Source organism: Kibdelosporangium persicum (assembly GCF_013280595.1).
GTDB lineage: Bacteria > Actinomycetota > Actinomycetes > Mycobacteriales > Pseudonocardiaceae > Kibdelosporangium > Kibdelosporangium persicum.
The window spans coordinates 57,672-114,268 of sequence record NZ_JAAATY010000029.1 but is presented as its reverse complement, the minus strand read 5'-3'; the positions used below and the strand labels follow the sequence as shown (position 1 = coordinate 114,268).

General features: G+C 68.9%; 52 protein-coding genes (1 of these 52 only partly in view). 16 read left to right on the top strand and 36 right to left on the bottom strand.

Annotated features, from left to right (window positions below):
- A protein-coding gene (locus GC106_RS36555; RefSeq protein ID WP_246367607.1) for a glycoside hydrolase family 76 protein crosses the window boundary here: on the bottom strand, nt 1–815 show its 5' portion. Its footprint begins 763 nt before the window's first position; the window shows 815 of its 1,578 coding nt (coding positions 1–815); the start codon lies at nt 813–815; its stop codon lies beyond the left edge, outside the window.
- A gap of 190 nt (nt 816–1,005) precedes the next feature.
- Here GC106_RS36555 and GC106_RS36550 point away from each other — a divergent pair, with 190 nt between their 5' ends.
- Nucleotides 1,006–1,347: a helix-turn-helix domain-containing protein gene (locus GC106_RS36550; protein WP_173140058.1), complete on the top strand. Its 342-nt coding sequence runs from the start codon at nt 1,006–1,008 to the stop codon at nt 1,345–1,347.
- Between the two features lie 9 nt (nt 1,348–1,356).
- On the opposite strand, the gene GC106_RS36545 is transcribed toward GC106_RS36550, so the two are convergent.
- The 4 genes from GC106_RS36545 to GC106_RS36530 form a co-directional block, all read right to left on the bottom strand.
- Entirely contained in the window at nt 1,357–1,947 is a 591-nt protein-coding gene (locus GC106_RS36545; protein ID WP_173140056.1) for a ClpP family protease, read from the bottom strand.
- Entirely contained in the window at nt 1,944–2,552 is a 609-nt protein-coding gene (locus GC106_RS36540) for a ClpP family protease (RefSeq protein WP_173140054.1), read from the bottom strand. The genes GC106_RS36545 and GC106_RS36540 overlap by 4 nt, the downstream gene beginning before the upstream one ends.
- 105 nt (nt 2,553–2,657) lie before the next feature.
- On the bottom strand, nt 2,658–3,869 hold the full coding sequence (locus GC106_RS36535; protein ID WP_173140052.1) for an acetyl-CoA C-acetyltransferase: 1,212 nt from the start codon (nt 3,867–3,869) through the stop codon (nt 2,658–2,660).
- 34 nt (nt 3,870–3,903) lie between these two features.
- A complete protein-coding gene (locus tag GC106_RS36530; protein WP_173140050.1) occupies nt 3,904–5,073 on the bottom strand; it encodes an acyl-CoA dehydrogenase family protein in 1,170 nt (389 codons plus the stop codon).
- 73 nt (nt 5,074–5,146) lie between these two features.
- On the opposite strand from GC106_RS36530, the gene GC106_RS36525 reads away from it, so the two are divergent.
- Both GC106_RS36525 and GC106_RS36520 read left to right on the top strand, forming a co-directional pair.
- Nucleotides 5,147–6,052, top strand: a complete 906-nt coding sequence (locus GC106_RS36525; protein ID WP_173140048.1) for a LysR family transcriptional regulator — start codon at nt 5,147–5,149, stop codon at nt 6,050–6,052.
- Nucleotides 6,053–6,256: 204 nt separating this feature from the next.
- On the top strand, nt 6,257–6,439 hold the full coding sequence (locus GC106_RS36520) for a hypothetical protein (protein ID WP_173140046.1): 183 nt from the start codon (nt 6,257–6,259) through the stop codon (nt 6,437–6,439).
- Nucleotides 6,440–6,709: 270 nt separating this feature from the next.
- On the opposite strand, the gene GC106_RS36515 is transcribed toward GC106_RS36520, so the two are convergent.
- The 3 genes from GC106_RS36515 to GC106_RS36505 form a co-directional block, all read right to left on the bottom strand.
- Entirely contained in the window at nt 6,710–7,501 is a 792-nt protein-coding gene (locus tag GC106_RS36515) for a DUF8017 domain-containing protein (protein WP_173140044.1), read from the bottom strand.
- Nucleotides 7,502–7,532: 31 nt separating this feature from the next.
- Entirely contained in the window at nt 7,533–8,591 is a 1,059-nt protein-coding gene (locus GC106_RS36510; RefSeq protein WP_173140042.1) for a right-handed parallel beta-helix repeat-containing protein, read from the bottom strand.
- Nucleotides 8,592–8,703: 112 nt separating this feature from the next.
- Nucleotides 8,704–9,543: a helix-turn-helix domain-containing protein gene (locus GC106_RS36505; protein ID WP_173140040.1), complete on the bottom strand. Its 840-nt coding sequence runs from the start codon at nt 9,541–9,543 to the stop codon at nt 8,704–8,706.
- A 110-nt stretch (nt 9,544–9,653) separates the two neighbouring features.
- Between GC106_RS36505 and GC106_RS36500 the strand changes: the two genes are divergently transcribed.
- The gene (locus GC106_RS36500) at nt 9,654–10,661 is read left to right on the top strand and encodes an aldo/keto reductase (protein WP_173140038.1); all 1,008 of its coding nucleotides are present in this window, start codon (nt 9,654–9,656) and stop codon (nt 10,659–10,661) included.
- Nucleotides 10,662–10,762: 101 nt separating this feature from the next.
- Nucleotides 10,763–12,049: a M14 family zinc carboxypeptidase gene (locus GC106_RS36495; RefSeq protein ID WP_312873175.1), complete on the top strand. Its 1,287-nt coding sequence runs from the start codon at nt 10,763–10,765 to the stop codon at nt 12,047–12,049.
- Nucleotides 12,050–12,076: 27 nt separating this feature from the next.
- Here the strand turns inward: GC106_RS36495 and GC106_RS36490 are convergent, their stop codons facing one another.
- The 14 genes from GC106_RS36490 to GC106_RS36425 form a co-directional block, all read right to left on the bottom strand.
- Nucleotides 12,077–12,850, bottom strand: a complete 774-nt coding sequence (locus GC106_RS36490; RefSeq protein ID WP_173140036.1) for a DUF5995 family protein — start codon at nt 12,848–12,850, stop codon at nt 12,077–12,079.
- Between the two features lie 79 nt (nt 12,851–12,929).
- The gene (locus GC106_RS36485; protein ID WP_173140034.1) at nt 12,930–15,113 is read right to left on the bottom strand and encodes an Rv1355c family protein; all 2,184 of its coding nucleotides are present in this window, start codon (nt 15,111–15,113) and stop codon (nt 12,930–12,932) included.
- Nucleotides 15,110–15,787: a GNAT family N-acetyltransferase gene (locus tag GC106_RS36480; protein WP_173140032.1), complete on the bottom strand. Its 678-nt coding sequence runs from the start codon at nt 15,785–15,787 to the stop codon at nt 15,110–15,112. Before GC106_RS36480 ends, GC106_RS36485 begins: the two co-directional genes overlap by 4 nt.
- Nucleotides 15,788–15,960: 173 nt before the next feature.
- Nucleotides 15,961–16,656, bottom strand: a complete 696-nt coding sequence (locus GC106_RS36475; protein WP_173140030.1) for a putative glycoside hydrolase — start codon at nt 16,654–16,656, stop codon at nt 15,961–15,963.
- Nucleotides 16,653–17,603 (bottom strand): NAD-dependent epimerase/dehydratase family protein, encoded by a 951-nt coding sequence (locus GC106_RS36470; protein ID WP_173140028.1) that lies wholly within the window; start codon nt 17,601–17,603, stop codon nt 16,653–16,655. The genes GC106_RS36475 and GC106_RS36470 overlap by 4 nt, the downstream gene beginning before the upstream one ends.
- Nucleotides 17,600–18,886, bottom strand: a complete 1,287-nt coding sequence (locus GC106_RS36465; protein ID WP_173140026.1) for a nucleotide sugar dehydrogenase — start codon at nt 18,884–18,886, stop codon at nt 17,600–17,602. Before GC106_RS36465 ends, GC106_RS36470 begins: the two co-directional genes overlap by 4 nt.
- 14 nt (nt 18,887–18,900) lie before the next feature.
- On the bottom strand, nt 18,901–19,812 hold the full coding sequence (locus GC106_RS36460) for a glycoside hydrolase family 191 protein (RefSeq protein WP_246367602.1): 912 nt from the start codon (nt 19,810–19,812) through the stop codon (nt 18,901–18,903).
- 3 nt (nt 19,813–19,815) lie between these two features.
- Nucleotides 19,816–20,682 (bottom strand): NAD-dependent epimerase/dehydratase family protein, encoded by an 867-nt coding sequence (locus GC106_RS36455; protein ID WP_312873174.1) that lies wholly within the window; start codon nt 20,680–20,682, stop codon nt 19,816–19,818.
- The gene (locus GC106_RS36450) at nt 20,679–21,419 is read right to left on the bottom strand and encodes a nucleotidyltransferase family protein (RefSeq protein WP_173140024.1); all 741 of its coding nucleotides are present in this window, start codon (nt 21,417–21,419) and stop codon (nt 20,679–20,681) included. The genes GC106_RS36455 and GC106_RS36450 overlap by 4 nt, the downstream gene beginning before the upstream one ends.
- 23 nt (nt 21,420–21,442) lie before the next feature.
- Nucleotides 21,443–22,819 (bottom strand): hypothetical protein, encoded by a 1,377-nt coding sequence (locus GC106_RS36445; protein WP_173140023.1) that lies wholly within the window; start codon nt 22,817–22,819, stop codon nt 21,443–21,445.
- Nucleotides 22,816–24,396 carry a GT4 family glycosyltransferase PelF gene (pelF, locus tag GC106_RS36440; protein ID WP_217281410.1) on the bottom strand — a complete coding sequence of 527 codons (1,581 nt, stop codon included), beginning with the start codon at nt 24,394–24,396 and terminating at the stop codon, nt 22,816–22,818. Before pelF ends, GC106_RS36445 begins: the two co-directional genes overlap by 4 nt.
- Nucleotides 24,393–26,504, bottom strand: coding sequence for an Agd3-related carbohydrate-binding protein (locus GC106_RS36435; protein WP_173140021.1), 2,112 nt, complete (start codon nt 26,502–26,504; stop codon nt 24,393–24,395). The genes pelF and GC106_RS36435 overlap by 4 nt, the downstream gene beginning before the upstream one ends.
- Before the next feature lie 186 nt (nt 26,505–26,690).
- On the bottom strand, nt 26,691–27,083 hold the full coding sequence (locus GC106_RS36430; RefSeq protein WP_173140019.1) for a hypothetical protein: 393 nt from the start codon (nt 27,081–27,083) through the stop codon (nt 26,691–26,693).
- 41 nt (nt 27,084–27,124) lie between these two features.
- Nucleotides 27,125–27,862, bottom strand: a complete 738-nt coding sequence (locus GC106_RS36425) for a DUF6882 domain-containing protein (RefSeq protein ID WP_173140017.1) — start codon at nt 27,860–27,862, stop codon at nt 27,125–27,127.
- 89 nt (nt 27,863–27,951) lie between these two features.
- Between GC106_RS36425 and GC106_RS36420 the strand changes: the two genes are divergently transcribed.
- The gene (locus GC106_RS36420) at nt 27,952–28,377 is read left to right on the top strand and encodes a RidA family protein (RefSeq protein ID WP_173140015.1); all 426 of its coding nucleotides are present in this window, start codon (nt 27,952–27,954) and stop codon (nt 28,375–28,377) included.
- On the opposite strand, the gene GC106_RS36415 is transcribed toward GC106_RS36420, so the two are convergent.
- Complete coding sequence (locus GC106_RS36415) at nt 28,355–28,669, bottom strand: DUF3817 domain-containing protein (RefSeq protein ID WP_173140013.1); 315 nt, start codon at nt 28,667–28,669, stop codon at nt 28,355–28,357. The genes GC106_RS36420 and GC106_RS36415 overlap by 23 nt on opposite strands.
- Before the next feature lie 266 nt (nt 28,670–28,935).
- On the opposite strand from GC106_RS36415, the gene xynC reads away from it, so the two are divergent.
- A complete protein-coding gene (gene xynC, locus GC106_RS36410; RefSeq protein WP_173140011.1) occupies nt 28,936–30,204 on the top strand; it encodes a glucuronoarabinoxylan endo-1,4-beta-xylanase XynC in 1,269 nt (422 codons plus the stop codon).
- 5 nt (nt 30,205–30,209) lie between these two features.
- Here the strand turns inward: xynC and GC106_RS36405 are convergent, their stop codons facing one another.
- On the bottom strand, nt 30,210–31,070 hold the full coding sequence (locus GC106_RS36405) for a hypothetical protein (RefSeq protein ID WP_173140009.1): 861 nt from the start codon (nt 31,068–31,070) through the stop codon (nt 30,210–30,212).
- A gap of 160 nt (nt 31,071–31,230) precedes the next feature.
- Between GC106_RS36405 and GC106_RS36400 the strand changes: the two genes are divergently transcribed.
- The 3 genes from GC106_RS36400 to GC106_RS36390 all read left to right on the top strand — a co-directional run bounded on the left by GC106_RS36400 (nt 31,231) and on the right by GC106_RS36390 (nt 34,269).
- Complete coding sequence (locus tag GC106_RS36400) at nt 31,231–31,818, top strand: TIGR03086 family metal-binding protein (protein WP_173140007.1); 588 nt, start codon at nt 31,231–31,233, stop codon at nt 31,816–31,818.
- A 206-nt stretch (nt 31,819–32,024) separates the two neighbouring features.
- Nucleotides 32,025–32,381, top strand: coding sequence for an ArsR/SmtB family transcription factor (locus GC106_RS36395; RefSeq protein ID WP_173140104.1), 357 nt, complete (start codon nt 32,025–32,027; stop codon nt 32,379–32,381).
- Nucleotides 32,374–34,269, top strand: a complete 1,896-nt coding sequence (locus GC106_RS36390; protein WP_173140005.1) for a heavy metal translocating P-type ATPase — start codon at nt 32,374–32,376, stop codon at nt 34,267–34,269. Before GC106_RS36395 ends, GC106_RS36390 begins: the two co-directional genes overlap by 8 nt.
- On the opposite strand, the gene GC106_RS36385 is transcribed toward GC106_RS36390, so the two are convergent.
- The 6 genes from GC106_RS36385 to GC106_RS36360 form a co-directional block, all read right to left on the bottom strand.
- Nucleotides 34,217–34,906: an ankyrin repeat domain-containing protein gene (locus tag GC106_RS36385; protein ID WP_173140003.1), complete on the bottom strand. Its 690-nt coding sequence runs from the start codon at nt 34,904–34,906 to the stop codon at nt 34,217–34,219. The genes GC106_RS36390 and GC106_RS36385 overlap by 53 nt on opposite strands.
- Nucleotides 34,907–35,020: 114 nt before the next feature.
- Nucleotides 35,021–35,887 (bottom strand): alpha/beta fold hydrolase, encoded by an 867-nt coding sequence (locus tag GC106_RS36380; RefSeq protein ID WP_173140001.1) that lies wholly within the window; start codon nt 35,885–35,887, stop codon nt 35,021–35,023.
- A 77-nt stretch (nt 35,888–35,964) separates the two neighbouring features.
- Nucleotides 35,965–36,684, bottom strand: coding sequence for a DUF899 domain-containing protein (locus GC106_RS36375; protein WP_173139999.1), 720 nt, complete (start codon nt 36,682–36,684; stop codon nt 35,965–35,967).
- Nucleotides 36,681–37,025: an ArsR/SmtB family transcription factor gene (locus GC106_RS36370; protein WP_173139997.1), complete on the bottom strand. Its 345-nt coding sequence runs from the start codon at nt 37,023–37,025 to the stop codon at nt 36,681–36,683. Before GC106_RS36370 ends, GC106_RS36375 begins: the two co-directional genes overlap by 4 nt.
- On the bottom strand, nt 37,015–37,446 hold the full coding sequence (locus tag GC106_RS36365) for an SRPBCC domain-containing protein (protein WP_173139995.1): 432 nt from the start codon (nt 37,444–37,446) through the stop codon (nt 37,015–37,017). Before GC106_RS36365 ends, GC106_RS36370 begins: the two co-directional genes overlap by 11 nt.
- Before the next feature lie 67 nt (nt 37,447–37,513).
- A complete protein-coding gene (locus tag GC106_RS36360) occupies nt 37,514–39,331 on the bottom strand; it encodes a cellulase family glycosylhydrolase (RefSeq protein WP_173139992.1) in 1,818 nt (605 codons plus the stop codon).
- A gap of 327 nt (nt 39,332–39,658) precedes the next feature.
- On the opposite strand from GC106_RS36360, the gene GC106_RS36355 reads away from it, so the two are divergent.
- From GC106_RS36355 to GC106_RS36340, 4 genes are all read left to right on the top strand, one after another.
- Nucleotides 39,659–42,085, top strand: coding sequence for a cellulose binding domain-containing protein (locus tag GC106_RS36355; RefSeq protein ID WP_246367600.1), 2,427 nt, complete (start codon nt 39,659–39,661; stop codon nt 42,083–42,085).
- A 10-nt stretch (nt 42,086–42,095) separates the two neighbouring features.
- Nucleotides 42,096–43,502: a glycoside hydrolase family 30 protein gene (locus GC106_RS36350; RefSeq protein WP_173139988.1), complete on the top strand. Its 1,407-nt coding sequence runs from the start codon at nt 42,096–42,098 to the stop codon at nt 43,500–43,502.
- 77 nt (nt 43,503–43,579) lie between these two features.
- On the top strand, nt 43,580–44,509 hold the full coding sequence (locus GC106_RS36345) for an ATP-binding cassette domain-containing protein (protein WP_173139986.1): 930 nt from the start codon (nt 43,580–43,582) through the stop codon (nt 44,507–44,509).
- Nucleotides 44,506–45,261 carry an ABC transporter permease gene (locus tag GC106_RS36340; protein ID WP_173139984.1) on the top strand — a complete coding sequence of 252 codons (756 nt, stop codon included), beginning with the start codon at nt 44,506–44,508 and terminating at the stop codon, nt 45,259–45,261. The genes GC106_RS36345 and GC106_RS36340 overlap by 4 nt, the downstream gene beginning before the upstream one ends.
- Here the strand turns inward: GC106_RS36340 and GC106_RS36335 are convergent.
- The gene (locus GC106_RS36335) at nt 45,251–48,307 is read right to left on the bottom strand and encodes an ATP-binding protein (protein ID WP_173139981.1); all 3,057 of its coding nucleotides are present in this window, start codon (nt 48,305–48,307) and stop codon (nt 45,251–45,253) included. The genes GC106_RS36340 and GC106_RS36335 overlap by 11 nt on opposite strands.
- Before the next feature lie 379 nt (nt 48,308–48,686).
- Between GC106_RS36335 and GC106_RS36330 the strand changes: the two genes are divergently transcribed.
- Entirely contained in the window at nt 48,687–49,862 is a 1,176-nt protein-coding gene (locus GC106_RS36330) for a S8 family peptidase (RefSeq protein WP_246367662.1), read from the top strand.
- A 3-nt stretch (nt 49,863–49,865) separates the two neighbouring features.
- Here the strand turns inward: GC106_RS36330 and GC106_RS36325 are convergent, their stop codons facing one another.
- The 4 genes from GC106_RS36325 to GC106_RS36310 form a co-directional block, all read right to left on the bottom strand.
- A complete protein-coding gene (locus tag GC106_RS36325; protein ID WP_173139977.1) occupies nt 49,866–50,615 on the bottom strand; it encodes an NAD-dependent epimerase/dehydratase family protein in 750 nt (249 codons plus the stop codon).
- A gap of 39 nt (nt 50,616–50,654) precedes the next feature.
- The gene (locus GC106_RS36320) at nt 50,655–52,637 is read right to left on the bottom strand and encodes an alpha-1,4-glucan--maltose-1-phosphate maltosyltransferase (protein ID WP_173139975.1); all 1,983 of its coding nucleotides are present in this window, start codon (nt 52,635–52,637) and stop codon (nt 50,655–50,657) included.
- Nucleotides 52,638–52,727: 90 nt separating this feature from the next.
- Nucleotides 52,728–53,360, bottom strand: coding sequence for a DUF3159 domain-containing protein (locus GC106_RS36315; protein ID WP_173139973.1), 633 nt, complete (start codon nt 53,358–53,360; stop codon nt 52,728–52,730).
- Nucleotides 53,357–54,364, bottom strand: coding sequence for an FAD-dependent oxidoreductase (locus GC106_RS36310; RefSeq protein WP_312873171.1), 1,008 nt, complete (start codon nt 54,362–54,364; stop codon nt 53,357–53,359). Before GC106_RS36310 ends, GC106_RS36315 begins: the two co-directional genes overlap by 4 nt.
- Nucleotides 54,365–54,459: 95 nt before the next feature.
- Here GC106_RS36310 and GC106_RS36305 point away from each other — a divergent pair, with 95 nt between their 5' ends.
- Nucleotides 54,460–55,065 (top strand): TetR/AcrR family transcriptional regulator, encoded by a 606-nt coding sequence (locus GC106_RS36305; protein ID WP_173139971.1) that lies wholly within the window; start codon nt 54,460–54,462, stop codon nt 55,063–55,065.
- A gap of 42 nt (nt 55,066–55,107) precedes the next feature.
- On the opposite strand, the gene GC106_RS36300 is transcribed toward GC106_RS36305, so the two are convergent.
- The gene (locus GC106_RS36300; RefSeq protein ID WP_173139970.1) at nt 55,108–56,328 is read right to left on the bottom strand and encodes a cytochrome P450 family protein; all 1,221 of its coding nucleotides are present in this window, start codon (nt 56,326–56,328) and stop codon (nt 55,108–55,110) included.
- Between the last annotated feature and the right edge of the window lie 269 nt (nt 56,329–56,597).

Here is a 56,597-nt window from a genome sequence, read left to right as displayed (position 1 = left end):
CCTTGCCAGGCACGGAGATTGAGGTCGTAGGTGCGGGCGATGGCGTAACGGTAGCTGCCCATCCCGGTCACCCGGATGTTGTCGATGATCGCGGTGAGCGCGTTGGCGGAGTTCCACCAGCCCGTCGTGTCGAACAGGCCGGTGCTGAGGTTGTAGCGCTGCATCAGGGCGGTCGCCGCGGCGGTCCGGCGTTCGGCCGCGTTCCAGGTCGTGCGGTACCAACTGGTGCAGGCGATGGCGGACGATCCGGCCGGCTGGCCGCAGGCACGTAACAGGCCGACGCCGAGATTGGCCCAGTCGTCCACGTTGTACATCATGGTGCGCCACCCGGAGGCGCCCGCCGGAATCCGCGTGTCGCCCAGTTTGGAGCCGGAGCTCCAGCTGACCCCGGCGTCGAAGGACCGGTCGAGCCAGACGGCGTCGCCTGGCGCGCCGGTGCCGATCGCCGCCCAGCCCATCGCGTCGGTGTCGTTGAAGTACAAGGAGATCTGCCGCCCGCCGGCAGCGACTGTCTGTGCGAACCGTGTTGTGGGTGCGAGTGCGGGATCACGGGCGTCGCAGTACTTGTTGCAGATGGTCGCCGCAGGTGCCGCGGCTCCCGTCGACGGCGGGCCACCGGGTCTGGAGGTGGTCATCCCATCCGGCCGGTAGGCGGATCGCTGCGAACTGGGCGGCAGTGCCGGATCGCGGGTGTCGCAGTAGTAGTCGTCACAGGCCACCGCCGGGGGTCGCGACGGCGCCGCCACTGGTTCCGATGGGACGCCGACGACGAGGGTGGCCAGGACGGTGGACGTGAGCAGGGCAGCTCTGAGCATGAGACCTCCCGGTGCAGGGGGTGGGTGGTCCGACAGCTTGAGAGCGCTCTCAAGGCAGGCTAGGGTTCCGGGCGCCGCGGCGTCAACGTCCTTGACCAGTCAAGTTTTTGTCAGACACCGGGTGGCGAGGGGTGTCCGCTCGGAGCGGAATCGCTGCCCTGGGTGGCCGCACCGATGTCAGGATGACGGTATGGCGGACATTCTTCCCTTCCACCAGAAGCACGCGCCGGACCGTGAGCCCGAGCCGCTGTGGCGGGAGGTGCTGGGCCGGAGCCTGCGGACGATCAGGGAGGAACAGGGCGGCCGCCTTGTCGACATCGCCGAACGGGCCGGTATCTCGCCGCAGTACCTGTCGGAGATCGAGCGTGGCCGTAAGGAACCGTCCAGCGAGATGATCGCCGCGGTCACCGGCGCGCTGGGGGTGGACCTGGCCGATCTGCTCGCCGGGATCGCGGGCCGGGTGCGGCGGCGCCACGGCACGGGTCTCCCGGCCGGGCGCCGTCCGGCGGGACCCGTGCTCATGGCCGCCTGATCCCGGACGTCAAGGCCGGTGGTCGAGGACGTGGTCCGCGAGCCCGTAGGCGACCGCGCCCGCCGCGTCGAACACGCGGTCCCGATCGGTGTCCTGACGTAGTTCCACGACATCCCGGCCGGTGTGGGCCGACAGGATCTCCTCCAGCTGGGTACGCACCCGTACGACCTCGTCGGCCTGGAGGATCAGGTCGGGGATGGTGCCGCGGCCCTGCGCGGCGGGCTGGTGCAGGACCACGCGGGTGTGGGGCAGCACGAAGCGTTTCCCCGCCGCGCCCGCGGCCAGCAGGACCGCACCGGCCGCGACCGCCTGGCCGACACACGTGGTCGCCACCGGTGCCTTGATGAAGCGCATGGTGTCGTACAACGCGAGCATCGCGGACGGGTCGCCGCCCTCGGAGTTGATGTACAGGTCGATGTCGCGTTCCGGGTTGTCGGCGTCCAGGTACAGCAACTGGGCGATCAACGCGTTCGCCACGCCGGAGTCGATCGCAGTGCCGAGGTAGACGATCCGCTCCGACAGCAGGTGCGAGTAGATGTCCGTGATCCGTTCGCCGTTCGCGCTGCGCGTGATGACGTTCGGGATGGTGTACGTGCTCATGCGCGCAGCCCCAGTTCGTGTGTCCGGACGGGCACGACCTGACCGAGGTCGTCGACGATGTGGTCGATGAAGCCGTACTCGCGTGCCTGCTCGGTGGTGAACCAGCGGTCGTGCAGGGAGTCGGTGAAGATCCGGTCGATCGGCTGGCCGGTGTCCTGCGCGATCAGCCCGAGCACTGTGTCCCGGGTGTGCCGCAGATCGTCCGCCTGCACCTCCACCTCGACCGCGGACCCGCTGATGCCCGCGGAGCCCTGGTGCATCAGGATTCGGGCGTGCGGAAGGGCGAAACGTTTGCCCCGGGTGCCCGCCGACAGCAGGAACTGTCCCGCGCTGCACGCCAGTCCCAGGGCGAGCGTGGTCACGTCGCACGGCACGAGCCGCATCACGTCACGGATCGCCAGCATCGCCGGGACCGAGCCGCCGGGCGAGTGGATCCACAACGCGATGTCCTTTTTGGGATCGTCGCTCGCGAGGGACAGCAGCTGGGTGGCGAGCACGGTCCCGTTGTCGTCGTCGAGCGGGCCGTCGAGGACCAGGACCCGCTGGCTGAAGAACCGTTCTCGCAGCCGGTGGTCGAACAGCGGCTGTTTTTCGTTGGTGCTCATGGACACGACAGTGCCGCCGCCGGGGCACCGCTCGCCTCTTTCTCTGCTGTCAGCAGATCAGCCCTCAGCAGGGCGTTCGGCCTGAGTCACGACGACCACCGGTGATCACGCGATCCGCTCGAACACCGCGGCCAAGCCTTGCCCACCGCCGATGCACATCGTCTCAAGGCCGTAGCGCGCCTCGCGGCGGTCCATCTCGCGCAGGAGGGTGGCGAGCATGCGCGCACCGGTGGCACCGACGGGATGCCCGAGTGAAATGCCCGAGCCGTGGGGGTTCAGGCGTTCGTCGTCCGGCGCCAGGTCCCAGGATCGCGTCACGGCCAACGCCTGCGCCGCGAACGCCTCGTTCAGCTCGATCACGCCCATGTCGGCCAGCCCGAGCCCCAGGCGGCCGAGTGCCTTCTGCGTCGCGGGCACCGGGCCGATGCCCATCGTGCGAGGCGGCACTCCGGCCACAGCCCACGATGCCAGCCTGGCGAGCGGGCGAAGCCCGTATTCGGCGGCCTTCTCGGGAGTGGTCACCACGCACACCGCGGCGCCGTCGTTCTGGCCACTGGAGTTGCCCGCCGTGACCGTCGACTCAGGATCGGCCTTGGCCCGGATCGCTTTCAGCGTGCCGAGTTTCTCCATGCTGGTGTCGGCGCGCGGGTGTTCGTCGGTGTCGACGAGCACCGGGTCGCCTTTCCGCTGCGGGACGGACACCGGGACGATCTCCTCGGCGAAGATCCCGTTCTTCTGCGCGGCCACGGCACGCTGGTGCGACTGAACCGCGAGGGCGTCCTGGTCGTGGCGGCTGATCCGGAACTCGGCACGCAGGTTCTCCGCTGTCTCGATCATCCCGCCGGGCACCGGGAAGTTCCGGCCGCCCGCGGTGACGCGGGCCCGCGCGAGGCGATCGGCGAGGGCGACGGAGTCCGCCCGCACGCCCCAGCGCATGCCGGTGGCGTAGAACTCCGTGCCGCTCATGGATTCCGCGCCGCCCGCGAGCACTAGCTCGCAGCCTTCTGACTGGACGGCCAGCACCGCGTTGATCACCGCCTGCAGACCCGACCCGCACCGGCGGTCGACCTGCTGGCCGGGTACGTCCACACCGAGACCGGCGTCGAGCGCGGCGACCCGGCCCAGCGCGGGCGCCTCACCGTTCGGTGACGCCTGGCCGAGGATCACGTCGTCCACCACGTCGCCGGGGATGCCGGTCCGCGTCAGCAGTTCGGTGATCACCGTGGCGGCGAGGGTCTCCGGCGGGATGTCGCGGAACACGCCGCCGAACCGGCCGACCGGTGTGCGCAGCGGCTCGCAGATCACGGCATCAGGCATCTGAGGGCTCCTTCGTCGGGTCGACCAGCGTCCGTCACGGCCCCGCCACCGCCTGCCGCACCAGCCCGCCGCCGATGATCAGCCGCTGGATCTCACTGGTGCCTTCGTACAGGCGCAGCAGCCGGACGTCACGGTAGATGCGCTCGACCGGGATGTCGCGCATGTAGCCCGCGCCGCCGTGGACCTGGACGGCCAGGTCGGCCACTTTGCCGGCCATCTCGGTGCAGAAGAGCTTGGCCGCCGACGGCGCGATCCGGCGGTCCTCACCGCTGACGTACGCGCGTGCGGCCTCGCGCACCATGGCACGCCCAGCGAGCACTCCGGCCTGCTGGTCCGCCAGCATGGCCTGCACCAGCTGGAAGTCACCGATCCGCGTGCCACCCTGCGTGGTGGTCGCGGCGTAGGCGACGGACTCGTCGAGGGCGCGTTGCGCGGTACCGACCGCGAGGGCCGCGATGTGCACTCGTCCGCGAGCCAGCGAGGTCATCGCCGCGCGGTAGCCAGCCGCTTCGTCGCCGCCGACGAGCGCGTCCGCGGGCACCCGGACGCCGTCCAGGGTGACGTCGGCGGTCCACGCGCCTTCCTGTCCCATCTTCGCGTCCTTCGGGCCCACCGTCAGGCCCGGTGTGCCCGCGGGGACGAGGAACACGGCGATGCCGGGGTTCTTCGGCCGCGGCTCGGCGGTCCGGGCGAACACGACGAACAGCCCGGCGACGGGCGCGTTGGTGATGAACTGCTTGTGCCCGTCGATCACCCAGTCGTCGCCGTCGCGAACGGCCCGGGTGCGCAGTCCGGCGGGGTTGGAGCCGGCGCCGGGTTCGGTGAGCGCGAACGAGGCCACCACCTCGCCTGCCGCCATCCGCGCCAGCCACTGCTTCTTCTGCTCATCGGTGCCGAACCCGACGAGCACCTGTCCGGCGATGCCGTTGTTGGTGCCGAACATCGAACGCAGCGACAGCGTGGTGTAGCCCAGCTCCATCGCCAGTTCGACGTCCTGGACCAGGTCGAGCCCCAGCCCGTTCCACTCGGCCGGGATCGCGTAGCCGAACAGGCCCATGTCGGCGGCGGCCGTGCGCAGGTCGTCCGGGATCCGGTCGGCGCGCATGATCTCGGTCTCGCGCGGCACGACCTTGGTCCGGACGAAGTCGCGGACCTGACGGCGGATGAAGTCGAAGTCCTCGCCCGACACCTGCGTCTCGCTCATACCCTCCAGCGTGACGGCAAGGTTGATGCAAGTCCAATACCAATAGTTGCCGGATTATTCTAAAATCCGCATCGTGGACGTGGGACAGCTCCGGGCCTTCCTGGCGGTCGCGGAGGACCTGCACTTCGGCCGGGCCGCCGACCGTCTGCACGTGGCGCAGCCCTACCTCAGCCGGACCATCCGTGCGCTGGAGAAGGACCTCGGCGCGCCGCTGTTCGTCCGCACCACCCGCCGCGTGACGCTGACGGCGGCAGGCACGGCGCTTGTCGAGCACGCGCGCGCCATCGTGACCACCGACGCCGCAGCCCGCGCCGCGGTCTCGGCGGCGCACAAGGGCCGTAGCGGCCGGGTGCGGATGAGCTTCGCCGGACCGTCCGCGCACATCACTGTGGGAGAACTCGCCCGCGCGGTCCGCGAACGGCACCCGTTGATCGACGTCGAGTTCCTGCCCGGCCGCTACGGCACCGCCGCCGTCGCGGAACTGCTGCGCGGCGAGGCGGATCTCGCACTCGCTCGGTTCACCACGACCCCGGTGGGCGTCCGCAGCCGTGTGGTGGCGCGGGACCGGTGCGTCGTCGCCGTGCCCAGCGACCACCGGCTCGCTCGCCACGACAGTCTGACGTTCAGCGACTTCCGGGACGAACCCTTCGTCGCGTTCCCCGAGTCCTACGGCTCGGTGGTGCGAGACGTGTTCGTCTCCGGGTGTCACGCCGCCGGGTTCGCGCCGACCTTCGCCCAGACCGCCCCGGACTCCTGGACGAGCGTCGCGTTGGTGGCGGCGGGCGTAGGCCTGCACTTCACCAGTTCGAGCGCGGTGGCACGGCTTCCGCTGGACGGTGTGGTGATCCGGGAGATCTCCGATCAGGTGCCGCCGATCCTCGTCCACCTCGTCTGGCGCCGTGCCGACGACAACCCCGCGCTGGCGCAGGTGCTGCACACCGCGGCGGAACTACTTCCCGACGTAGCCGGCACGCCTTGACACCGCTGGGAATTCGCGTCGTTCTCGTGTCCAGTGTGGACAGAGGAGGGCTCGTCCGGCGAGTCGTGGCGAACGCTGGTAAAGTGGGCGACGCGCGGCTGCGTCGGTGGGAGATCCCGACGCCTGCGCGGTTCGGGATGTGGGGGAGCGGCAACGACGCTGTGTGCTCCCGCGTCGATTTTTGACAGACCATAGGAGGTGGACATGACGGCGGTGATCGTTTTCGCGATGATCGTTGTGGGATGCGTGGTTTACATCGTTCGGTCCGCCTTGGCGGCGCACCGCGACTACGACACCGAGGACAACTCCCCGGCGTACCCGGCGCCGGTGACCCGGGTGAGAAGCCGGCACCAGCATGGCGCCGACCAGTTCTCGCGAGCGTGGTGACGAGTGGCGGCGGTGCGATGTCCACTGTGGACTTCAACGGGGTGACGGCCGCCACTGACTGACAGGAGGTGCACTTCCGGACGCGGCATCCTGGGCCGCGATGGCGCTAGGTCGTGTTTCGAATGTCCCGGTCGATGAGAGTCGGGATCGGGGCGGTTCCTGGCGTCGCCGCGGGATCGCCGCGAATACTGGTTGTCTTTGGGCGGTCCCGCGGTGGCGTCAGGGGCCGCATCCGGCCCGGCTATCGCGATCGGGCATTTGAAACACGGCCTAGCTGAAAACGTGGAAGCTGGTGACGATCTGCGTGAGGTCCTGTTCGGGGGTGGCCTCGGGCACGTTCTGATCGGCCATGGCGACGACGGTGGCGCTCTCGGACGCGTTCGGGTCGGTCGGTTCGACCATCATCAACGCGATGGCCACGTCGGCCGCGGCGCACTTGTCCTTCTCGGTCACCGGGACCTTCAGGGTCGCGGTGACCACGACGGCCTTGGTGCCCTTGAGGATGGTGATCGGCTTGGGGTCGCCGATGTCGGTCTCGGGCTGCACGCGGTCCTTCGTGGTGAAGACCGTGTTCGCGATCTGCTGGGCCGCCGCGGCCGCGCCGACCTCGATGTTGCCCTTGTTCGGCATGACGACGATGCCTGCCATGCCTCGCCACGACTTCGGGCTGTCCGGGCAGTACCCCGGCTTGTAGATCGTCGGCGTGACGAAGCTGACTTCCTGGTGATCGCCGAACGTGGCCAGGTCGCTGCCGATGGTGCTCCAGCCCGGCGGCACGTCGTAGGCCTTGTCGGTGTTGCTGATCGAGATCACCTGCCAGCCCGGCACCCGCGGGGTCCCGGTGGTCCTGGGCTGGAGGGGATCTTTCGGCTTGGTCGCCGTCGTCGCACCGGCCACGGGCAGGGCCTGGCCGCTCGTCGTGCTGGTCACGCGGACGAACATCAGGGCCGCGACCGCGCCGATCACCACTACCGCCGCTATGACCGCCGCGAGGACCACTCCGTTGCGTTTCGCGGGTGGCGTGTCGTCGTACAGGCCCAAGCCTCGGTAGTCGTTCGGCACGGTCACCACCTTAGGCGGTCACCCGCGTCGGTCACCGGCGATTGACCAGGCCGCTCACGTTGTCGTAACCGCTGTGCCCGACGAGCTGCCCATTGGTGATCATGCTCGCCGGGACGTTGAAGCCGTAACGCTGTTGCGGGGCGTGGCCGTCGGCCTTCCGGTCGAACGCCTGGCAGCCCACCATGGACGTGTCGCCGCCGTCGACGACGTAGAAGCCGTCGGCCGCCGCGGCGGTGCCGCCCACGTCGTAGAAGGACGCGCTGTCGGCGCTGCATCCGGTGTAGACGTTGCGGCCCCACTCGATGTACCAGCCGTGCGAGCGGGTGTCCTGCGCCTCGCAGCCGATGAACTTGTTGCGCACGCCCCTGACGTGGAAGCCGTAGTCGCGGCAGTACCACGCCTTGCAGGACTGGAAGAAGTTGTTCGCGCCGAACACACCGAACCCGGCGCTGGACCCGGTCTGCTTGCTCGTCGTCGCCTCGCAGGCGATCCACCAGTTGTCCGGTGCCTGGATGTGGTAGCCGTAACGGCCGGCGTCCCGGACGCGGATACGGCTGCTCACGCATGACTGCGTGTCCTCGCCGCGGTACTGGACGCCGTCGAGCACGGGCTGGTAGATCCGCAGGTTGTCCAGCCGGCAGATGGAGTCGGGCTCCCAGTAGTAGTTCCCGGTGGTGCCGACGACGTTCAGGTCGATGCCGGTGCTCGCCTTGCCGTCGCACTCGATCAACAGGTCGGCGACGTGCACCGACTCGACCGGACCGCCGTTGCCGATGGCGATCACCGTGGTCATCGTGGTGGTGGCCAGCAACCGGGTCCGTCGGCCGAGACCACGGATGGTCGCCCCGGACGGGAGCACGAGCGGTTCGCTGATCCTGTAGTCGCCGTCGCCGAGCTGGACGGCGCGGGCGCCGGTGTCCAGCGCGGCCTTGATGGACTCTCCCGGCGGGACGTACGTCCACGGTCCCATCGCGGTCGCCTGCGCACCGGCCGGTTCGGCGCTCGCGACGCCCGCCGCCCCGGCCATTCCGGCCAGGCCGATCGCGGTACCGCCGAGCAGAGTTCTGCGATTGACCCCTGAGTCCGCCATGCCGAGAGTATCGCGAGCAGTGATCAACTCTCGCAAGAGCGTCAAAACATGTGATTTCCCAACGGTTTCTCCGGGACACGGACCTCGTGCGTCCGGTTGGTGGAGGGTCTTTTCACCGGTGCCGGTGGGCCTTGCGGTACGCGTACGGTGTGTCGCCGACGTGTTTGCGGAACACCGTGGTCAGGTGGCTCTGGCTGGACATGCCGACCTGGTGGGCGATGTCGGCGATCAGCATGTCCGATCCGGTCAGCAGGTCCATGGCGCGCGTGACCCGGCGCTCGATCACGTACCGATGCGGTGGCAGCCCGGTGGCCTGCTTGAACGCGCGACTGAAGTGGTACCGGTCCATGCCGGCCAGTCCGGCGAGCCGGTCCAGGCGCAGGTCGTCGTCCAGGTGGGCGGCGATGTACTCGACAACCTGGCGCAGCCGCGTGCCGGTGAGTCCCGCCGGACGCGACGGGATCACAGGCGCGCGGTCGGAGTAGCGCCGCAGCAGGTGCAGGGCGAGCGTGGTCGCGACCGCGTCGACGAACAGCCGGCCGGCTGTCAGTCCGCCGCGGGCTTCTTCGCGCAGTGCCACGGCCAACTGCCGGATCAACGGGTCAGGCCGGTTGGTGAAGCCCTCATAGTCGACGCCGTTCTCCGGTGCCGCCAACCGGATCGTCACGTAGTCCAGTTCACCCGCGCCATGGCGGGCTTCTCGGCGTCTACGGGACGGGATGAACGACACGGCGCCGGGGAAGTCCGCGCCCACATACCGCTGACCGTCCTCGATGCGGGCCTCGGTGTGCTCGGTCCTGCCGCCCAGCGTGACGAGCAGCAGGTGGTCGTCTTCGTCGTAGCACAGGCCCTCTGTTCGCGGGCCCGAGCGCCACTTCGCCAGTTCCAGCCCGAGTCCCGGCCAGGTGTACTCGCGGCGCTGCAGATAACGTCCGCCTGGATCACGTGCCATGCGGCCGACGATGCCGAGGCGCGTGTGTGGACGGTGTGCGATCGCCACGTTCCTGAAAACCCGACAGGGAAATGAAAGACAGCCGGGCGCCCGGCCGGGACGCTCTCGGCATGACTTCCTTCCCGTCCCGTCGCTCGGTTCTCCTGGCCGCCGGAGGCATGGCCGCCGGTGCCGTGGCCGCCGCGCCCGGCGCCGCATCGGCCGGGCAGATCATCACACGTCAGATCCCCAGTACCGGTGAACGGGTGCCCGCGCTCGGTCTCGGCACGTTCATGACTTTCGACCGGTGGCCGCACATTCCCCGCGACGACCTGCGTGAAGTCCTGCGGCTGTTCTGGGCCGGGGGCGGGCGTGTGGTCGACACGTCGCCGTTGTACGGCTTGTCCGAGGCCAATGTCGGCGAGTTCGGCAAGGCGTTGGGCATCAACCGGCGGATGTTCGTCACGAACAAGCTCTGGACGACCGGCCGGTATCTCAACGACGACAGCCACGCCGTCGCCCAGCGCGATCGCTCGCTGGCGCTGCTGGGCCGTGACCAGCTCGACGTGGTGCAGGTGCACAGCGTGGTGGCACCGGAAATGAACATGCCGATCCTGCGCCGGTGGAAGGCCGAGGGAAAGATCCGGATGCTCGGGATCACCCACCACGACCCGATGTACTACCCGATCATCGAGCACTGGATCCGCACCGGGGATCTGGACTTCGTCCAGATCCACTACTCGATCCAGATGCGGGTGGCCGAGCGCGGGCTGCTCGACCTCGCGGCGGACCACGGCACCGCGGTCATGGTCAACATGCCGCTGGAGAAGGCCCGCCTGCACGCGCTGGTCGGCGATCGCCCGCTGCCCCGGATCGCCGACGAGATCGGGGCACGGACATGGGCGCAGTTCTTCCTGAAGTACGTGCTCGCGCACCCGGCCGTGACCGTCGTGCTGCCCGCCACCACGAATCCCCGGCACCAGCGGGACAACCTCGGGGCGCTCACCGGGCCGCTGCCTGATCGCGGCCAGTGCCGTCAGATGGTCCGCCACATGGAGACGATCGACGGGTTCGCCGGCCTGCAGTCCATGCCGTGGTATCCAGGGAAGACGTTCGACGGCCAAGTCCGGCTCGGTTGACCATTCCTTTCGTTGCTCTAACTAACTACCATCGGGACGTCCTCGCGTGCGCTCACGTCACAAGCGTGGGCGCGCTCCCTGCGTCCGGAGGAGAGCTGCTCGTGCGGTTATCCCAACGTCCCTTCCTGACTGGTCTGGCCGGGCTCAGTTCGGCCGCGCTGATCTTCACCGCGACCCCCGCCACGGCCGCCGCGCCCGACGACGGCGTGTCCGTGACGGCGGCCAAGCAGTGCAGCGAGACGCCGCGGGAACTTCCCATCAACCAGTTCACCGACCACCGCGAGCTCGGCGTGGAACTCGCCCGGATCGAACGGGTCAGCGCGGGCAAGGTCGACGTGGAGCAGATCGGCCGCAGCAACCGCGGCCGGGAGGTGTGGTCGGCACGGGTCGGCACCGGCCGCAAGGCGGTGCTGATCACCAGCGAGATCCACGGCAACGAGAAGACCGGTACCGACGCCATCCTCCAGTTGCTGGACTGGGTGGGCACCAGCGACTCGGCCAAGGCGAAACGGTGGCGCAGCGAGCTGACCATCGTGGCCATCCCGAAGATGAACCCGGACGGCGCCGAACTGGACCGCCGCGGCAACGACATGACCTGGCAGGAGGTCGTCGCCCAGTTCCCGCAGCTGAGCACGAGCCAGCCCGCGTGGAACTACTACACCCGCCCGCAGCAGGGCGACGACTACGCCACCCGGCCCGGGTTCGACGTCAACCGGGACTACCACCCCGACCTGAACTACCTGCCCCGGCCGCAGGACTTCCCCGGCTCGTCCGCGCAGACCGGCTGGTACATCACGCCGGAGTCGCGGATCGTGCGCGACGTCTACCGCGGCCTCAAGGCGGAGTTCGGCAAGGTGGACACGTACGTCGACCTGCACCACCAGGGCGCCTGCTACGTGATGCCGGACGACCCGGACGAGTTCGTGACGATGTCGATCTCCGGCAAGTTCGTCGACAACCCGGCCACCACACCGGGCTACGAGAAGTACGCCAAGGACTACGACCTCGACTACTCCAAGCGCCTCAACGTCGCGGTCAACACGGCGCTGCAGGCAGCGGCGAACAACCGGCCGGTGTTCGGCAACATCACGCTGTACCCGCAGGACATCAACCTGCCGGGCACCGGGCTCGGATCGTTCGCCCTCAACGGCAGCGGCGCCGTGCTGTTCGAGGTGCGCGGTCAGACGCAGACCCTGGGCCAGAAGTACCGCGCGGTCCTCACCCAGGGTGTCTACATCGGACTTGACGGGATGCTGTCAGCGATCGCGAGCGGCCAGGTCCACCGGCTCAACCCGGCCGACTACGACCGTATCCCGCCGCGTGGCCCGAACATCGGCACGCCGGGCGCCGATGACGCCGCCGCCGATGCGCGGATCGTGGCGTACTGACACCGTAGTGCACTGATCGACGGGCCATCATGGTGATGGTGGCCCGTCCAGTGCCCGGTCCAGGTGCTCGATGACGGTGCTCACGTCCTTGTTCTCGGTGCTCTGGATCAGCTGGATGGCCGGGCGGACGAGCCCGCCGGGACGCGCGATCAACCGGGCGAGCAGGGCGGCCCGGGCGTCGAGCAGGTCGATGGTGCGTTCGCGTCGCGCGCCGCTCTGACCAGCGAGGAGCAGGGCGTTGTCCCACGCCTCCTGCCGGGATCGGCGGATGCTGAAGTCGAGGATCTGCTCGTCCGTGCGGCCGCCGAACTTGTCCAGCAGCCACAGGTACGGCGACACGCTGCCCACCGCGCCCTGCACCGCCAGCACCGCCCGCGCCAGGATGTCGTTGATCAGCAGGAAATCCCGCTTCAGCGCGTGAATGGCTTCGCCGGGTGACGTGTCCGCGGCAGAGATCGCCAGGTCGAGGTTGATGTGCGCGTTCACGCCGAGCATCAGGTGCTGGACGATGATCGTGTCCGGGTCGTGGAGCAGCCCGAACGCCTCCCGCCAGCACCTTGGTCCAGTTCGGTCGCGCCGCCAGGCGTCGTAGGCGTCGAAGTACCGGTTGCCGAACAGCGTGTCGAACCGGTCCATCCGCGGCCCGTCGTCGAACAGTCCGGTGTGGATTCCCCGGCGGACCTCGACCGTCACCTGCCGGTAGAGCGCGGCGAAGTACCCGGCCCGATCGGCGTCCCGGACGGAATCCCGGACGATCCCGGCCAGACCGTCGACGACTTCGTCGATGTTGTTCGCTGCCATGCGCACCTCCCCGGTAAGCGCTGACATCCATCGGTGATGGTACCGGCCGCTCCCTCTCTGTGCTGGCACGCCGGGCTTCTCAGAACGGTGGACGGCCTGCCGTGAGCACGGAATCCGTCGGCACACGGGAAGACGGCGCGGCCGGTGTGGTGATCCGGGCGAGACGGAACAGCAGTGCCATCGGACCGTCCGGCTTCGGCATCACTTCGTGGAAGCGGGCACGCAGCTCGTGCAGTTCGGCGGACTCCGTGGCGGTGAAGATCTCCGCTGCTGGGCCGTCGAGCATGCCGAACATGTAGATCGCGGTCGTCATCGGGTGCAGCCCGAGGCCTGACTGCTCGGCCCGCAGCCAAATCCGTTGCATCGCGCGTCCGCCCGCGAGCCAGTCCGCCGGACTGTCCGAGCGTACTGACAGCAGACCCATCGCTGACGCACCGGCGATCGCGTCCCGGGCGCCTTCCTCCAGGCGTGCGCCGCCGCCGAGGTGCCGGAGCCGGGCGGCGACGTCCGGCCGGGCGATCAGGCGGATGGCCTCCGCGAAACCCGGTGGCAGCGCCAGTGTGTCCAGGGTGATGCCGTCGGCGGCCGGGGTGAATCGCAGTTCGCCCACCAGTTCCCGGTGCAGATCGGGATTGAGGAACCTGATCCGGTCGCAGGCGCCGACGATCCCGGCGAGCTCGTCAGGACGAAGGCAGAGATCCAGCCGCGCCCCGGAAGCGGCAGCGGTCAGCTCCGAGATCTCCTCGAGGGTCAGCGAAGATCGCGTTCCCGGGGTGCGGTGGGTGCGGCGGCGAAGCAGAGCCGCCATCGCCTCGTCCGAAGGTGTGGCGCCGGGCTCGGTCGTGATCACCGCGGCGACATCCGGATACGGAAACGGTTCCACAACAGCGGTCAGGCCACGGGCGGCGGCCGCGATGACGATGTTCTCCACGGCCGCGCCCAACGCCAGATTCACCGCACGGCCGTCGGGATCCATGGCGTTCTGGCCGCGCACGCGGTCGGGAGCCACCCACAGACGGTCATCGTCCCAATAGAAGTGCCACGGCTGGGCGTTTCCGCCCGACGGCGCCAGAACCGCGTGCTCCACCAGGTATCGCGCCAGTTCCGGGACCGGCGTCGGCGAAGCGGTGGCCTGTCCGGGCAACGGACGTCGCGCGGGCCGGGCGGAGCCCTGCACGGGGGAGGCGGGACGGACTTCGCGCACCTTGGTCTCAAGGTCGAGGTAACGGCGCCCGGACGGCATCGGCGCGCCGAGCGCGAGGGCGCGGACAGCCGCGGTCATGCTCGCGCCGCCCAGGACCACGTCACTGGCCAGCTGCGGCCAGCTGGAGATCGTCGAGCCCATCTCCACGAAGGACGCCGCCAGGTTCGTGGAGATCATCGCCTCGTCGAGCAGGCGCAGGGCGATCGCCGCCTTGCGCGCCTTGGCCGCGTCGTCACCGACGCCGAACCCGCCGTCGCCGACGTCGGCCGTGTCACCGGTCATGCCGTGGAAGAGCGGCCGGTCCGGCTCGAGGTCGAACCGTTCGACGTCGAGCATTCCGCGGTCGCTGGTCTCCATCAGCACGGGCCGTCGATGCGCCCGTGCCCGGTGGCGCAGCAGGAACTTCACGTTCAGCGAGTCGCACTCGTCGATGACCGCGTCCAGCGGCGGCCCCAGCTCCGGCCCGCCGAGCAGGAACTCGTCCACGTTCTCCGGACCGATCCCGTCCAGCACCGAGATCCCGAGATACGGGTCGAACTCGGCGATCTGCCGTGCCGCGAGCACGGTCTTGGCCTGACCGATGTCGTGCACGCCCGCCCGGATCCGGTTCATGTTGGACAGTTCGAGGGTGTCGAAGTCCGCGAGCCGCAGATGCCCGGCCGCGCCTTCGAGCGCGAGGGTGAGCGCGACGGCGTTGCCCACCGAAAGTCCCGCGATCCCCACGGTGAACCCGGCCAGCCGGGCCATCTCGGCGTGCGAGACCTTGGGCCGGTTGCGGTCCAGGCGCAGTTCACGGAACGGGCCGGGCGGCAACAACCGGACAAGCCGCCCGGACCACGGGTAGTGGACCCACCGGCCGTACTCGGCCAACGGCACCCCGGCCAGAATCGCGTCCACGTCGCCGTTTCCGCCGGGACAGCGGGACTTCGCCAGGTCCCGCAACTGCGCCCGCAGGGTGTCGCTCGTCTCCCAGACACGCCCGGACGACCTCAGTTCGCCAAGCCGCCGACGGTCTTCGGCGTCAGCGGGATCGAAGATCTCGGGCCGCCACGCGCTCATGACGCCGCACCGCGGTGATCGAACCAGCACAAAGTGCTGCGGAACCGGTTGTCGGGGAACGGAAGATCGCGGAACCGCGGATCGGGCACGAATCCCGCATACGCGCTGATCCCCACACTGAACTGGTTGGCCAACGCGACAGTCCACCGCACGTCACCGGCCGAGGCCCGGACCGCTTCCCGGACAAGCGTCGTGCCCAGCCTGGCGCCCCGCCAGGCAGGGTGGATCCAGCAGCCGCCGATCTCGTTCACGCCTTGCGGCGCACGTTCCGCGATGGCGTCCGCGACCTGCGTGAGCCCGGTGTACCGGCCGATCTCGGTCCGGTCCCGCAGCAGAACGCCGCCGACGACGTCGCCGAAACTGTCGGACCCCTGTGCTTCACTGGAAAACAGGGGTTCCCCCAGTGACGGGATTTGTCGCCGGGATGTGTTCTCCGGCGTTCTCGTGTTTCCCAGCGGTGACAAGGTGTCCGGCAGGGAAGGGGGATTCGGCGGGAACGCGACGACGACCTTGGTGACGCCGACGGGCAGCTCGGGACCGATGGCCAGGTCGCCCGCACCGATCTCGGCGTACACCTCGTGCAGGCCGCGGCGGTAAGCCGGCCACACCTTCGGAAACCGGCTCAGGTCGACCGCCAGCACACGGGCGCGGACAGGTAATCGTGAGGCAGTCATGGTTCCTCGAATCCCTCGTCGACCACGATGATCCTGTCACCAGCATGCCAGCGACCGGCGTCCGCCCGGCGAGGATGCAGGAAGCTGCCACGAGGACCGAACGCCCAGGTCATCGCACGCTTGCGTGCTGACTGCCGACCGGTGAAGTAACCAGGCGGGCGGCGGTAGGCCCGTCAGATCCGGCTGAGCGCCTTGTCGCTGACAAAACACGGCATGCCGTATTCCGCCGCGCGTGCCACGGCGAACTCCTCGAGTTCCGGCGTGTCGGCGTAGTCCAGCGCGTAACGCTCGACATCCAGTTCGGCCAGTTTCAGGGCGTACTCGGCGTGCACGTCCAAGGTCGCCTGCGGCCAGCGGCCGTAGCCGTCGGCGACCCACCGGGCCGAGAACGACTCGAACAGCACGCCGTCGACGACCGAACCGAGCTGGGGGAGCAGCCCGAAACCGCGGTTGGCCAGGATGTAGGCCGAGCCGCTGGCCTCGCGCAGCGAGCGGATCAGTTGCCACAGGTGCGGCAGGTCTTCCGGGTACGTGAACTCGATGTTCAACGTGTCCAGGAACAGCCCGGCGAATCCGCGCTCCAGCCCCGCGGCCGCCTGCGAGAGCACGTGGGCCTGCCAGTCCGGCGAGCCCACGTGCACGTACGCGCCACCCCAGTCCGGGCAGCGCCTGTCGCGCTGCCACGGCGCCGGTGGGCCGACATCCTCGGTCAACGACAGGTAGCACAAGGTGCGTACGCCCTGATCCGCGAGCCACGACAGTTCCGACGGGCTGTAGAAGCCGCCCTGGAGCGCCACTGCCGAGTGGCGCGCCAGGGCGGGCAACTTCCCGTCGCCGTAGTAGAACGCGATCCCCGAAGGAGTCGTCACAGCCAGTGCTCTCGGTACCAGTCGAACGTGCGCTGGACGCCCTCCTCGAGCGGCACCGTCGGCTCGAACCCGGTCAGCGTGCGCAGCTTGGTCAGGTCCGGGCAGCGGCGGGCGACCGAACCGGCGGGGGCGGGTGCCGGGTCGAGCGCCGGGTCGAAACCGGCGACCCGCAGGACCAGTTTGGTCAGGTCACCGATGTTCGTCTCCTCGGTGTCGTTTCCGATGTGGACGATCTCGCCCATGGCCGCGTCCGTGGTCATCAGCCGGAGCATCGCGTCGGTGGCGTCGTCCACGTGGCAGAACGCCCGGAACTGGTCGGTGCCGTAGACCTTGAACGGGTCCTCGCGCCGCATGGCGCGCAACGACAGCTCGGGGATCACGTGGTCGGCGCCCATCCGCGGGCCGTAGACGTTGTGGAACCGCCCGACCACGAAGGGAATGCCCTTGGCCCGTCCGGTGTGGACGACGGCTGCCTCGCCCAGCAGTTTGCTGGCGCCGTAGGCGAACCGCGGAGCCGTGATGTCCGAGATCATCAACGGCACGGTCTCCGGTGTCGGGACTGGGACCACGCCGGCGCTCACGCCGTCGGCGTACGCCTCGCTGGTCGACGCGAAGAACAGTTTTGTCCCGGGCCGCAACCAGTCGAGCAGGTTCAGCACGACCAGGCTGTTGATCCGGATCACCCGAGCCGGGTCCTTCTCGACGTTGCGCACGCCGACCACGGCCGCCAGCATGTACACCTGGTCCCAGCCGTGCGGGATGTCGTTGTACGCCGCCGGGTCGGTGAGGTCCGCGTGCAACACCTCGACGTCGAGCGCGGCCAGCTCCGGGTCCTCCCTGCCACGGGAGAAGTCGTCCACAATGGTCACCGAGTAGCCCTCGGCGAGCAGCCGCCGGGTCAGGTGCAGGCCGATGAAACCGGCACCACCGAGAACCAACGCCTTCATGCCGCCACCTCGTATCCCAGGCCCGCGTAACGCACGCCCTGCTCAGTGATCGCGGCGGCGTCCAGGATCCGCCACGAGTCGTACACGACCTTGATCCGGGTACCGGCCAGCGCGGCCCTGACATCGAGCGCGCGGTACTCCGGGTGGTCGGTGATCACCAGAACCGCGTCCGCGTCACGGAATCCGGTCGCCAGATCGACCGGCTCGCCGCCGTACTTCCGGATGACCTCCGGCGTCACCAGCGGATCGTGCCCGAGAACCCGGATTCCGGCCCGCTCGAACACCGGCATCATGGTCTCGATCGGCGTGCCGCGCATGTCGTCGGTCGGCGGAGTTCCCTTGTACGCCCAGCCGAGCACGGCGATGGTCTTGCCGCCGGTCTGCCGCATCAGCGAGACCATCCGCTCGGCCACGTGCCCGGGCAGCTCCTCGTTGAGCCGCCGCGCCGCGCCGATCAGCTTCGGCTCGTGCCCGGCGCTCAGGCCGCTGGCGAGCATGATGTACGGGTCCTTCGACAGGCAGCCGCCGCCGACATAGCCGGGCTTGGCGATGTCCGGCCGCGGGTAGTCCAGGTTCGTCGCGCGGATGACCTCCAGCGGGTCGAGCCCGAGCCGTTCGGTCAGCATCGCGACCTCGTTGCCGAACGAGTAGATCACGTCCGTGTGGCAGTTGTTGGTCAGCTTCACCAGCTCCGCGGTCTCCAAACCGGACACCGGGACGAGCTGGTTCGCCAAGCCGCCGAACAACTCCAGGCCCAGCCGCAGGCTCTCGTCGTCCAGGCCGCCGACGACCTGCGGCAGCTCGACGAGCTCACGCAGCGCCTGGCCCTGGATGGTCCGCTCGGGCGCCATCACCAGCCGTGCCGAACCCCAGGCCGCCAGCAGGATCGGCAACACGATGCCACGGCTGGTGCCGACCGGGACCGTGCTGCGGACAACGACAAGCGTGTCGGCCGTGCAGCGCTGCGTGACGTGCTCGGCCGCTGCCGCGAGGTTCTCCAGGTACGGCTCGTGGGTGGTCTCGTCGACCGGTGTGGACACACAGATGATCGCGGCGTCGACCGGATCTTCGGGCAGTTCGTGGGACACCGTGATCGTGTCGCCGACCAGCTCGGTGAACGCCTCGGTCACGCCCGGTTCGAAGATGTGCGGCCTGCCCTTCGCCAGCGAGTCCACGACGGACGGCTGAACGTCCACTCCGTGGATGCTGAAGCCCTTGCGGGCCATGGCCGCGGTCAGGGTCAGGCCGACGTAGCCCATCCCGATGATACCGATTCTGCGCATTCTTGTTCCCCTCCTCAAGGACACGGGGGTGGCACCGTGTCCAGTGGTTTGACTGTGACCGCGCCGGCGAATCCCTCGTCGCGGTGTTGACGGCAGGCGCTGGCGATGTTGCCGGGGTCGGTCGCGTAGTCGATCGCCACGACCCTCTTGCCCGCGTCCCGCAGCGCCTTGGCCTCCCGCAGGTTCTCGGCGCAGAAGTCCTTGTCGCACGGTTCGTCGGTGGCCAGGAAGAACAGCTCCTCCATGCCGATTCCGTCGATCGCCTCGGTGTACCCGGTGTGGTGCCGCAGTTCCGGCGAGTTCTGCGGGTAGATCAGGAACCCGGGCCGGATCTGCTTGGCGTACCTGCTGATCCGCACGATCTGGTCGACCATCTTGCGGCCGAGCGTCTGGCGCGTCTCACCAGGCACCAGTGCGAGGTCGATCTCCTCGTAGGCCAGCGGGGTGTCCATGTACACGCCGTCGAACCCGGCCGCCAGTGCCCGGTCGACCCGTGGTTTCACGGCTGAGGTCCACCACCGCTCGTCCCAGTACTTGACGAAGAACTCGCCCTCCCAGTGCTGCCACTCGTTGAGCATCAGGTCCGGGTTCGCCGTGCGGAACCGCTCGAAGTCCGGCCGGAAATCCTCCAGCGACCCGATCTCGAAGTACGCCAGCACGGTCTTGCCCTTCGCCCGGAGCTTCCCGATCTCCTCGGCGGTGAAGTACGACGCCGCCGCGTCACGGGCCAGGTCGATGATCACCAGCTGCTGTGGCTTGCCGGCGAGGTCGTCCAGCCGGTCGTCCTCGTAACTGCTCAACTGGTACGCGACGCTGGGTTGCGTGTTCTTCGGCTCCTCGGCTGCCTGACCACACGCCGACGTGGCGAACGCCAGCGACACCAACGCCAGCGACGTGATCCTGGCGAGCAGCCTGAACCGCATCATCCTTCAGCTCTCCCAACTGGCCTTGACTGAGGCGGTGAGGTCGTGGGCGGGACGCCAGCCGAGCGCCCGCCGGGTCCGGGTGAGGTCGGCGGCGATCCAGCCGACAGCCGCCGACCGGGCCGGTGCGGGCGCGGATTCCCTGACCTCACCGGTGAAACCGGCGACCTCGGCCAGCGTCATGACGGCTTGCCGCGCCGTCACGGCGACACCGCTGCCGACGTTCAGCACCGGCTCGGCGATGCTGCCGGCCGTGGCCGCGGCGGCGACGGCGGCCGCCAGGTCCCGGACGTCCACGAAATCCCGGTACGCGCCCAGCGGCCCCAACTGGATGTGGTCCTCACCATTGGCTTGTGCCGCACGGATGTTCGCCGCGGCACGGCCGAGCAGGTTCTCCGCGGGCAAACCGGGGCCGATCGGGTTGAACACCCGCAACGACACCCCGTCCAGCACACCTGCTTCGACGGCCCGCTGGACCAGCTGGGTTCCCGCCAGTTTCGAGATTCCGTACGCCGCAACCGGATTCGCCGGGTGGTCCTCGGCCACGGGTGTCCCCTGTGGAACGACACCGTACTCGCCCGCCGAGCCGAGCGTGATCAGCCGGGCGCCCACGGCGCGCACCGCGTCGATCAGTTTCGCGGTGACCACGACGTTCGCGGTCACCAGTTCGGCCGTCGTGCCGGAGAGCCGGCCGGTGCAGTTGATCACCACATCCGGCCGGTTCTCCCGCAGCACGGCGGTCAGCTCGTCGGCCGTACCGGTGACGAGGTCGTGCTGGGCCCGGCCGACCGGCAGCAGGACGCTGGACGGCGCCAGTTCCCTGGCCACCTGGCGGCCGATGAAACCCGAAGCGCCGAACAGGACGACCCTCACGACGCCACGTCCTCGGGAACCGCGTGGACCGGCGGCAACAGCACCGGGCGCAACTCCTCGAACACCCGGTTGGCCTCGTCGTAGTCGTCCGGCCGGCCGATGTCCAGCCAGTAGCCGTCGAACCCGTACGACCTCGGCGGGTCGCCACGGTCCAGCAGGTCCAGCACGAGGTCGTCGAAGCCGAACGGCACGTTGCGCGGGTAACGCGCCAGGGTGGCGCGGGACATCGCGTACACGCCCATGCTGACGCCGTAGGACAACGTCGGCTTCTCGCGGAACTTCACGATCCGGTCGTCCTCGGTCTCCAGCGTGCCGAAGTCGATCTTCACCTGGCGCTGGTACGTCGCCACCGTCAGCGGCGCCCGCGACCTGATGTGCGACTTCAGCAGGGCCGCGTAGTTCAGGTCGGTGAGCACGTCCCCGTTCATCACCAGGAAGTGGTCGGGCAGCCGGTCGAGGAAGTTGAGGATCGGGCCGATGGTCGACAATGGCGTCTCCTCGTCGGAGTAGTCGACCGTCAGGCCCCACCGCTCGCCGTCGCCGACGAACGCGCGGATCAGCGAGCCGAGGTGGCCGATGGCCAGCGTGACCCGGGTGAACCCCTGCGACTTGAGCTGCTGCAGGATGATGTCGAGGATCGCGTACTCCTCGCCGATCGGGACCAGCGGCTTGGGCAGCGCGGTGGTGTACGGCCGCAGCCGGACTCCGCGGCCACCCGCGAGAATTGTGACGTGCATGGAAGATCCCCTCCCCAGAGAGACTATCGGTAGAGGTGGACGCGCCCGATCCCACGCCGGACGGCCACCAGGAACACCAGCAGCAGCGCGATGCCGCTGAACAACAGGATCGACACCTCGCCGTGCGGGGCGAGCAGATCCGCCAGGAACGTCACGGCCGTGATGTTGGCCGCGACGATGACCGCCAGACAACCCAGCAGCCAGGTGAATCGTTCGTGCCTCATCAGCACGAACCCGACGAAGAAGGCGCCTCCCAGCACCATGTGCGCGTTGATCAGGATCGCGCCGTGGATGGTCAGCGCGTCGAAACTCCGCAGCACGAACATCAACGTGACCCCGAGACCGCCGACGATCATCAGGCACAGCACCAGTTCGTGCAGGAACAGCCGCCAGACCTCCTGCCGGAACTTCTCCGGCGAACGCTGCCGGTGCAGTTCCGCGCTGGACGAGGCGACGAACCGGTGCGCCCGCCACTCGACCGCGCCCATCCCGAGCACCAACGGTGCCACCGCGATCGCGAGGTCGAACTCGGCCGCGACGAACCGCGCGTCGGTGAACAAGAGGATCGCCGCGCACAACGCGCCGTAGCAGGCGCTGCGGACCGCTGCCAGCACGACCTCGCTGCGTGCCGCCGGGGTGCGTGGATCGGCCTGCTCGGGCTTCTTGAACGTCGCCAGCGTGGCAGCGGCGAGGACCAGGGCCGCCGACGACGCACCGGCGATGACGGCGGGCAGGACCAGGTTGGCCGGATAGCCGCTGATGATGTGGACCATGCCGATGATCACCACCGGCAGCATCAGCATCGCCAGCCGGGCCTCCCGGTGGTAGAAGAACAACACCCCACACGCGAGCTGGTAGCCCATCTGGGCCACCACGAAGACGACCAGGCCCACGTCGCCGCCTTCGAGCAGGCCGGCCAGCAGGACACCGACGCCGGCTCCCAGCACCAGCCCGGCCAGGCCGAGCCAGCGCAGCATCCGGGCGGCCGCGTTCGGCCTGCCGTGACCAAGCAACTGGTAGGCGACCGAGCTCATGCCCATGCCCCACACCCAGCCTATGGCCGTCGCGATGACCAGACCGATGACCATCGCCGAACCACCGAGACTCATCAGCACGGCCGGGTAGACGGCACTCGGCAGGACGTAGAGCGGCCCGTGCGCGACGATCCGCAACGACCATTCCCGCGCGGGCTTCGGAGCGTCCTTTGTGGCCGGTGGAGTGGGCTCGGGCATCCGCTTGTAGACCTCGGCGGCGAGCGCGAACACGTCCTTGTGACCGTACTCCTCGCGCGCGATCCGGTCGTTGACGCCTTCGCTCTCCAGGATCGCCGCGACGTGCAGTTCGTCCGCGGCGCCCTGCACGCGGGGCGACACCTTTAGCATCAGCTTCTGGACGCTCACTTCATCACCCCTCGTTTGGCGACGAGATCGTCATAGATGGCGCGGTACGCCAAGTTCCACTGGTCGAGCGTGAACCGCTCCAGCACGCGTTGCCTGGCGATCTGACCTGCCCGGCGGCGCAAAGCGCTGTCGGTCAACAACTTCACGCACGCTGACGCGACAGCCGCGTGATCACGCGGCGGTACGACAAATCCCGCGTCACCGACGGCTTCGGCGACACCGCCGACGTTCGTGCACACCTGCGGCCGTCCGGTGGCCATCGATTCCACCACCGTGTACGGGAATCCCTCGGACACGCTGGTCAACGCCGTGACGTGACCGGCGTGGTAGGCATCGACCTGACGCGGCACGCGGCCCTCGAACACCGCGGCGCCACGCAGACCGAGTTCGTCGATCAGATCGAGGCAACTGCGGTGGTACGCCTCGTTGCCGACCGGCACCGGCCCGAACATCCGCAGCCGGGCCTCGGGAATCTCGGTCCGCACCAACGCGAACGCCCGGATCAGCGTGTGCAGGTCCTTCAACGGGTCGATCCGGCCGACGAAGGTGATCGTCGGAACGGCCGGTTCGCCCTGAGCCGGCGGGAAATCGTTCGGGTTGATGCCGTTGTACATGGTGCGGATGCGGTCCGGTGTGCCGCCGTTGTACATCTGCCAGCGGCGGTTGTACTCCGAGTGCGGCGCCAGCACGTCGACCAGCCGGTACGCGGCCTGCGCCAGGGCACGGTGGAACCGGAGCATCAACAACCTGACCGCGTACGGCCAGGACTCGTCCACGCCGAGGTACCTTTCGCGCAGGTAGACGCCGTGCTCGGACATCACGATCGGTGTGCCGTACGCCCATTTGCTGGCGAACGCGACCAGAGCGCTGATCCCGTTCATCGCCAGGTGGACCACGTCCGCCCGGACCGGCGGGTGCGACAACGGCCGCACCATGTGTTCGAGCAGGTCCGAGATGACCACCGCGTCGTGCAGCGTCAGCCCGCCCGTGCCCGGCGGGGCGACCTTGGCGTAGGCCCATTGCAGGCGTTCCAGCGCGTCGTTGGCGATCAGCGCCGACCGCAGGTCGCCGATCTGGGCCCACGTGAACATCCCGTACAGCCCGGCGATGAACTCGTCCGCCGACCCCGGTTCGCCGGCCCGCACCAGTCCATTGAGGAATCGCTGGTGTGCTTCCTTGACCGCGCCGACCGCGTGCAGCGGTGGGCGGCGCGGGATTCCCGGGCGCGGACTCCACAACGGCAGGTTGACGATCTCGACCAGGTTGGCCGGGCGGGGCCAGCTGACCGGCTCGCGACCGTCCACAGTGAGCGCGACGACGATGAACGGCGACTCCGGCATGCCTTTCACCAGCTGGTCGCACCACAGGCTGACCCCGCCGGGGTGGTAGGGATACGTTCCCTCCGACACCAGCGCGATCCGCAAGGGCCGGACCGGCTTCTTCTGCCGCGGCTGGTGTTGCCGGGGGATCGCGATCCGGACGGTCTTCTCCTCCGCGGCGGGAAAAGCCTTGGGGTCCAGCCGGACCGTCGGCTCCGCACCGAGCGGGTAGGTGGGTTCGGTCTCGTAGATCGTCATGATCGTGGCTTCGCGACGAGGGTGACGGCCGAACCGTTGCTGATGCCGACCCTGGACACCGAGTCGGTGCCGTAGGTCTCGGCCGCGTCGGAGAGGACCTGGTCCGTGGCCGTGGCGGGCCGGGTCGCCAGTCCGGTGATGTACAGCAGGCCGTCACCGGTGGGGGAGAAGGTGATCTCGTTGGTGGCGCGGTTCAGCACCGGGTCCTCCTTGCGTTTGAGGACGTCGAAGTGTGCGTTGCGGCCTTCCACGTACTGCGCGAGCGTGACCCAGTCCGGGTTCTTCAGCGGGACCTGGTAGAGGTTGCTGTACTTCTGCACCAGCACCCGGATCCAGTCGAAGGTGAGGCTGCGCTGCTTGGCGTACTGGTGCACGTTGGCCTGGTGCACGGTGTGCGCGTAGGCCGAGCCGCTGATCATGTTCTTCAGCGCGATCTCCGCCTCGCGGTCGGTGATCTCCTCGTAGGTCAGGTCGCGGTCGAAGTGGCCTTCGTCCGTGCCGTTCTTGCCGTACGTCAGGTTGTACAGCGCGGTCTGCTCCTCCGGAGTGGCCGCTTCGAACTCGATGTCGGTGGGCCAGTCCGGGACGACCATCACGTCCGGTTGCAGCGGGTGGTAGATACCGCAGTTGAAGCACTCGGGCCGCTGACCGGCGTGTGACATGTCGCCGTGGATGTACTTCACACCCAGGTCGCTCATGGCTTTCAGCAGTTGCGCGTTGGACGCCCTGAGCCCGTGGTCCTTCGGCTCCTCGGTCCGGCTGTTCGGGTCGGACCGGTAGGCGCCCAGCCCGGAGTACTCCGGCGTCTTGAGGATCGACACCGGGACCGGGATACCGCCTTCGGCCGCCGCGGTGAGGTTGTCGGCGATCTCCTTGCGGTTGCGTTCGTAGGACGTGGTGTGCATGGCCGGGTGGCTGTAGGTGTGGTTCAACCAGCGGAACTCGTCGACCAGGCACTTCGAGTAGGCGGACAGCTCGTCGGCCTGGACGTCCGGGCCGCACGAGGCAGGCGCGTGCGGATCGAACTTGCCCGCGTTGTAAGGCAGGTTGAGCGTGAAGTCCTTCGCCACGGGGAACGCCGCCCGCAGCGCGTCCTGCTCGTTCTTGATGCCGACGACTTCCGGCCCGGTCAGCCGGTAGGCGCCTTCGGCGCCGTCCGGGTACACCCGCAGGGTGGAGTTGAACCAGTCGTCGACGTCGACGTTGATCCAGTGCCGCTTCTCGCCGAGGAAGATCCCCTTGGTGGCCCAGCGAAGCAGGCCGTGGCCGAGCAGGTCGAGGATCGGCTCCTCGACGTAGGTCTCGAAGCTCAGCGTGATCCGTTCCCTGCCGTCGGGTGCGGTCGACCGCACGCCGATCACGTTCGATCCCATGGTGAGCAACGGTTCCGCGGCGCATCCCGGTTGCAGGGTGGCCAGCTGGATGGTGGCGTTCGCGATCGGCAGCTTGGCATCCGGCTTGAGCTGGTCGAAAACCGCGGCACCCGGCTGGCTCATGGTGGCCTGCACGGCTTTCCCGTCGACGGTCTGCTCAGTGCCCGGGCGCAGGCAGTAGTCCTCGGGCACGGAGCCGGGACGAGCGCTGAGCGCGACCTGGCGCACGCCGAACTTCTTCTCGTAGTCCCACAGGGCAGTCCATTTGGCACTGTCGAACACGCTGGCCGGGTTGTCGGTGTCGTCGGTCGCGGGCAGCTGTGCGTCGGTGAGCAGGATGGACTGGTACCGGCCGATCCCGTCGGGACGGACCAGCCTGCTGGCGTCGAAGGGTTCGGTCCTGGCCAGCACGACGTCGTACGGCGTGCCGACGGCATCCAAAATGGACTTCCAGGCGGCGAGCCCTGGATCGTCGGCGTCGACCGCGATGATCAGCTGCCGCAACGCGATCCCGTCACCCGGGCCAGGTGGCCTGGCCGGCGCCGAACCGCGGATCGGGACCAACTCCTTGCGCGGCAAGGGCGGCACCGGCGGCATGGTGAAGGTCCGCGCCGCCGCCGCGGCGGCGTCGCGCTCGGCGGCGGTCGGGCTGGTCAGCGTGACGACGACCATCACCACGGCCAGGCCTAACAGAACTGTCGCCGACAAACGTCTGGTCAGCGCGCGTGACTGCATCGCGGAACTCCCCCAAGCCGTCTTCCCCAGTGGACCGTCCTCAAAGGACTTCCCAGGATCCCTTGAGGAGCGCGTACCTTCCTGTGACGTACGGCCGGGCGAGGCGGTTTCGTCGCGCTGAGTATTTCTACGCAGATTTCCGGCGGGCAGGCCGCCAGGCGGGCGAAACGGTGATTTCGGGCGGGCTCAGTCCGTGAAGCTGCCGGTCAGGCTCGCGGTGTTGGTGGTGCCGCCGGAGCTGGCCCCGCCGGTCCGCGTGACCAGCTTGCCGTCAACGCTCCCGGTCGCGGACAGCGTGCCGCCGCTGTGCCGCATGGTCAGCTTCCACTCGTGGCGTCCGGTGCCGTAGGGAACGGCGACCTCCTTGCGCCACGGTGGCGTGACATCCTTCTCCTCGGTGGTCTGCCCGTCGAGCGTGAAGACCAGGGAGGAGATGGTGGCCGTGCCGGTCACCTCCACCAGGAGCTGGTGCTGTCGCGCCGGTGCGCTCGAAGGAGCAGGTCCGGGCGATGGTGCCGGTTGCGCGCACGCGGTGAGCAGGCACGCGGTGAGCAGCGCGGTGAAACCTGTCCGGATCATGACGGCAGTACACCGCGAGATCCGTGGGACCGGTCCCGGCGTCAGTTGCCGCTGATGTACTGCGGTGGGACCCGCTTGTCGCCCATGTGCACGGACATCCCGCCGAACAGGTTCTGTTCCGTGAACCGGATGTCGACCGTGAGACCGGGTCCGGCGATGTGGGTGCGAGGGCCGTCGTGCGTGACGGCGAGGCCACGGCGACGGGCGTAGGAGTCCACGCCACGGCGCTGGTCGTGGAACGACAGCTCGGTCAGGCCCTGCTGAAGGACACGGCTGATCCGCGGTGCCTCGGGCCCGGGCAGGCGGAAGTCCGGGTGGTCGATCAGGAACGCGGCCCGCGTACCGCCGCCGACCGGGCCCTGGTACCCGGTGAACCGGCCGGTGACGGCCTTCGTCACCTCCATCATGTGCGAGGCCACCACCGCGGGGTCGGTGGGCGCACCGGGCAACGCGTCGAACGGCACCTCGGCCGTCGCCAGCTCCGCGATGCCGTGCTGCTCCCCGAACTTCCGGGCCTCGTTCGCGGCGAGCAGGACCTCGTCGCGGTAGCCGGTGGGGTTCGCCCATGACCACAGCCACGACCGCGGGCCGGGCGCGGCGCTGCCGAGCAGCTGCACGTCGGTGCACGCCACGGTGGTGCCGTCGTCACGCGTCAGCTCGAAGCGCGCCTCGTCGAGGTTCGTGGACCACGCGGCCAGTCCGACCTGGTCGAACAGGCGGAGCTGGTGCTCCAGCGAGAGCAGAGCCGCGTCGTCCTGGAGGTCGGCGAAGGTGATCACCGCGCCACCGTAACCGGATCACCGCCGTCCGGTGCCCGGTTCGGGAAAACTGGTGGCAGCCGAGCGGGCCGTGCGGAAGGGTCGGCCGCGTGACCCACAGGTTCAACCCGCCGGGGATGTGGCAGCCGGACGGCCGTGCCTTCAACCAGGGCGTGGTTCAGGGAGAAGGCGCCGTCGTGCACGTGACCGGCCAGGTGGCGTGGGACGAGCACGGCGCGGTCGTGGGCACCGGGGACATCGAGGCGCAGATGGAGAAATCCGTCGACAACGTCCGCCTGGTGCTCGACGAGGTCGGCGGCACGCTCAGCGACATCGTGTCGATGACGATCTACTTCCTCGACCGCGCGGACCTCCCCGTGATCCAGCGGGTCCGGGCCCGGCACTTTCCGGCCGGCACCGCGCCCGCCAGCATCATCATCCAGGTGCCCGGGCTGGTGGTCCCGGAACTGCTCGTCGAGCTCGTCCCGATCGCCGTCGTGCCGTACGGCAGGTTCAGGCCACCGCGGGAACGGTGAGCTTGCCGCGCCTGTTGGCCCACCGCTCGAAGACGACGGTGCCGAACGGCGGAATGCTCGCCACCAGCGCGAGGAACGTCGTCCGGACGTCCCAGCGCTGCGGCCCGCGCAGCGCGAGCGCGACGAGCACGTAACCCACGAAGATCACGCCGTGGATCGGCCCGAACACCTGCACACCGATCTCGTTGTGCACGACCACGTACTTGAAGAACATGCCGACCAGCAGACCGGCCCACGACACCGCCTCAGCGAGCGCGAAAAGCCGGAAACGTCCGATTTGAGTGCTGAGCATGCACCTCATTCTGCGGCGTGAGCGCGATCACGAGCCTGCCGGGGCATCTCGAAGCGGTCATGGCAGAACGGATACCGCCATCCCGGCCATGGGAGGTCGGCGTGGTCATAGCCGCTCGCTCTCATGCGCGTCGACCACTGTCGCGGAGTAGGCGCCGGATCTCTTGACCGCTCCACACTGCGCCGTTAGCCTGAATTCCCCGCCTCTGGGAGCGCTCCCAGTCATGGAGTGCCACCGTGTCGAAGTCGCGTTCGCTGGGAGATGCGATGACACCACGTAGAGACCAGTCCGAGTTCGCGGGTTCGCGGCTCCTGCGTCGGCGGACATTGCTGGCCGCGGGCACCGCGCTGCCGATGCTGTCGGCGGGGACGCCTGCGGCGGCTGAGACCACGGTGGTCGTCGAGCCGTCGGTCGTGCAGCAGACGATCCTGGGGTTCGGCGGCATGAACCACACCGTCTGGATCAACGATCTCACTGCCGCTCAGCGCGAGACGGCATTCGGCAACGGCGCCGGACAGCTGGGTTTCACCGTGCTGCGCATCCCCGTCCACGAGGACCGAGCCAACTGGAGCCGCGAGGTCGCCACGGCCAGGCGTGCGAACGAGCTCGGCGCCAAGGTCATCGCATCGCCGTGGAACCCGCCTGCCTCGATGACCGAGACCTTCTCCGGCGGCAAGCGGCTGCGTTACGACGCCTACGGCGCCTATGCCCGGCACCTGAACGACTTCGCCACCTTCATGCGGGACAACGGAGTGAACCTGTACGGGATCTCGGTGCAGAACGAGCCGGACTATGCGCACGACTGGACGGCGTGGACCCCCAGCGAGATCGTCAGGTTCCTGCGCGAGAACGCGGGTGTGATCAGCACCAGGGTGATCGCGCCCGAGTCGTTCCAGTACCGCAAGAACCTCTCCGACCCCATCCTCAACGACGCCGCCGCCCTGGCGAACGTGGACATCGTCGGCGCGCACCTCTACGGCACCCAGTCCGCGGACTTCCCCTACCCGCTCTTCCGGGAGAAGGGTGGAGGCAAGGAGCTGTGGATGACCGAGGTCTACCACCCCAACAGCAGCGACTCGGCCGACCTGTGGCCGCAGGCGCTCGACGTGGGCGAGCACATCCACCGCGCGTTGGTGTACGGCCGGTTCCAGACCTATGTGTGGTGGTACATCCGCCGTTCGTACGGTCCGATGCGCGAGGACGGGCAGATCAGCAAGCGTGGCGCCAACATGGCGCATTACTCGAAGTGGGTCCGCCCCGGCTACTCGCGGATCACCGCGACCGCGAACCCACAGTCGAACGTCTACATCACGGCGTTCAAGAGCGGATCCAGGATCGTCATCGTCGCCGTCAACAAGAACTCGTCGGAGGTGTACCACCCGTTCACCATTGTGGACGCAGGTTCCGCGACGGTCTCGACCTGGCTGACGAACGAAACACGGACCCTCGCGCACTACAACGACTTCACCATGTCGAACGGGTCATTCGGCGCACAGTTGCCTGCCCGCAGCATCAGAACCTTCGTCGTGGGTTGATCCTGCTAGGACCGGGGCAGTCGCTGGAGCAGGTCCGCGAACCCGGCCGAGTAGTGGGTCACGAGGTCCTCGCCGATGACGCCGGTCGCGTCGTCGGCGAGCCGCGCGACCGGCTCCATGGCCTGCGCTCCCGGCGACCACCAGTAGACCTGCGGACTGAGGCCGGTCGACTCGTCGTAGTACTCGGCGGCCAGGTGCGCGATCTCGCCCAGCGCGTACGCGACGCCGGCATTGTCCTGCAGCACATGGAAAACCAGCATTGTGTGGTTGGGCACCGCGACCAGCACGCCGTACGGGAGGTCCGCCGAGCCGGTGACGGCCTCGACGACCCACGGCATGATCAACAAGCCGGAGGCGACGTACTCGTCGCCGCTGAGGACGTACACGCCTTCGTTGGCGGCGTACGCCTCCGGCAAGTGCCTGCACAGGTTGTCCAGGCCCGCTGCGAGCAGCCGGTCGTAGCCGTGCCGTTCGACCTGGCTGTCGTTGAGAATGGCGATGCGGTCGGGATGGTCGAGCGCGAGCACCATCAGCAGGTCGGGGGCGACCTCCTGCGCGTAGTTCCACCAGTCGACCGGGCTGCCGTCGGCGGGCCGCAGGCGCGCGTAGACGCGGTCGAGCAAGCGCTCGGTCGGGCCGTTGAGCTCGGGTGAGCCGTTGGTCAACGCGCCGAGGATGCGCCTGAGGCAGTCGTCGACGATGTCCGCCCACTGGTGCGGCGGGGCGTCGGACACCGCGTCGTACACCGGGCCCAGGCCGAACTCCAGTTGCTCCGGGGAAACGACTTCCACGTGGTCGTCGTGCACGACGACCCGCATGCCGATGAACGCCGGACTGCGCCTGACCAAGTTGAGAACCCGCTCCACCGGCAGCAAGGTACAAGATCTTTTACGCCCGTGCGGTTGTTTCCCTCAGGTTCGCCCGCTGCCACGCCGATCCTGAGCCGGGAAAATCTTCGCCGCCGGTGTCGAGTGCCCGGCCCGCCGTTCGTCCTCGGGGTGTTGACGTCTTCGAGAAGGGATGGCCATGGACGTGATGGCGTCGTACCGGCGGGCGCAGGACAGGATGGACGAGGTGCTCGCGGCCGTTCGCCCGGACCAGTGGGACGCGCCGTCGGCGTGTTCCGAGTGGACGGTGCGGGACGTCGCCGGGCACGTGATCTGGGCGCAGCACCAGATGCGGGCGTGGGCGACAGGGGAGGACTACACGGAGCGGGCCGGTGCCCCGGGCGCACCGCATCCGGCGGTGATGGCCGGGGCGGACCCGCTGGCGACGTGGCGGGCCGCTCGCGCGGCCTGTCTGCCGACGTTGACCGAAGAGGCGATGGGGCGGACCACGACGATCACCGGGACCGGCGAGGTGCCGCTCGCGCACGTGCTGACCTTGCTGACCACGGACACGGTCACGCACGCGTGGGACATCGGCTACGCGTTGGGCATGGACGTGCGGCTCGACGAGGGCCTGGTGACGTTGGCGTTCGACTGGGGCCGTGCCCACGTGGTCCGGCGCCCCGGGTTCTTCGGGCCCGAGCTCACGCCGCCGGATGAGGCGGACGATCAGACGCGGATGCTGGCGTTCCTCGGCCGGGCGGCCTGGCAGCCGGTGACCACCTGATCCTGATGCTGGAGGTGGTGCCCCCCACCTCCGGCTCCGCCGCTGCGCCCGGCGTCGCCGCCCACTCAGGCAACTCCTCCGGGAAGCAGGCATTTCCCCAGGTAATACCTCGTGAGTGTTTATCAGGGTTAGAACACCGATAAACACTCACGAGGGCTAGCAGGGGCTCGGCGGACGGCTTCTCTCAACATATCAATGAGTGTTAGATTGTTGATGTGGCTGACGAATGCGACCTGTTGTGCCTGGACCTGCCGCATGCCGAGCGGATCAGGGCGGCGTTGCCCCCGTTGCCGGAGGTCGAGCCCGCCGCGATCCGGGCACGTGCCCTGGGTGACCCGACGCGGCTGACCATCGCCGCGGCGCTGGCGTCGGGCGACGAGTTGTGCGTGTGCGACCTGGCGTGGGTCGTGGGCCAGGCGCAGAACCTCGTGTCCCACCACCTGCGGCAGTTGAAGTACGCCGGACTGGTGACGTCCCGGCGGGACGGCCGGCTGGTGATGTATTCGCTGACCCCGTCGGGCAAGGCGCTGACCGCCGCGATTCTGGTGGTCGAACATGGCTGACGCGTGCTGCGTCCCTCAGGAAGCTCCGCGGGAAGTCCCGCAGGAGACCCAGCACGACGCGCAGCGGGTGTGGCAGGTCCGGGAACTGCGGCTGGCGGCCGTCGCGGCGGTGTTGCTGGCCGCGGGGTGGATCGTCGGCGGACCGGCCGGGACCGGGCTGGAACTGGCGTCGGCGGTGACCGGCGCGGCCACGTTCGCGCCCGGCGCGCTCCGGGCCGTGCTGAAGGGCCGGGTCGGCGTCGGCACGTTGATGACGATCGCCGCGATCGGGGCTGTCGCGCTGGGACAGTACTTCGAAGCGGCGATGCTCGGCGTGCTGTTCTCGATCGCGGAAGGGCTTGAGCACTACGCGATCGCACGGACCAGACGCGGGCTACGAGCGTTGCTCGACCTGGTGCCGCCGACCGCGTCAGTGCTGCGCGACAACGGCGAGACCCAGGTCTCACCGGACGAGCTCGCCGTGGGCGACCGGATGGTGCTGCGGCCGGGGGAGCGCGCGGCCACGGACGGCGTGATCACGTCCGGGCGTACCACCCTGGATCTGTCGGCGATCACCGGCGAGTCCGTGCCGGTCGAGGCCGGTCCGGGCACGACGGTGTACGCCGGAGCGATCAACGGCGGCGGCGCGATCGAGATCGGCGTGACCGCGGCGGCGTCGAACAGTTCGCTGGCCCGAGTCGTGCACCTGGTCGAGCAAGCCCAGGAACGCAAAGGCGTCGGGCAACGCCTGGCGGACCGGATCGCCCGCCCGCTGGTTCCGGCGATCATGGTGCTGGCGGTGCTGATCGCGGGCGCCGGCGCGATCTTCGGGGATCCGCTGGTGTGGCTGGAACGCGCGTTGGTCGTGCTGGTCGCGGCGTCGCCGTGCGCGTTGGCCATCTCGATCCCGTTGACGGTGGTGGCCGCGGTCGGCGCGGCGAGCAGACAGGGCGCGCTGGTCAAAGGCGGCGCGGCGCTGGAGGAACTCGGCCGGATCGGCACGATCGCGCTCGACAAAACGGGAACCCTCACCCGTAACCACCCTCGGGTGGTGGAAGTCGTTCCTGTGCGAGGCGTTTCACGCGAGGACGTGCTGACGGCCGCCGCCGCGCTGGAGGCACGCAGCGAGCATCCGTTGGCCAAGGCGATCCTGGCGGCCGCACCCGGCCGGCAAGCCGCTGAGGACGTCACCGCGTTGCCTGGCCACGGCTTGGTTTCCGCGGCCGGAACGCGGCTGGGCAAACCGGGCTGGATCGATCCCGGTGTACTCGCCGACGACGTCGTCCGGTTGCAGTCCGCCGGGGCGACCGTCGTCCTGGTCGAGGACGGCGCTCTGCTCGGGGCCATCGCGGTCCGCGACGAGTTGCGCGACGAAGCCGTCGAAGTCGTGGATTCCCTCCGCTCGCTGGGAATCGAGCCCGCGATGCTGACCGGCGACAACAGCCGGACGGCGACCGCGCTGGCGGCCAAGGCGGGCATCGCCGTGGTCCACGCGGAACTGTTGCCCGAGGACAAGGCGGCCTTGGTCGACCGGATGCGCGACGGCCACAAGGTCGCGATGGTCGGCGACGGCGTCAACGACGCTCCCGCGCTGGCGACCGCGGACGTCGGCATCGCCATGGGCGCCATGGGAAGCGACGTCGCGATCGAGACCGCTGACGTGGCGTTGATGGGCGAGGACCTCCGGAACCTGCCACAAGTCCTCGCGCACGCCCGGCACGCACGACGCGTGATGGTGCAGAACGTCGGCCTGTCGCTGGCGATCATCACGGTGCTGATCCCGTTGGCCGCCTTCGGTGTCCTCGGGCTGGCCACGGTGGTGTTCGTGCACGAACTCGCCGAGGTCCTGGTCATCCTCAACGCGATCCGGGCCGCGCGGACCTCCCGCCGTGGTCACGTAGCCACCTGACGAGCTCATCAGCCCCGCTGCGCTGGGCCGCGTCAAGCGGTGTGACGTCCTCCCAGGGCGGGATCCAGTTCACGTCAGCACCGCGGCCGAGCAAGTGCTCGGCGGTCTGTTGTTGTCCGCCATGGCATGCGCCCCAGAACGCACGGTCGATTTCGGGCTTGCCCGGGTCGTGGGCGGCGAGGCGGTCCTGTAGCCCGAGCGTGGCCGCATGGGTGAAGGTGGTTTCGGCGCCGCGCTCCACGAGCCGATGCGCGGCCTGCCATTGGCCGAACGCCGTGGCGTCGTCCAACGGTGTTCCGCCGGCGATGACGGCACCGGGTGCGTTGATGTCGGCACCGGCGTCCAGCAGGGCGTCCAGCACGGCGACGTCATTGGTGCTGGACGCCCAGTGCAGCGGCGTCTCGGCATGGGCTGTGCCGCCGAAGCGGGCGTTGACGTCCGCGCCCGCGGCGACGAGCGCGGCGACAGTCGCGGGGCCGTTGGGGAAGTGGCCCGGCCAGTCGGTGACGACGTGCAGCAGTGTCCGTGCCTTGTCGTCGCCGACACGGGCGTTGGCCAGTTCGGGGTTCTCGGCGAGCAGCCGGGTGAGCGTTTCGACATCGCCGTGCTGAACGGCCGCGATCGCGGCATCGGACATTGGTCACCAGTCTCCTGGTCGATCGAGCGTGAGCACCTTTTCCAGCGCCGCGGCCGTCGCGGCATGCGGAAGGCCCGCGGTGCACGGGCCGTCCGCACGGCTTTTTCGCGAAGGTCAGCCGCCGAGGACCTCGCGCAGTTTCTCCGCGAAGGCCTCGGGCTGGCCGGCGTACCCGAACTCGCCGCCGAGGAAACCGCCGTGGTGGCTGGGGAAAACGGTCGCCTCCTGGCCGAGCGCCCGCGCGGTGGCGATCGCCGTGCGGCCGGTGAAGGTGTTCGCGGACTCCTCGCCCACGGCGATGACGATCCGCGTCGGCGCCTTGGTCAGCGCGTCGAAGTCGGGCCGGTATTCGGTGACAGGCAGCGACCGGTCGGACAGCAGCACGTCGTCACGGGCGCCGTCGTCCTCGGTCGGCATGCCGAACTGCGCGGGATCCGGCGCGGGCTGGGCGAAGTACTCGTCGGTGAACTCGCCCTGCCACGACGTCATCGCGATGAAACCCGCCATGCCCGCGCCGAACCCCTTGGCCTGGTACGCCTCGAGAAACCCGGCCTGGGCGCGCTTGGCGGCCTCGGCGTCGGGCAGCACCGAGATGATCGGCGGCTCGTGCGCCACCAGCGTGGTCACGTCGTCCGGATACGCCGTCACCAGCGCGAGGGCGGTCACCGCGCCGCCGCTGCTGGCGAAAACCTCGACCGGGCCGGCGCCGAGCTCCTCGATGATGGCGTGCACGTCCTGCGCCTGCACCGTGGGCGAGTTGTCGGTCCGGCCGTCCTTGCGCTTGCTGCGGCCCAGACCACGCGGGTCGTACGTGATCACCGTCCGGTCCGGGAAGTACGACGCCAACGTGGTGAAACCGTTGGCCTCCATCGGCTGGCCGATCATGAACAGGGGTGGTCTGCCGCCTGGGGCAGGTTGCGGGCCGTGCACGTCGTACGTGAGGTCGGCCTCGGCGGTTTCCAGTGTGTGCGTCGTCGTCATGGCAGTTCAGACAGCTCCCGTGTCGGAAATCATCGGACAGGCGCCGACCATAGCGGCGCCTGCCGACAACGGGCCGTTCATTCCGTCCGGGCGCCGGCGATCTTGGCCTTCCACGCCGCGGTCGCCGGAGCGTCGCTGTACTCGTCGTGCCAGTTCCACCACTCGTACGGCGGGGTCTGCGGGTAGCCCTCCGGGGAGTCCTCCCAGTCCTCCTGCCGGCCCAGCGCGGTGATGTCCAGGTAGCTCCAGGTGCCGCCCATCGCCTCGTCACCGCGGTTGTTGACGAAGTAGGTCCGGAACACCTTCGAGCCGTCGCGGATGAACGCGTTCGTGCCGTGCCACTGGTCGACGCCGAAGTCGAGGTCGAACTCGTCGGTGATGGTGACCCAGGGAATGCCCGTCCAGCCCATCCGGGCCCGCATGCGCTCGATGTCGGCTTGAGGCGCACGCGAGGCGAAGACCAGGGTCGTGTCGCGGGCATGCAGGTGCGCCACGTGCGCGACCTGGTCGGCGACCAGTGAACAGCCGGGGCACGCGTGGTCGGGCCAGCCGTGCACGCCGGGCTCGAAGAAGGCGCGGTAGACGATCAGCTGCCGGCGCCCCTCGAACAGGTCGAGCAGGCTCATCTGGCCTGCGGGGCCGTCGAACGTGTACGTCTTCTCGACCGCGAGCCAGGGCATGCGGCGGCGTTCCGCGGCCAGCGCGTCCCGGGCGCGGGTCAGTTCCTTCTCCTTCACCAGCAGCTGCCGGCGGGCGTTCTCCCACTCCTGCGCCGATACGATCGGTGGCGTCTTCATGACGACGTCGTCCTTCCATCGAGGTGGTCCTTCAAGGCCGCGAGCGGGCCGTCCCAGTCGCGGGCCAGCGCGGCCAGGAACTGCTGCGCCACCTGCATCGGGGCGGAGCGCAGCCGGTACCGCACGCGGCGGCGTTCGCCGTGCTCCGCCGTGACCAGTCCGGCCTCGGCGAGCAGGGCGAGGTGTTTGGCGATCGCCTGCCGGCTGATCGGCAGGCGCGCGGCGAGGTCCGTCGCGGTCGCGGGCCCGCCGGCCGCCAGCGCGGCCAGGATGCCGCGCCTGGTCGGGTCGGCGAGCGCGGTGAAGACCTGCTCCGCGACGGCCTCCATGTCAGGCCGCATCGAGGTACTCGGCCAGTTCCCCCAGTTCGCGCGGCCAGCCGTCGGTGTGCGAGTCGAACGCCACCCGGTACTCGTCCGGCGGCAGTTGGGCGAACCCGGTCTCCACCACCGTCAGCCGGGTGCCCGAACCGGTCGGTTCGAGCGTGAACTCGACGTACGTGCGGCGCGGGTCGTCCTCCGGCATGCCGTGGACCTGCCACGTGAAGCCGAACACCGCGGGTTCCTCGACCCGTTCCACCCGCATCCGGGCCGCGCGCTCGCCCTTCCACTTCGACTCGGCAGCGCCGCCCGGACGCAGGTCGATCGTGGCCTCGTCGCCGAACCAGCCCGCCAAGCCCTCCGCCGTGGTGATCGCCGCCCAGACCTTCTCCGGCGGGTGGGCGAACTCCACGGTCCGCTCGATGCGATCGGGGAACCCCATGACAGCCTCCTGTGTGCAACCAACTGGTTGCACACTATTGCAACCCGCCGGTTGCGTCAACAGGAGGCTACTTCAGCGCGGCCGCCCAGGCGGTCAGCTCGGCGAGCGCTGCCTGCGTCGGCCGGGATTCGCCGGCCACCAGGGCGAAGTGGACCTTCCCGGTGTCCTGACCGGACAGCATGAGCCGGTTGACGCCCGGCACGCCCGGCTCCGGCGCGACCGCCACCGGCTCCTTCCCGGTGTACGAGGGCAATCCGGTGACCGATCCGAGGTCGCTGACCACAGTGGTGGACTCCGGGCGGAAGGCCGCGGGCAGGTGCAGTTCGGTCGGAGCGGTGCTTCCGTTGGAGCGCCAGGCGATCACGGCGTACTGGCCCGTGCCGGCGAGCGCGCGGACCGCGGGCATGGTGTCCGGGATCCTGTTCCATGCGGACACTACTCGATCCTCGTAGGTGAAAGCGAGCGTGTCTCCCGCGACCGCCCGGGGGAACGCGCGGTCGATCAGGCGACCGTCCACATTCAACACCGGTGTGGTCCCGTCGAGCCGAACGGCGGAGAAGTGCTCGTCGTTCATCGCGTCGCCCTCGGTCTTGACCTTGTCCGGGTTGTCGTTCATCAGCTCGTGGTGACGGTTGTAGTAGATGTCCCAATGCCATTGGCTGCCGGACAGCGCGCGGCCCGACTCGGCTGACTTGGCCCACCACTCGGCGCCGGTCACCCGGGAATCCAGGGCCTGGTACATCGCCTTGAGCACGCTCGGCGCCTTGTCGGAGGTGAATCCGGCGATCGGGTGGCCGAACTCGGAGACGATCCCCGGGCTGCCCAGGGATGTGGCGCGGTCCCGGATCTCGCGGAAGTCCGCCGTGTACTCGCCGTCGTTGGCGTTGCCGGGTTTCAGCACGCCGGACTGGGCTTTGCCGTCGTAGAAGTGTGAGTTGAACACGTAGCGCGGACCGAGCCGGGACAGCGCGGTGAACCCGCCGGGTTCGGCGAAGAACTCCACGTTCTGGTTCCAGAACACCAACGGCTCGGCGAAGACGGGCTTGTCCGTCCAGCCCGCCTCGTCCATCCGCTGGCGGAACTGCTGGTGGAACGGCCACAGCAGATCACGCTCCCACGTCGGGCCGCTCTGCCCGGCGTCGTACCGCCCGGCGTAGGGCTCGTTGAGCGGATCGACGCCGAGCATCATGTCGAAGGCGGCGGGGGACAGGTTCTGCTTGAGGTACCGCAGTGTTTCGCCTGCCTGGAACAGGAACTCGTCGCGGATCCTGATCGGCCCGGCGCTGGTCTGCAGTTCCCGGTTGTGCCAGAAGTCGTACACGGCGCTGGTGACCGCCTGGTTGTTCTTCATGTTCTGGCCCCAGTGGAAACACAGCCCGCACGACTCACGCGGGTAGTTGCCCGCCCGGACAAGCCATTCCGGCGCGCCGTCACCGGTGTACCAGCTGTCGCGGTTGAACAGGTACCGCGAGTACAGGTCCTGGTGGAAGTCGAGGTAGACGCGGATGCCCTGGTCGGTGAAGGCGGTGATCTGCTCGGTGACCTTGGCCAGGTACCCGTGATCGATCCGCTTGGGCTCCGGTTCGATCCACGCCCACGTCACCAGGAACCTGATCGCGTTGGCACCACTCATCTTCCGCAGTGCCGCGGCTGACACGCGCGCGTCGGCCACGCTCGCGAACGGCAGGCCGCGCTGTTCGGCCAGCTTCGCCTCGCCGGAGACGTTGAACCCTCGCAGCACGATCTCGCGCCCGTGCTCGTCGCGGAACACGTCACCGGAGACGCCGACCTTGGCCCTGTCGAACCAGAACGGTTCAGCCGCCGCCGTCGCCGGTAGTGGCAGCAGGAACAGGGCGGCCAGCAGGACAAGCGGGAGACGCTTCATCGTGATCACCTCGGCAGGGCGGTGAACGTGAGAAAGGCTCGCGTCTCGACTGTAACCGCTGTGCGCCAAGGACGCCAGCGACAGTCCGGCCGGGAAAGCGATTTCCCGAACGCGGCGTTCCGAAAGTGTCGGACCTCCTTGGTAGCGTTGAATCAGGGTTTCCTCTCGGGAAATGCTGGTGCGGTGGATGGCGCCCGGCGGCGGCCGGGATCGGCGTGCTTGTTCTTTCGATTGCCGGGGCGTTGACAAGAGCAGGGCGGCGGGCCAGGCTGGGAGCGCTCCCAGTTACCCGGCGATGCGGAGTCGGCAATGTGGCGACATGCTGTGATGTCCGTGGTGGTAGTGCTGGGCACTCTCGTCGGCGTGCCGGCGGCGGCAGGTCCGCAGGCCGCTCCGGCGGCCCCGGCGCGGATCATGCCGCTCGGCGATTCGATCACGGCCGGCCCCGGGTGCTGGCGAGCGTTGTTGTGGGATCGCTTGCAGCGCAACGGATACTCGAACATCGACTTCGTCGGCACGCAGCCCGGCGGCGGTTGCGCGGTCCCGCACGACGGTGATCACGAGGGCCACGGCGGGTACCTGGCCACCGGTATCGCCAACCAGAACCAGTTGCCGGCTTGGCTGTCCGCGACCAGGCCGGACATCGTGCTGATGCACCTGGGCACGAACGACGTGTGGAACGCGATCGCGCCCGAGACGATCCTGACCGCGTACTCGAAGCTCGTCGACCAGATGCGGGCGAGCAACCCGGCGATGAAGATCGTTGTCGCGCAGATCATCCCGATGCAGCCGAGCGGCTGTTCCGCCTGCGCGCAACGGGTCGTGGCGCTCAACAACGCGATTCCCGCCTGGGCGGCAGAAAAGACGACCGCGCAGTCGCCGATCGCCGTGGTGGACCAGTGGACGGGCTTCAACGCGGCGACGGACACCTACGACGGGGTGCACCCGATCGACTCCGGCTTCCAGAAGATGTCCGACCGGTGGTACCCCGCCGTGACGGCCGCTCTCGGCGGCACAAACCCACCGCCGCCCGGTTCCTGCGTCGCGACGTATCGCGTGATCGGCCAGTGGAACGGCAGTTTCCAGGGTGAGGTGAGCGTCCGCAACAACACCACAGCGGCGACGTCATCGTGGTCGGCGACGCTCAGCTTCACCAACGGCCAGAGGATCAGCCAGTCGTGGAACGCCACGGTGACCCAGAACGCGGCCGAGGTGAGCGCACGGAACCTGAGCTGGAACGGCGGCCTGCCGCCCGGCGGCTCGGCGACCTTCGGATTCCTGGCGAGCTGGTCCGGCACGAACGACCCACCGGCCGTCCAGTGCACAGTCACCTCGGTCGCCAGTACCGCGGCCTACGCCGGGCTGGCTGACATCGCTGTCACCACAACACAAGTGGCGTTCGGGCTGCGCAGGCCCACGGCGATCTCGGCGCCCAATGACGGCAGCGGACGGCTGTTCATCAGCGAGAAGTCCGGCACGGTCCGCATCTACCACCCGGCCACCGGCTTGGCGGACGCGCCGCTGCTGACCATCCAGGACCGGGTCAGCGAGGCGGGCAACGAACGCGGGCTGCTCGGTATCGCCGTGTCACCGGCATTCGCCGACGACCAGACGATCTACCTGGCCTACACCCGGCTCCCGGACAACGCGGTCACATTAGGCCGCTACCGGTTGACCGACAACCGGTTCGAGGAGTTGCTGAGCCAGGAGCATGCGACGTATCCCAACCACAACGGCGGTCAGCTGGCGTTCGGGCCGGACGGCCTGCTCTTCTGGGGAATCGGTGACGGCGGCGACGCGGGTGATCCGTTCCGCGCCGGTCAGCGCCTGGACACGTTGCTGGGCAAGATCGTCCGGCTCGATGTCGGCCGTTCCTGTGACGGGCTCGCCTACTGTGTCCCGCCGGGAAACCCGTTCGTCGGCGTGGCGGGCGCGCGGGCGGAGATCTGGGCGTACGGACTCCGTAATCCCTGGCGGTTCTCGGTGGACCCGGCCGACGGGTCGCTGTGGATCGGGGACGTCGGCCAGGGCGCGTTCGAGGAGATCGACCACCTGGCCGCCACCGCGGGCGGCGCGAACCTGGGCTGGTCGTGCCGGGAAGGTCCGCAGGTCTTCGACGCCACCCGGTGTGAGCCAGGGGCCGTCTACACCGACCCGGTGTTCAGCTATCCCACGTCGACCGACGGCTGTGCGGTCATCGGCGGGGTCGTGTACCGGGGCGCCCGGTACACGGATCTGGCGGCCGGGACGTACCTGGCCTCCGACTACTGCTCGAATCCCGCGTGGGCACTGCGCAAGAACGCCGATGGCACCTACAGCCAGGCCAGGATCGGCGAGTTGCCCATCCAGGTCACCAGTTTCGGCACGTCCGCCGACGGTGAGATCTACCTGATCAACGACCTGCCCGGGCAGCTGCACCAGGTCGGCTTCGTGCGCACAGTGGACTGTTCGGTCGCGTACAAAGTGGAGTCGCAGTGGGGCAACGGGTTCACCGCGTCGGTCACCGTGACCAACAACGGAACTACCGCGATCGACGGGTGGACGCTGCGCTGGCCGTTCACGGACGGCCAGCAGGTCGGCAACGGCTGGAACGCCACCGTGACCCAGAACGGCCAGGCGGTCTCGGCCGTCAACGCGAACTGGAACGCCAGGATCGAGCCGGGCGCGTCCGTGACGTTCGGTTTCCTCGCTTCCCGTGCGGGACCGAACAGCACACCGGCCGGGTTCACCCTGAACGACTCGAACTGCCGATAGGAAGAGCACAATGCGCCGCCTCCCGGTAATAGTCGCAATTGGACTGGTCCTGTCGGTTCAGGTGGTACCCGCGGCGCACGCCCGCGCCGCGGGTACCATCGACTTCCGTCACAGCCTGCAACGCATCGACGGATTCGGCTTCTCCCAGGCGTTCCAACGCGCCGCGTTGATGCACGGCGCCCGTGGGCTGTCGCCGCAGAAGCAACGGGAGGTGCTCGATCTGCTGCTCAGCCGTACCCATGGCGCCGGGCTGAGCATTCTGCGGCTGGGCATCGGCTCGTCCGCGGACAACCCCTACGACCGCATGCTGTCCATCCAGCCGGTGGATCCGGGCGGCCCGGCCGCGCCGCCGAAGTACGTCTGGGACGGCGACGACGGCGGACAGGTCTGGCTTGCCAAGGAGGCCAAGGCATACGGCGTGACCCGTTTCTACGCCGACGCCTGGAGCGCACCTGGCTACATGAAGGACAACGGTGACGACGCGAACGGCGGGACGCTCTGCGGCCTGCAAGGCACGTCGTGCACCAGCGGCGACTGGCGGCGGGCGTACGCGGACTACCTCGTCCAGTACACCCGTTTCTACGCCCAGGAAGGCATCACCATCACGGATCTCGGGTTCACCAACGAGCCTGAGTGGACGACGTCGTACGCCTCCATGCGGCTCACGCCTGCCCAGGCCGTGGAGTTCACCAAGGTCCTCGGCCCGCGTGTGCAGGGCACGCAGCTCAAACTGGTCTGCTGTGACGCGGCGGGCTGGAGCCAGCAGCGCGAGTACACCGCGGCGATCGAAGCCGATCCGGTGGCACGCGACTACATCACCACGCACGCGGGTCACCCGTACCGCAGCCCGGTGGACGGGCCGTTGCCGACCGACAAGCACACGTGGATGTCGGAGTGGTCGCCGAACGGCACCACCTGGAACGAGGCGTGGGACGACAACAGCGGTTACGACGGCTTCGCCGTAGCACAGAACATCCACGACACGCTGACCACCGGCGAGGCGAACGGCTACGTGTTCTGGTTCGGAGCGTCGCTCGGCGCCACCCGTGGCTTGATCCAGCTCGACGACGGAACCAACGGCGGCGACAGCTACCGGGTGTCCAAACGACTGTGGGCCTTGGCTTCCTACAGCCGGTTCATCCGCCCGGACGCGGTCCGTGTCCAGGCCGCGACCGCCGACACCGCACTGAAGGTCTCCGCGTACCGCAACGCCGACGGCAGCCGGGTGGTGGAAATCCTCAACACCGCGACCACGACCGTCAGCACGGACTTCACCCTGGACATACCTGGGCGTCCGCGCGCGTACGTCACCGACACCACCCGCTCGCTAACCGCGACTGACGCCGTACGCGTTCAGGGCAAGACGCTGTCCGCGCAGCTCGCACCCCGGTCGTTGACCACGGTGGTGCTGCGGTAGCGCCATGAAACCGGGATGAAACCGCGGCAAATCCCGGCGCCAGCACTCTCGTCGGCGTGACGACGAGAGGAGGGGCGATGATCGCGGCTACTGGGCTGCGCAAGTCGTTCGGCGGGAACGTGGTGCTCGACGGCATCGATCTGGACATCGCCGAGGGGTCGATTTTCTCGATGCTCGGCCCGAACGGCGCCGGCAAGACGACGACCGTGCGGATTCTGTCCACCTTGGTACGGCCGGACGCCGGGCAGGTGAGCATCGCCGGGCACGACCTGATCACCCAGCCCCATGCGGTACGGGCCGTGATCGGTGTGACGGGACAGTTCTCCGCGGTGGACAACCTGTTGACCGGCGAGGAGAACCTGGCTCTGATGGCCGGGCTGCTCCGGCTGGACCGGCGGCACCGGCGGACGCGCGTGGCGCGGCTGCTGGACCAGTTCGAGCTGACCGAGGCGGCCGGAAAACCGGTGAGCACGTATTCCGGCGGCATGCGGCGGCGGCTCGACCTGGCGATGACGCTGGTCGGCCGGCCACGGGTGATCTTCCTGGACGAGCCGACCACCGGACTGGATCCGCGCAGCCGCCGGGCCATGTGGGACCGGATCCGTGATCTCGCCGCCGCGGGCATCACGATCTTCCTGACCACGCAGTACCTGGAGGAGGCGGACCGTCTGGCCGACCGGATCGTGGTGCTCGACCACGGCAGCATCGTCGCGCAGGGCACGGCGGAGGAACTCAAACGGAGGGTGCCGGGCGGGCACATCCGCCTGCAGTTCGGCGACATCGCGGGACTCGCGGCTGCCGAACAGGTCCTTGAGACGACAGGGCGGGACGACGACACGTTGGCGCTACAGGTGCCGTACGACGGCGACGTCCGATCGTTGCGGGCGTTGTTGGACCGGCTCGGCACCGCGGCGGTCGAGATCGAGAGCCTGTCGGTGCACACGCCCGATCTCGACGACGTGTTCCTGGCCCTCACCGGCCGCTCGGCCACCCTGGAGGTGTCATGACGTCGCTATCCCATGCGGTGAACGACTCGGCGCTCATGCTTGGCCGCAACCTGCGGCACACGCTGCGCAACCCGTCGACGCTGTTCGGCTCGTTGCTGGTGCCGATCATCCTGATCCTGGTGTTCGTGTACATCCTCGGCGGCGCGTTCACCGCAGGCGGCGAGTATGTCGACTACATCGCCCCTGGCGGCCTCGTCCTCACGATGGGATACGGCGTCGCGTCGACCGCCATCGCCGTCGCCAACGACATGGCCGACGGCATCATTGCCCGGTTCCGCACCATGGCGATCAGCCGCGCCGCCGTGCTGACCGGGCACGTCGTCGGCAGCTCGCTCAGGACCGTCGTGTGCGTCGCGCTGGTCATCGGAGTCCTGCTGATCATGGGCTTCCGGCCGTCCGCCGGGTTCGCCGAATGGCTCGGTGTGGCCGGCGTGGTCGTGATGATGGCGCTGGCGACCAGCTGGCTGACAGTCGCGTTCGGACTCGCGGCCAAAACCGTGGAGGGAGCGAGCTTCGCCACGTTCCCGCTGGTCTTCCTGCCGTTCATCAGCAGCGCGTTCGCCCCGACGAACACGATGCCCGCGGCGGTGCGCTGGTTCACCGACAACCAGCCGTTCACGCCGGTCATCGAGACGTTGCGGGGCCTGCTGATCGGCACGCCGATCGGTGACAGCTGGATCTGGGCGGTCATCTGGTGCGCGCTGATGGCGTTCGGCGGTTACTTCTGGGCTCGCGCCTTGTTCAACCGCTGATCCGTTCGCGCAGGGCCGTGAGCGCCGCGGCCACCAGACTGCCCGAGTCCAGGGCGGCGTACGCCGACTGAGCGTCCGCGTACGCCGCCTTGTCGGACTGCTCGGCCATTTCCCGGGCCCGCGCGGGGGACATCGTCGGCTGGTATCCCCGGGAGAACCGGAATCTCTCGGCCAGCGCCACCATTCCGGCGCCCGGCCGGCCGTCGGCGATGTCGGCCGCCGCGATGCCCAGCAGCAGGGAGCCGTACGACGGGAAGTTCACTGTGGACGGACGGTGGGTCAGGACTTCGGCCAGCAGGCCCGGTGCGGTGCCGGCGATGTCCCGCACGAGGCCGAGATGACCGTGCCGGGCGTGGGCGACGAGCGTGACGCCCTGTACCTCGATGAACCACGCTTCCGCGACCGACGTGTCGATGCCCATGACCGGGTCCGCGCCCGGGAGCATCCGGTCGGCCACTCGCCGCCACGCGCGCAGACCGGCCTCGACCTGACCTCGTCCCAGCATGATCTCGGCCCGCAGAGCCAGCCCGACCGGGTCGTCCTCGCCGGGCATGGCGGCTTCGTCGGCCCAGCGCTCGGCCTCGTCGTAGGCGCCGATCTGCAAGTTGGCCATGGTCAGCGCCCATCGGCCGCGGACGGTGCTGGACCGCGCGCCGACCTGGACGATCAACGGCAACGCGGCGGCCAGGTGGTCGCGTGCCCGGTGACCTTGGTCGGCGTCCAGGCTCAGTTCGCCGAGACGGGAATGCGCGAAGGCGGGGAAGAGCGGGCCGCGCAGCGTGTCGGCCGCCCTGAGCATCCGTTCGGCGGCGAACAGTGCTTCGTCGATGTTGTTGTGCTGTTGGTGGAGGAAGCTTTCGAACCCGGCACGCATCCAGAACAGGATGGGTGTGTCCGCGTGGTCCGCGGGCCCGAGCACCATCGCGTGTGCGGCTCGCGTCGTGGTGTCCGGTGTGCCGAGAGGCAGACGGCGAAGGACCACGAGTGCGCGTGTCGCTCGTGGGCCGTGCATGAGGAAGGTGTTGACGGCGGAGATGACCGCGGCGGTGCGGGTGATCTCGACGTGCGCCGGCTCCGGCCGGAAATGTGACAGGCATCGTTGGGTCTGCTCGGTCAACCAGCTCAGCCGGGCGAAGTTGGACTCCAACAACCACAGACACCCGAGTACGGCCGCCATGGCGGACACGGTCGCGCCGTCATCGCGGTCGAGCCCGAGCCGTAACGCCAGCTGGAGGTTGTCCTGTTCGGCGCGGATGAGCCAGGTGGCCGTGACGGGGTCGTCGCCGAACACCGCGTCGTGGTTGGCCGTGCCGAAGTCGCGGGCCCACGCGAGGAAGCGCCGGGTGACGTCCGCGTCGCGGTCCACGGCGCTGAACTCGCGGACCGTCTCCAGCATGTGCAGCCGTGCGCCGGACCGGGTGTCGACGGCCTTGAGCAGGGACTGATCGGTCAGCTGGGTCAGCACGTCCAGCACGTCACCGGTGCCGAGCAGGTGTGCGGCCGCGTCGGCGGTGAACCCGCCCACGAAGATCGACAGCGCCCGCATCGCCGCCTGGGCGGGCGGATCGAGCAGGTTCCAGCTCCAGTCGATCACGGCCCGCAGCGCCCGGTGCCGTTCCGGGCTGTCCCGGGCGCCGCCCCGCAACAGGGCGAAGCGGTCGGCCAATCGGACGGCGATCTCGGGGACGGACATGATCCGTACCCGGGCCGCCGCCAGTTCGATGGCCAGTGGCAGCCCTTCCAGCCTTCCGCAGACGTCCTGCACCGCGTCCAGCGGCAGTTCGGCCGTGGGACGTGCCGCTTTCGCGCGGTGGTTGAACAACTCGACGCTGGCTGGCAGCGTCAGCTCCGGCAGGAGGTACACCGACTCCGACGACAGCCCGAGTCGGGCGCGGCTGGTGGTGAGCACCCGCAGGTCGCCCGTCATCGAGATCAGCGCTCGAACCAGTTCGGCGGCGCCACGGACGACGTGCTCGCAGTTGTCCAGGACCAGCAGGGCCGACCCGTGACCGAGAGCGTTGACGATCCCGGTGACGAGATCCACGGGTGTCAGCCGGCCGTCCCCAACACCGAGCGCTGCGGCGACCGCGCTGGCGACGTCGTCATCAGACGTCACGCCCGCGAGGGGTACGAGGTGTACGGCGTGCTGTTCCGCACGGCGGCTGACGGCGTAGGCGAGCCGCGTCTTGCCCAGGCCTCCAGTGCCGACGATCGAGGTGACGCGAGACGACCGCATCAGGTGCGTCACCGCGAGGATGTCGTCGTCACGACCGAGCAGCGCGTTCGGCTCCTGCGGTATGCCTGAGCGCACGACGGGCGCAGAACCACGCAGCAACTCGTGGTACATCTGCTGCAACGCGGGCCCGGGATCTGTGCCTAACTCGTCACGCAGAGAGCGCCGGTAGGCGTCGTACCGCGTGATGGCCACGGACGGTCCCGCCGTCGCCGCCTCGCACCGCAGCAGCTCCACCAGCACTTCTTCGTCCTGAGGCCGCTCGCGGAACACCTGGCCGAGAATGTCGAGCGCATCCGCGTACCGCCCCAACCGAGACAGGGCGAGCGCCCGGATCCGCAACAGCGACCGGTACGTGGACATCCGCTCGGCACGCAACATCGACAGCGGATCAACCGCCTCCGAATCGCCCGCCTCCGCCTCCGCGTCCGCCCATCGAGCAAGACCGGATTCGGCGTGCTGGAGCGCGGCCGCGTAGTCCCCGTCCCGCAGACACTGCGCGCTCGCTGACCCGCTGAGCAGGACCGCCGACGTGTCGACCTGGTCCTCGGACAGCGCGAGCCGGTAACCATGCGGCGTACTGGCGATCAGACCGGCCCCGAGTTGCGAACGGGCGCGCGACACCAGGATCTGCAACGCCTTGCCCGGATACTCCGGCCGCTCGTCCCACCAGAGCTCCTGGACGAGCCGGGACGCACTGCAACCAGTCCGCAGATCGGCGGCCAGCAGGGCGAACAGGGTGCGCATCCGCGGCCCGGTGATCTCCTTGCCGCGGTACGCCACCCTCGGCAAGAGGAGCAGGTCGGTGGACACCCGCCCAAGCCTGGTCCGACCAGGCCGAGCTTGGCAAGTCGCTGCCGGACCCTCGTGAGTGTTTATCAGGGTTAGAACACGGATAAACGCTCACGAGGTTCTCACCCGGTGGGGTGATGCAGGTCATGCGGCCGGTACCTAACGTCACCCGGTACGGCGACACCCGTTCGCGCCGTGACTTGGGAGGGGATGCCGCGTGATGAAGAATCGTCACAGGGCCGCGATGATCAGTGCCTGTCTTGCTGCTTCTGGTCTCGCGATGCCTGCGTTCAGCGCTTCCGCGGCGCCTGTTCCAAGCGGGTACGACCAGTTCATTGTCACCTTCAGTGATGCCGCTGCACGGGGTGTCACGCTTTCGGGAGTCACGACCGTGCGGGAGATGGCCGGTGGGGGACTTGTCGTCAGGCCTGCCGCCCGGGGGCTGGATCGCGCCGGTGCGCAGCGGTTGATGGGCCAACTGGCCCGCCAGGCCGGGGTGGCCAGCGTGGAGCCTGACCTGATCGTCACCGCGCAGGCCGTTCCCAACGATCCGCGGTACCCGGAGCAGTGGCACTACTTCGAGCCCACCGGCGGGATGAACCTGCCAGGTGCGTGGGACACCGCCGACGGCACCGGCGTCACGGTCGCGGTGATCGACACCGGCATCGTCGAGCACTCGGATCTGGCGGCGAACGTGCTGCCCGGCTACGACTTCATCAGTGACGCCGCGAGCGCGCGCGACGGGGACGGGCGGGACGCCGACCCGACCGACGAGGGCGACTGGTACGCCGCGGGAGAGTGCGGCCAGGTCAATCCCAGCAATTCGAGCTGGCACGGTACGCATGTGGCCGGCACGGTTGCCGCGGTCAGCAACAACGGTGTCGGCGTCGCCGGTGTCGCGTCGAAGGCCAAGATCCTGCCGCTCCGCGTGCTCGGCAAGTGCGGCGGCCGTACGTCCGACATCGCCGACGCGATCACGTGGGCCTCGGGTGGCCGCGTGCCACGCGTCGACGTCAACCCCAACCCCGCCAAGGTCATCAACATGAGTCTCGGCGGCAGCGGGCGGTGCGCGCAGGCGTACCAGCGGGCGATCAACGGCGCGGTGTCGCGCGGCACCACTGTGGTCGTCGCGGCCGGTAACTCCAACGCGGACGTCGCCAACTTCACGCCGGCGAACTGCTCCAACACGGTGACGGTCGCCTCGAACGACCGCCAGGGCAACCGGGCCTTCTACTCCAACTTCGGTGCCCTGATCGACGTGACCGCGCCCGGTGGCGAGGTCCGCAACGAGACGGACCCGCCCGGCACCCGCACCAAGCCGCAGGACGGCGTTCTGTCCACTTTGAACGCCGGGGCCACGGTCGCCGCGGCCGAGAGCTACCAGACCTACATGGGCACAAGCATGGCCGCCCCGCACGTCGCCGGTCTCGCCGCGCTGATGCTCGGCGAAACCTCGCTCGCCCCGGCACAGGTGGAGTCGACGCTCAAAGCCCACGTCCGGCCGTTGCCCGGGACGTGCACGGGCGGCTGTGGCGCCGGAATCGTCGACGCCACAGCCACAATCGCTGCTCTCTGACACCTACTCCGCGTGAAGGCGCCCGTCGACGAACCCGTCGACGGGCGCGTAGCCCAGCACCGTTCTCGCCTCGGTGAGGTCCAGGTGCTGGATGGAGTTCTCGCTGGTGGCGTTCACCATCAGGAAGCCGTCGCCGTCGAACTCGATGGCCCGGACCAGAAGCTGGTTGAGGTCCCGCGGCGAGATGTAGACGTGGTCGATGCGTTCGCCCCGGATGGTCAAAGCCGACTCGCGCGTCTGGTACGCGCCGATCCGCAACGCGATCACGGAAATGCCGCGCTGCTCGCCGTAATACCGGCCGAGGGCTTCCCCGAAGCATTTCGTGACACCGTAGAGCGTGGCCGGATTGACCGGATCGGTGACGCGGATCTGCTTGTCCTCGGGATAGCCCACCACAGCGTGGACCGACGACGCGAACACCAGCCGGCGGCAGCCCGCGCCCGCGGCGGCCTCGAACACGTTGTACGCGCCGATCACGTTGCTCGGAAGCAAGGTGTCCCAGCCCGCGTCCGGTCTGGGTTCACCGGCCAGGTGCACGACGGTGTCCACATCGGAGCACAGCGCGGTCATGGCGTCCGGATCGGTCAGGTCGGCGGAAACCACTTCGCCGTACGCGTGCAGAGCGGACATGTCCGCCTGAGGGCGGTCGGAAAGCCGCAGCCGGTAACGGCCCGCGGCGAACTCGGCGAAGCGTGACCCGACCCGGCCGGCGGCTCCGGTGACCAGGACACGGGGCTGAGATGAGGCTGTCATGACCGACATCATGCTCCGGCACGCCGGTGTTTGTCCCGATCAGCGCACGACCGTGAGGATGTGCGAGACCGCCCGCCACGGCTGCAACCGCACGAAGTTGGCCTGACCCCATGTGTAGCGTTCGCCGGTGATCTCGTCGGCCACGGTGAACTGGTCGTTCCACTGCATGCCGATGGCGGGCAGGTCCAGCCACACCGTGGCTTCCTCGGTGCCGAACGGGTTCAGCGTCACCACGACGATCACAGTGTCCGATGTGGCCGGATCGACCTTCGAGTACGCCAGCATCGCGTCGTTGTCCACGTGGTGGAAACGCAGCGTGCGCAACTGCTGCAACGCGGAGTGGGCGCGGCGGATCTGGTTCAGGCGCGTCAGGAACGGTTCCAGTGACCGGCCTTCGGCGCGTGCGGCGGCGTAGTCACGGGGCCGCAGTTGGTACTTCTCCGAGTCGAGGTACTCCTCACTGCCCTGTCGTAACGGCGTGTCCTCGAACAACTCGTAGCCCGAGTACACGCCCCACGTCGGCGAGAACGTGGCCGCGAGAACCGCGCGGATGGCGAACATCCCCGGCCCGCCCTGTTGCAGCGAGGCGTGCAGGATGTCCTGCGTGTTGACGAACAGGTTCGGCCGTGCCTCGTCGGCGTGCGCCACCAGTTCCTGGCCGAACTCGATCAGTTCCTGTTTGCCGGTGCGCCAGGTGAAGTACGTGTAGGACTGGGTGAACCCGAGCCGCGCCAGGCCGTAGAGCCGGGCCGGGCGGGTGAACGCCTCGGACAGGAACAGCACGTCCGGGTACTGCTCCTTGACCTTCCAGATCAGCCATTCCCAGAAGTTCGGCGGCTTGGTGTGCGGGTTGTCCACCCGGAAGATCCGCACGCCGTGCTCGGCCCAGTGCCGCACCACCCGCAGCACCTCCGCGTAGATGCCCTCGGGGTCGTTGTCGAAGTTGAGCGGGTAGATGTCCTGGTACTTCTTCGGCGGGTTCTCCGCGTAGGCGATCGATCCGTCCGGCAGGGTGGTGAACCACTCTGGATGCCGCTTGACCCACGGGTGGTCCGGCGCGGCCTGCAACGCCAGGTCGAGCGCCACCTCGAGGCCCAGGTCCGCCGCGGCCGCGACGTAGTCGTCGAAGTCCGCCATGGTGCCCAGTCGCGGGTGGATGGCGTCGTGCCCGCCGTCGGCCGACCCGATCGCCCACGGCGAGCCGACGTCGTCCGGCTCGCGGTGCAGGGTGTTGTTGCGGCCCTTGCGGTTCACCTCGCCGATGGGATGGATGGGAGTGAGGTAGACGACGTCGAACCCCATCGCGGCCACGCGCGGCAGGTCCTCGGCCGCGGTCTTGAACGTGCCGTGCACCGGACGCCGCTCGGCGTCCCAGCCACCCGTGGACCGGGGGAACAGTTCGTACCAGGACCCGAACAGGGCCCGTTGCCGGTCGACGTAGACCTCGTGGCGTTCGCCTTCGGTGATGAGCTCACGGACCGGGTCCTCGGTCATGATCCGCTCAACCGGCGGTGACAGGGCCAGGGTCAGCCGGTCCGCCAGCGGGCGCTCGGTGTCCCGCAGGGCGGCGGCCGCCAGCGTGAGCAGTTGCCGGCTCTCGCCGCCGCGGTCGGTGGCGTACCGCGGGCGCTCGGCGACCGTGCACAGCAGCCGCGCGCCGATCTCCAGGTCGTTCGCCATCTCCTCGGCGTTCTGCCCGGCCGCCGCCTTGACCTCGGCGGCGTGCCGCCAGGTGGACCACGGGTCGCTCCACGCTTCGATGTGGAAGGACCACATGCCGGTCTCGTCGGGCACGACCGTGGCGAGCCAGCGGTCGGGTTCCTCGGGATGAGGGCTCATGCGCACGGTCCGGGGCGCTGTGCCGCCGGGTCCCTGCCAGACGACGCTGGCCGCGACCGCGTCGTGCCCTTCACGCCAAACGGTGGCGTGGATGGGAAGGCATTCGCCGACGACGGCCTTGACGGGGTAACGCCCGCACTCCACGTGGGGCGTCACGTGGTCGATGCCGAGCCGTCCAGTCATCAGATTCCCTCCGCGTCAACTCCTCGGCGCGTCACCACAAGGCAATCGGGTTCACCGACAACTGTGCCTGGTCCCGGCCGAATTCGCAGATCAACCAGACGTGCGTCCGGTGAACAAGTCCGCTTCGACTCGCAGGATCCGCCAGCACAGGTACGCACAGATGCCCATCGCCGGAGTGTTGACCAGTGTGCTCGCGATGCCGAGGGCGACAACCTGCCCTTCCAGGTACAGCGGAAGCTGGACGGCGGTGGAGACGACGAACTTCGCCAGGAAGATCCCGGTGCACGCCTGGTAACGCCGCAGCCGTACCCGATCCCGCCGCCACCCGAACCGTTCACCCCGCACCGCCCCCACGGCCAGTCCGATCACCGGCCACCGCACGAGCATGGACACCAGGACGACAGCTCCGGCGCCCGCCGACATGACCACCCCGGAGAGGTAGAAGTCCACTCCGTGCCCGGTGCTGCCGGCCAGCACCGCCGAAAGCGTCACGATCACCAAGGGGATCAACGCCTGCCAGACCTTGCGGTCGGTCCAGAACCGCGCCACCGCGAACACCAGCACACCACCGACCGCCACCAGCGCGGACGTCGTCACGTGATCAGTCAGGAGGTAGACGATCAGGAACAGTGTCTTCGACGCGACGCCTTCGGCGACCGTGCGCCACCCGCCCACCGCGGCGAACAGGGACAGCGACTTCTGGGTGAGAGCGCTGAAGTTCATGCGCTGACCCGCCGCGCCGCGTCCTCGTATTCGCCGATCGCGGTGAGCAGATCCTGTTCGCCCCTGGCGGCTTTGGCCAGTGCGTCACGCAGGCGGTGCGCGTCCTGCGTCGCGAGGTTGCCGCCGAAGCCGGGGGCGGCGTGCAGTGCGTCGCCGAGCAACGTGACGGGTCCGGCGGGCCATTCGGGCAGGGGAGGGATCATCCCGAGCCGGAGCGCGACCGTGACGTCCTGCCAGGCTTCGTCGACGACCAGCCGCAACGTCGGATGCAGCTCCCTGGCCAGTTCCGTGGCGGAGGCGGGCCGCTCCTGGGTGAAGGGCAGCGCCCACATCACGTAGTCCTCGGCATCGGTCACCGGTTCGGCGAACCTGTGCACCGCCAGGACCATTCCCTTGGCGTTGCCGGGATTGTGGCCGATCAGATCGGGCAGTCCGGTGCCTGCCACGGCACGCAGCGGCGTCGCGCCCATCAGCATGCGCTTACCGGTGTCGACCACCTGGACGTCCGGCAGGTGCTGGCGGCGGACGGCCGAACCGATCCCGTCCGCGCCGACCAGGACGTCGGCGCGATCCGTGCTGCCGTCAGCGAACCACGCCTGGACAGTGCCATCCGCCTGTTGCTCGAACCGCGTGAACTCCGCGCCGAACCGCACGGTGTTCTCCAGCCCGGTCAGCATGATCGCGCGCAGCAGCCGTCGGTTGACCTGTCGTCCGGGCCGCGGGGACGGTCGCGTGCGCACGACTTCCAGCTCGCCGTCTACTTCGGACAGGAACTGGATTCGGTCCCGTTGCCCGCCCATGGTGGCCTCGACCATGGCGACGTGTTGCGGCGACAGGCAGGCCCGCAGCGCGGTCATCGCCCGGTCGTCGAACTGCAGGCTCACGCCCTGCGGACGACCTTGCGCGCTGTCCCGCTCGTACACCACCACGTCGATCCCGGCTCTGCGCAAGCCGTGGGCCAGCGTCAGCCCGCCGAGCCCGGCACCGATCACGATCACCCGCACGACAACCACCCCGGTTTCTTCATCGCCTGATGAAGTTCACCGTACACGAATCTTCATCAGCCGATGAAGAAAACTCCGATAGACTCGTCCGCGTCATGGCAGAACACAGTTCCCCCGCCCGCCCCGGCCGATGGCGATCCGGCGCGGAAAGCAGGCAGCGCATCCTGGACGCCGCCCGCGCGCTGTTCCGTGAGAACGGCTACGGCGGCACCACCGTGCGCGCGGTCGCCGCCAGGGCGGACGTCGACCCGGCGATGGTGTTCTACTTCTTCGACACGAAGAAGGGCCTGTTCGCCGCCGCGACCGAGATGCCGGCGCACCTCCCGCCCGCGCTCGAATCGATCTTCGCCGGGGGGCTGGACGGCATCGGCGAACGCGTGATCCGCACGTTGCTGGAGAACATGGACAAGTCCGACCGCACCCCGCTCGCGGTGCTCACCCGGTCGGCGCCCACCCATGAGGAGTCTGAGGCACTGCTGCGCGAGTTCATCGACCGGGAGATCAACGGGCGGCTGGTCGAACTGCTCGACGTGCCGGACGCCGCACTGCGCGTGGGCATGCTGAACGTGCAGATCCTGGGACTCGCGGTGGCGCGCTACATCTTCAAGATCGAGCCGATCGCCTCAGCGCCCGTCGACGAGCTGGTGGCCCGGTTCGGGCCGATGGTGCAGCAGTTCCTCACCGGCCGCTCCCCCTCGTGAGTGTTTATCAGGGTTAGAACGCCGATAAACCCTCACGAGGGGTTAGCTGGGGGTTGGGTGGACGGGCAGGGCGTACAGGCCGCGCATGATCGGGCTGGGCCACCACACCAGTTCCTCGGCGGGGACGGCCAAGCGCATGTTCGGCAGCGTGCGCAACACGGTGCCGATCGCCGCGGTCGCCTCCATCCTGGCCATCGCCGCGCCGATGCAGACGTGCGGGCCGTGCCCGAACGCCAGGTGCCTGTGATCCCGTTCCCGCGGCTGGAACGTGTCCGGGTCGGCGAACACTCCCGGGTCACGGTTGGCGCTGAGCAACGAGATCAGCACCGCGTCGCCGGGGTTCACCGGCTGACCGGCCAGTGTCATCGGCTCGGTGACGAACCGCCAGGTGGCGTTGCGGGTCGGCGGGTCCAGGCGCAGTGACTCCTCGATGATCGCGGGCAGCAGGCCCGCGTCGGCGCGCGCCGCGTCCGCGTACCGCGGATGCGTCAGCAGCGCCAGCAACGCGTTGCCGATCAGCGCCACCGTGGTCTCGTGCCCGCCGATCAGCAGCAGGAACACCGTGGAGGTCAGTTCGTCGGCGCTCAGCGTGCCCGCCTGCTGCTGCGCGATCAGCTCGCTGATCAGGTCCTCGGCCGGGTCCCGGCGTTTGCCCGCCACGACCTTGACCACCAACGCCTCCAGCGCGTCGGTGGCTTCCAGCACGGAGTGCACCGCGGTGTCGTCGGACGAGTCGATCACCTTCGCCCAGCGGTGGAGTTCGGCACGGTCCTGTTCCGGCACGCCGAGCAGATCGCACAGGATCGTGATGGGCAGGGGATACGCCAGGTCCTCGATCAGGTCGGCGGTGTCCTTCCGCAGGATCGCGGCCAGCAGTTCGTCAGTGACCTGCTGGGTACGCACGCGCAGCTGTTCCATCCGGCGCGGGGTGAACGCGCCGCGTACCGCACGCCGCAGCCGGGCGTGGTCCGGCGGATCGGTGTTCACCATGTTCCGCACGAGCGAGGCCCGGTGGTCCAGCGGCAGGCCCATCCCGGACCGCTGCCACTCGACGTTGCCCTTGCGCGGGTTCTTCGCCAGCCGGGGATCGGCCAGCGCGGCGACAGCGTCGTCGTAGCGGGTGACGAACCACGCCCACGCCCCGCCCGGGAAGGCCAGGCGGTACACCGGGGCGTTCTCGCGCAACCACTGGAGCGCGGCGGCGGGATTCCGATCGAACTCCGGACCGAACAGGGCGGGCGCTTCGTCGGAATGAGAAGACATGTCTGTCACCTTGCCAGAGCCTGTCAGGTTCTGGGTGTGCCGAACGTGGCCACGGATCGGTTGACGCCGGCCGGGTGACTGTGTTCGTCGACGACCCTCGACGTGGACCGCATGGTCTTCCGGGAACCGGCACCCCTGAGCCTTGCGGGCGTGGTGCTGGTGCGTTCCGGCGACCCACGGTCGTCCATCGAGGACTTCACCGCCCAAGCCTGACCATGTGTCGCACCGCCCGTACGGGGTACGCGGAGGGGGAGGTGTGACGACAGGAG

Excerpts from the sequence above, each read along its gene's own strand:
- GC106_RS36550 (WP_173140058.1), top strand. The coding sequence starts at position 1,006 with ATGGCGGACATTCTTCCCTTCCACCAGAAGCACGCGCCGGACCGTGAG.
- GC106_RS36545 (WP_173140056.1), bottom strand. The coding sequence starts at position 1,947 with ATGAGCACGTACACCATCCCGAACGTCATCACGCGCAGCGCGAACGGC.
- GC106_RS36540 (WP_173140054.1), bottom strand. The coding sequence starts at position 2,552 with ATGAGCACCAACGAAAAACAGCCGCTGTTCGACCACCGGCTGCGAGAA.
- GC106_RS36535 (WP_173140052.1), bottom strand. The coding sequence starts at position 3,869 with ATGCCTGATGCCGTGATCTGCGAGCCGCTGCGCACACCGGTCGGCCGG.
- GC106_RS36530 (WP_173140050.1), bottom strand. The coding sequence starts at position 5,073 with ATGAGCGAGACGCAGGTGTCGGGCGAGGACTTCGACTTCATCCGCCGT.
- GC106_RS36520 (WP_173140046.1), top strand. The coding sequence starts at position 6,257 with ATGACGGCGGTGATCGTTTTCGCGATGATCGTTGTGGGATGCGTGGTT.
- GC106_RS36510 (WP_173140042.1), bottom strand. The coding sequence starts at position 8,591 with ATGGCGGACTCAGGGGTCAATCGCAGAACTCTGCTCGGCGGTACCGCG.
- GC106_RS36505 (WP_173140040.1), bottom strand. The coding sequence starts at position 9,543 with ATGGCACGTGATCCAGGCGGACGTTATCTGCAGCGCCGCGAGTACACC.
- GC106_RS36500 (WP_173140038.1), top strand. The coding sequence starts at position 9,654 with ATGACTTCCTTCCCGTCCCGTCGCTCGGTTCTCCTGGCCGCCGGAGGC.
- GC106_RS36490 (WP_173140036.1), bottom strand. The coding sequence starts at position 12,850 with ATGGCAGCGAACAACATCGACGAAGTCGTCGACGGTCTGGCCGGGATC.
- GC106_RS36485 (WP_173140034.1), bottom strand. The coding sequence starts at position 15,113 with ATGAGCGCGTGGCGGCCCGAGATCTTCGATCCCGCTGACGCCGAAGAC.
- GC106_RS36480 (WP_173140032.1), bottom strand. The coding sequence starts at position 15,787 with ATGACTGCCTCACGATTACCTGTCCGCGCCCGTGTGCTGGCGGTCGAC.
- GC106_RS36470 (WP_173140028.1), bottom strand. The coding sequence starts at position 17,603 with ATGAAGGCGTTGGTTCTCGGTGGTGCCGGTTTCATCGGCCTGCACCTG.
- GC106_RS36465 (WP_173140026.1), bottom strand. The coding sequence starts at position 18,886 with ATGCGCAGAATCGGTATCATCGGGATGGGCTACGTCGGCCTGACCCTG.
- GC106_RS36460 (WP_246367602.1), bottom strand. The coding sequence starts at position 19,812 with ATGATGCGGTTCAGGCTGCTCGCCAGGATCACGTCGCTGGCGTTGGTG.
- GC106_RS36450 (WP_173140024.1), bottom strand. The coding sequence starts at position 21,419 with ATGCACGTCACAATTCTCGCGGGTGGCCGCGGAGTCCGGCTGCGGCCG.
- pelF (WP_217281410.1), bottom strand. The coding sequence starts at position 24,396 with ATGACGATCTACGAGACCGAACCCACCTACCCGCTCGGTGCGGAGCCG.
- GC106_RS36435 (WP_173140021.1), bottom strand. The coding sequence starts at position 26,504 with ATGCAGTCACGCGCGCTGACCAGACGTTTGTCGGCGACAGTTCTGTTA.
- GC106_RS36430 (WP_173140019.1), bottom strand. The coding sequence starts at position 27,083 with ATGATCCGGACAGGTTTCACCGCGCTGCTCACCGCGTGCCTGCTCACC.
- GC106_RS36415 (WP_173140013.1), bottom strand. The coding sequence starts at position 28,669 with ATGCTCAGCACTCAAATCGGACGTTTCCGGCTTTTCGCGCTCGCTGAG.
- xynC (WP_173140011.1), top strand. The coding sequence starts at position 28,936 with ATGACACCACGTAGAGACCAGTCCGAGTTCGCGGGTTCGCGGCTCCTG.
- GC106_RS36400 (WP_173140007.1), top strand. The coding sequence starts at position 31,231 with ATGGACGTGATGGCGTCGTACCGGCGGGCGCAGGACAGGATGGACGAG.
- GC106_RS36390 (WP_173140005.1), top strand. The coding sequence starts at position 32,374 with ATGGCTGACGCGTGCTGCGTCCCTCAGGAAGCTCCGCGGGAAGTCCCG.
- GC106_RS36385 (WP_173140003.1), bottom strand. The coding sequence starts at position 34,906 with ATGTCCGATGCCGCGATCGCGGCCGTTCAGCACGGCGATGTCGAAACG.
- GC106_RS36380 (WP_173140001.1), bottom strand. The coding sequence starts at position 35,887 with ATGACGACGACGCACACACTGGAAACCGCCGAGGCCGACCTCACGTAC.
- GC106_RS36375 (WP_173139999.1), bottom strand. The coding sequence starts at position 36,684 with ATGAAGACGCCACCGATCGTATCGGCGCAGGAGTGGGAGAACGCCCGC.
- GC106_RS36370 (WP_173139997.1), bottom strand. The coding sequence starts at position 37,025 with ATGCGGCCTGACATGGAGGCCGTCGCGGAGCAGGTCTTCACCGCGCTC.
- GC106_RS36365 (WP_173139995.1), bottom strand. The coding sequence starts at position 37,446 with ATGGGGTTCCCCGATCGCATCGAGCGGACCGTGGAGTTCGCCCACCCG.
- GC106_RS36360 (WP_173139992.1), bottom strand. The coding sequence starts at position 39,331 with ATGAAGCGTCTCCCGCTTGTCCTGCTGGCCGCCCTGTTCCTGCTGCCA.
- GC106_RS36355 (WP_246367600.1), top strand. The coding sequence starts at position 39,659 with ATGTCCGTGGTGGTAGTGCTGGGCACTCTCGTCGGCGTGCCGGCGGCG.
- GC106_RS36350 (WP_173139988.1), top strand. The coding sequence starts at position 42,096 with ATGCGCCGCCTCCCGGTAATAGTCGCAATTGGACTGGTCCTGTCGGTT.
- GC106_RS36345 (WP_173139986.1), top strand. The coding sequence starts at position 43,580 with ATGATCGCGGCTACTGGGCTGCGCAAGTCGTTCGGCGGGAACGTGGTG.
- GC106_RS36340 (WP_173139984.1), top strand. The coding sequence starts at position 44,506 with ATGACGTCGCTATCCCATGCGGTGAACGACTCGGCGCTCATGCTTGGC.
- GC106_RS36330 (WP_246367662.1), top strand. The coding sequence starts at position 48,687 with ATGGCCGGTGGGGGACTTGTCGTCAGGCCTGCCGCCCGGGGGCTGGAT.
- GC106_RS36325 (WP_173139977.1), bottom strand. The coding sequence starts at position 50,615 with ATGACAGCCTCATCTCAGCCCCGTGTCCTGGTCACCGGAGCCGCCGGC.
- GC106_RS36320 (WP_173139975.1), bottom strand. The coding sequence starts at position 52,637 with ATGACTGGACGGCTCGGCATCGACCACGTGACGCCCCACGTGGAGTGC.
- GC106_RS36315 (WP_173139973.1), bottom strand. The coding sequence starts at position 53,360 with ATGAACTTCAGCGCTCTCACCCAGAAGTCGCTGTCCCTGTTCGCCGCG.
- GC106_RS36305 (WP_173139971.1), top strand. The coding sequence starts at position 54,460 with ATGGCAGAACACAGTTCCCCCGCCCGCCCCGGCCGATGGCGATCCGGC.
- GC106_RS36300 (WP_173139970.1), bottom strand. The coding sequence starts at position 56,328 with ATGTCTTCTCATTCCGACGAAGCGCCCGCCCTGTTCGGTCCGGAGTTC.